Source organism: Helicobacter sp. WB40, assembly GCF_027859275.1.
Taxonomy (GTDB): domain Bacteria; phylum Campylobacterota; class Campylobacteria; order Campylobacterales; family Helicobacteraceae; genus Helicobacter_D; species Helicobacter_D ibis.
Window position 1 is genome coordinate 1 of the sequence record NZ_JAQHXS010000006.1, and the last position, 57,671, is coordinate 57,671.

Here is a 57,671-nt window from a genome sequence, read left to right on the forward strand (position 1 = left end):
TGCTGTTAGATCACCACTTTCTATTGCTTTTGCTGTTTCTGCAGATTGAGCTATTGCTTTTTGATCTTGGATTAGAGCATTTTGAGTTCTTTGTATATTATCATTTATGGCTTTAGCCATAGAACCAAATTCATCATTAGATGTTATAGCTATTGGTTTAGGAGCTTGTTTTGATTCATAGTTTATGTATTTAAAGAATGAAAGTAGACCTTGTTGGATAGTGTAGAGTGGATTCAAATATCTTGAAATGATCAAGTACAATACAGCAATTGTGGCTATTATTAACACTAATACCATTATTGCTTGATTTATTAGGCCAGCATTTACTTTTTGGTTTATGTAATACAAATCAGCCGAAGAACAGATAGAATATGAGGTACCATAGAAATTTTCAATATTATTACATACTCCAAGACTATCATGATTTTGTGGATTTACATATTCAAATGTTTTTAGGTTACCAACTTGTTTAGAGTTGTTAAATAAAATATCATGCTCTTCTGTTTTTTGAAGCTGATTTTGTGCTAATTTTGATGATATAACTGGAACTTGATTTGCATCCATTATCATCAACTCACCATTTTCTACAGCCATACCACTCAGAGAATCATTTATAGCTGATAGAGCTATATCTATACCAAATACACCTATTAGAGTATCGCCTTTATAAAAAGCTTTAACTATACTTATACAAGGAAGTTTTGTAAGTTCATCTTCATATACTGGAGTTATGTATATGTCATTTCTTCTTATAGCCTCTTTATACCATTGCTTTTCAGTTCCTTTAACCTGTTTACCATCTAAAATATCAAATGCTCGCTTTTCTTGATCTGATACGGCACTACTAATTATAATATCTCCATTTGGTAAACCAAAAAATGCACTTAGTGCACCTAATTTTTTCAATATTGTAAGGTTTGGAGCTATATTCTCTATAATGCTTTCCTGTGAGTTTATATTATGAATTGGAAGATTGTCTAAGTATAATATCCATTGTTGAAAACCATTTACCTTTTCATTGTAGAAGCTTTCTACCATTTTGCTAGATGCATTGACACGTTGTATTTCAGCATTTTGTTCCTCTTCTAGCAATATGTTTTTGCTTGAGTTAAAGCTTACAATACCTAGAACAATTAAAGATATCGCAGAAAATACAGACGCGATTATTGCTAACTTTAATTTCAAACTATTCATTTTACTTCCTTGTATGATTAATGTTTCTATATTAGTCCATTTGTCTTCTTAAAAATGCGGGGATATCCAGAACTTCATCATTAACAAACTCTCCACCGCTAACTTTCTTTTTATTTATTAGTGTGTCTTGCTGGTTGATTTTTTTGCTCATGTCTTTTGGATTGACTAATCTCAAAGTAGAGTTATCCTCATTTTCAGTTTCTTGTGATGTGGATACTATGTTATTTTCTTTTTCAAATCCTGTTGCAACTATTGTTACTCTTACTTTGTCTTTTTCTATATTTGAATCTGTAGCAGTTCCAAAGATAACATCTGCTTCTTGGTCTGCATTACTATATACTATTTCCATTGAATCTGAAACTTCTGTTAATGGATAATCTGGGTGTAGATAGAAATGAACTAAGATGCCTTTTGCACCATTTATAGACATGTTGTCAAATAGTGGAGATTCTATTGCCATTTTTATAGCTTCTTTTGCTGCGTCAGTACCACTAGATTCGCCTATTCCCATAAGTGCCATACCTTTATGATTCATAACAGTTTTAACATCGGCAAAATCCACATTTATATCATCCTGTCCATGCGAAAGAATTATGCCACTCATACCATTTACTGCTCTCACAAGGACATCATCTACAATCCTAAAGCTATCCTTTAAACCAAGATTTTTATCTACTATTGATAATAATTTTTCATTTGGTATTACAACAATAGAATCACTCTCAGCTTTTAACTCTTTGTATCCTTCTTCGGCTAGTTTCTCTCTTTTTCTACCTTCCCATCTGAATGGTTTTGTTACTATTGATACAGTTAGAGCACCCACTTCTCTGGCGGCCTTTGCTATTACCGGTGCCGCACCTGTTCCAGTGCCTCCACCAAGACCAGCGGATATAAAAACTATATCCGTGTTTTCCAAAAATGCTTTTAGATCCTCATAGCTCTCTAGTGCAGCATCTTTGCCAACTTGCGGTCTCATGCCAGCACCCAAGCCTTTTGTTAGCTTCGCACCAAGTTGTATTTTTTTATGTGCTTTTGAAGTGCTTATAGCTTGTGCATCTGTGTTTGCAACTGCCAAATCTATACCATCATATGTTCCAGTATTGATTAGGTGTCCTATCATATTGCTACCACCGCCACCTACGCCAATAACTTTTATGTTTGCACTAAAATCGTGCGGATTCACTTCTTGGACTTCTATCATTTGCACATCTCCTATTCTCAAATTTAAAACATTTGTGTTAATTTTTGCCAAAATTGAACAAAAACATTATTGTTTTTTGTGGTTATCTTTTTTATTTCCGTGATCCCAGTTAGATCCTGTTTTATATCGGTAGCATTTTTAGGAATACTATTCACCGCTGTTATCATTGCAGATGATTTGTTACTAACATTATTTAGCGGATTTATCAGATTCATATTTTTGTTAAATGGAACTATCTCATCTTCTAGCTTTTCGTGTTTATGTCTAATTCTCTTTTCAGAATCTATTTCATAGTTTGTGTATTTACCAGAAGCATATAGTATTAATCCTATGGCGGTTGAGTATTCAGGTCCTTTAAAGTCTGCAAATAAACCATCTATTTCTATTGGTTTTGCAAGTCTAACAGGCACAGAAAACAGTGCTGAAGCTAGCTCTCTTATTCCTTCTAGTTTTGTCATTCCACCAGTTAGCACTACACCGCTACCTAGTTGATCTTTTAAATTGCTATCCTCTAGTGATTTGCTTAGAATCATTAGAGTTTCTTCAACCCTTGCATATACTACATTATGAACGGTTACTAAGGATACTTGATGTTTATTATTGTCATCTCCACCTATTGTTGGTATCTCTATTAAATCCTCTCCAGTTTGTAATAGGCTACCATATTGCATTTTCACTTGTTCGGCGATTGTTTGTGGGGTATGTAATGCCATTGCCAAGTCGTTTGTGATGTGGTTTGAGCCAACTCCCAAGAAATCATTATATCTTAGTGAGTTCCCAACATGTATCATAAGCTCGCAAGTGCTACCACCCATATCAATACATGCTACACCTAGATTCTTCTCATCATCAGTTAGTGTAGCTATTGATGAAGCATAAGAGGCTAATACAATATTTTCTATCTCTATACCAGCAGACTTTATAGCTTTTTTTAGGTTACCCAAGCTTGATTTTTGAACAGTTATTATTCTTACTGATACTTCTAGTCTGCTCCCAGACATTCCCATTGGATCTTCAATGAAATCTTGATCATCTAATTTAAAGTTATATGGAAGAATATGTATCACTTCATATTCTTGTGGTATTGAAGCATTGTAAAGTGCTGTTTGGATTACGCGATTTATTTCTTTAATACCTATTTCATTGTTTGGAATATTTACAATTCCAGAGCTATCAGTGCTTTTTGTATATGCGCCAGAAATTGATATTACAGCTTTATTTATATTTGCACCTGCAACTCTTTTTGCGTCATTTAGGGAGTCTTTTATAGCACGACTTGCTTGGTCAATGTTTGTTATTGAGCCTTTTTTTAGTCCTTGAGACTTATGAAAGCCGGTCCCTATTATGTGCGGTATGCCGTCTTTGCATATTGCTATCATGGCACAAATTTTAGTAGAACCTATGTCAATTCCAAGTATTGTCTGTTCCAACACCATTCCTTTATTTAAGTGATAATTATTTTTTTATAACTTCATAAGTATTTAATAAATAGCTTAACAGCTCTTTTTCTATCAAACGCCCCTTCATTTGAGTGCCACTTTGTGTTAAAAGCTTCAAGTTTTCATTAATTGTATCAGAATTTTTAATTCTTTGGTCCAAAATTTTATATAAGACTATCTTATTTTGTAATAAAATATACCCTTTCTCATCGGTTTTACCGAATAGTTGAGATACAAATTCTAAGCTTTCATCTTCGTTTAAGCCTTGAATTGACTTTGTGTCTTTACTTATAAATCCTATATTTGTAGCATCAAAATTAGTCTTTAGCTCTTTTTTTGCCATGCTCTGTAGTGTTTTAGATTTTTCTTCTTTTATGTAGTCTTCTTTTGCTTCATCTCTAGCAGCACTATATTCCTTTGGCACACTTGGGATAATCTTTATAATTTTAGCTGTTATGTATTTATCTTCTAATTTTATAGGCTTTAGTGTTTCGCCTTCTTTAGCTTGACTTAGGGCGTTTATAAAATCTATATTATACTTTTCATCACCTTCAAATACTTGTATATTTTTTGCGTTTTTATTCTCTCCCTTTCTTAGTGAGATATATTCTTTTAGAGCTTCTTTTTCTGCTTGGGAATCTTTATATTCTCTAATTACATCGTTTTTAGCATCTTTGTATTCTTTTATTTGTCCATTATTATCTAAAAATTTATTTTTAAAATCGTTATAGTATTTTTTTAAACTTTCTTCATCAGTCTCTATAGAATCTGTATTTATCTCTAGCATTGATATTTCATACCCTCTTTGAGTTTGGTATATATCTTTATTTTCTTCCCAGTATTGCTTGATTCCTTCTTCTTTTGGAGTGAATTCTATGCTAGATTTATTAATTGTCTTAATGGCAACTTTGTCTTCTACAAAATAAGCTGATTTTAGAACATCTATTTCTAATTGTGTTAGTGGGATATCAAGCAACACACCAAGCTTATTTAAAAGCAAACTTTCTCTTATGCTTTCTTCGAATTCTTTTGGTCTTAGTTGATTTTCTTGTAGTGCTTTTTTGTATATTTCTTGATTAAATTTTCCATTTGATTGAAAGGCTTCTATTGTTGTTATTTCTTCTATTATTTCTTTATCTTCAACTCTTAATCCTATATCTCTTGCGAAATTTAGCATAAGTGTTTGTGATATTAGATTGTTTAGTGCTTGGGATTCTATTCCCATTTTTTTGGCTTGTTCTTGGTCTAGTGTGCCACCTACTAATTGATTATATATATTGTATAGTCTGTTATATTCTCTTTGCAACTTGTTTTGTTCGATATTTGTATCGCCAACTATGGCAACTGCATTGGCTGAACTTGATAGGCTATAACTACCCCACCCAACAAAACCAGCACCAACAAATGCTATCGTGCTAGCCCATACTACTACGACAAGATATTTTCTATGTTTTTGCATAAAGCCTATCATTTAGCTAATCCCCAAAATTAATAAAAGTCGAAATTTTAACTTAATTTTTTTAAACTCGCTTTAAAATTACTCTTTAAATAGTGAGCTTAATATATCTATGCCACCTTTTGGTTCATCATTTGTCGTTGTTTCATTTGTGTTGTTATCTACACTGCTTGGTATTTCAACTAGCTGAATCTCATATCCAGTTAGCATTGAAGCTAGCCTTATGTTTATGCCATTTCTGCCTATGGCTTTTGGTTTTTGTTTATCTGATATATTGACTATTGCTTTTTTTGTATCGTTAGTTTCATTATTTTCATCTAGTTTTACACTAATTACAAGTGCAGGAGATAATGCTCTTGCTATGTATAGCTCTGGTTGATTAGAATATTCTATGCAATCTATATTTTCATTTTTTAGCTCTTTGGAGACTGCATTTATTCTTACTCCTTTTACTCCAACTGTTGCACCTACTGAATCTATTTTTGCAGAATTACTCTTTAGTGATACTTTAGCCCTCTCTCCCGGGATTCTAGCTGAATTTACTATTTCTATTTCACCATCTTTTAGCTCTGGAACTTCTAGTTTTAGCAATTCTTCTAACATTTTTGGAGTTGTTCTGCTTAACTCTATATGAATCCCATTTTGTTTATCTATATTAATTCTCCTAAGAACAGCCCTCACTACATCTCCAACTCTGAATTCTTCGCCTTTTATTCTATTTTTTTTAGGGAGGATTGCATGCACTTCATCAATCTCGACAAATGTATTGCCAAAGTTATCAATTCTTACTACATTTCCATTTACTATTTTTCCAACTTGTGATTTGTATTTATCAAATAGTTGGTTTTCTATTAGTCTTTGTATTCTATATTCTAGTTCTTTAAATAGTGAATTAACCGCACTTCTACTCATGTCTTCAAGGCTTAATTCATATCTTAGTTCATCACCAACTTTAATATCAGAATCGTGTTTTTTTGCTTCACTTAGTGTTATGAAGTTTTTGTTATCATCTTGTTTATTGCTATCCTCGCATACACTAATTACCTGATAGAGATGTAAAGTTTTATTTTTTTTATCTATTTCTATATCGTAGTTTATGTTTGGATCTAAAGTTTCTTTGACAACTTTTATAACAGATTCTTTTACTGCTTCTGATACATTATCTATTGGCAAGTCTTTTTCATATGCTATACCTTCTATTATATCTAATATCTTTTCCAAAGCATTGATCCTTAAAATTAAATAATTGTTCGAATTTTAGCTGAAAAAATCTTTGTGAGTGCTTTACTAATTGATGCAAATTAAAATATTATTTTTTAAGCAAAAATATTTTAGAATTAGCCATTTTTCTAAATTAAAGGCGTTATAGCTTTATTTTTAAGGGTAGGCTCATGGATATAAAATTAGCTAGAGAACATACAAGCGATAAACCAACCAAAATTACTTTAAAAAAATTAGAAGATATGTTAGATGATAAGAAAATAAATATTTTTTATTGCGATAAAGATAACTCTCATAAAGATATGATGGCTTTATTGGAGCATTTTAGCAAGAAGGGCAAACAAGCATATTTTAGAGAAGTAAGATATGGGTTAGATGATGGTGATTATATGTATGAAATACATGTTTTATAAGAGTTGATTTTGAGTAAAAAATTATACATAGAAACGCTTGGTTGTGCTATGAATGAACGCGATAGTGATCATATAATAGCAGAGCTTAGTGACAAAGAGGGTTATGGTTTAACTAATAATCCAAAAGAAGCTGATTTAATACTAATTAATACTTGTAGTGTGCGTGAAAAACCAGAGAAAAAGCTATTTTCAGAAATAGGGCAGTATGCAAAGATTAAAAAGCATGATGCCAAAATAGGTGTCTGTGGTTGCACTGCTAGTCATCTTGGAGATGAGATTCTAAAAAAGACAAAGGCAGTTAATTTTGTCTTAGGTGCTAGAAATGTATCGAAAATCTCACAAATCATACATAAAGATAGAGTAGCATGGGTAGATATAGATTATGATGATAGTGCTTATGTATTTAGCCAAGGCAACATCAGTAATGTTAGGGGATTTGTGAATATTTCTATAGGTTGTGATAAGAAATGTTCATATTGCATAGTGCCAAAAACAAGAGGCAAAGAAATTTCAATTCCAGCTGATTTGATAATAAATGAGGTAAAAAGATTAGTTGATAATGGCGTTAAAGAAGTTCTACTTTTAGGGCAGAATGTCAATAGTTATGGAAAAAATTTTAGTACTATTCATAGAGCGATAAATTTCACGCAACTCTTATCAGAAATATCTAATATAAATGGGTTGCATAGGATAAGATTCACTTCTCCTCATCCTCTTCATATGGACGATGAGTTTATTTTAGAATTTGCAAATAATAAAAAAATATGCAAGTCCATTCATATGCCTTTGCAGAGTGGTTCTACAAAGATATTAAGAGATATGAGGCGAGGTTATACAAAAGAGTGGTTTTTAAATAGGGTTGAAAAAATGAAATCTTTGATACCACAACTAACTATAGGTACTGATATTATCGTTGGATTCCCGGGTGAGAGTGAAGAAGATTTTTTAGACACACTTGATGTGCTAGAGAAAGTATCATTTGATACTATGTATAGCTTTATATATTCTACAAGACCACATACAGAGGCAAAAGAATTGTTAGAGAGTGGAAAAATAGAGCTAGTAGATGAAGATATTGCAAAGAATCGCTTAGCAAGATTGCAAGATAGACACAAAGAGCTTTTAGGTATTACAAATCAAGCACAACTTGGACAGATTCATGAGATTCTTTTTGAGAGTTATAAAGAAGGTATGCTAGAAGGTAGAAGTGATACAAATAAGCTAGTAAGAGTAAGCGGAGATGAGAGTTTAGTTGGCAGTATCTGCAATGCGAGAATCAGTGAAGTTAGGGGAGCACAATTATTTGGTGAATTAGTATAGTTTTATGAAAAAGAGGTTTTTACTATTTATTATTCCATTTTTTGTGTTTGTAACAATAAGAATCTTGCGATGTTTATGTAAAGTAGAATATAAAGTTTCACAGGAATCTTTGGAGCTTTTAAAGTCTAAAGAAGGTTTTATTTTTGCATTTTGGCATGGTGAGTTACTTTTTCAACCTCTGGTGTTTCGCAAATATTCAAAAGACAAAAAAGCATTCGTACTCATAAGTCATCATTTTGATGGTGAGATTATCTCAAGGAGTATGTCATATTTTGGGCTATATTCACTTAGAGGCTCTAGTTCTAGAGGTGGCAGTAGGGCATTGTTAGAAATAGTAAGGAAGCTAAAGGATAATAATATAATAGCAATCACACCAGATGGTCCAAGAGGTCCATATCATAGCGTAGCAAATGGTATTGTATTGGCTTCACAAAAGTCTAATGCAAAGATTTTGATATCTAAAGTTATTTATAGCAATGCGTGGGAGTTAGGTAGTTGGGATAGATTTAAAATTCCAAAGCCTTTTAGCAAAGTTACTTTTTATTTGAAAGATCCTATATTATTAGAATCTTTAAGTATTGATAAGGCAAAAGAGTTTATAAAAGAATATATGGAATTTAAAGAGGTAGCATGACAAAGCTATTTGTTTTAATTGCTGTTGTTGTATTGGCAATTTTTAGTGTGTATTTTTCTGATTCTTATACTTTAGGAAGGGAAGCACAAGAAGCATTTGATAGAAAAGATTATAAACTAGCCAATACTTTAGCTACTAAAGCATTAAAAGAAGATCCATACAATAGGGCAGCTTTTAAGATACAAAGCCAATCAAGACAAAGACTGAATATAGGAAATTTTCTTACAAAATCAAAACAAAACTATGACAATGCAAATGCTATTTTAAAAAAGCAAAAAATAACAATGCAAGAATTGTTAGAATTGCAGTGGATTTATGATGATTTTGAGAGAGATTATAGTACTTTAGGCTTTTTAAATTCACCGACAAAATATGAAAAAGAACAAATTGAATCTTATGCAAAATGGTTTAAAGAACTAGAGATTCAAGTAACAAATGCTAAGAATAATTTGCAAAAATAAATAAAATCTAAGTTATATATAACTTTGCTTACTTTTGATATAATCGCCTATTTTTTAAAATTTCAATTTTATTAAGGTTTGTTTATGAGAATTATTTATTTTATTTTATTGTTTTGTTCGTTTGCTTTTTCGCAGTTTAATAGTATTAGCTATGACGCTAAAGGTGAAGATGTTTTAAAGACATTTGACATAGAGCCTTCGTTTTTAAATAATGAATATTTTATTAGTGTTAAGAATAATTTTTTAAGCAACAAAAGAGAAGAGTATTTGCTTGAAAAATTTAAAGATGGATATGAGTTTATACCAACTTTAAAAGAAATGTTTTTAAAAGAAGAGATTCCGCAAGAGTTTTTGTATCTAGCAATGATTGAATCTGGGTTTTCTCTATCTGCAAGATCTAATAAAAGAGCAGTTGGAATGTGGCAGTTTATCCCAAAAACAGCTAAATCAATGGGATTAACAATTAATACACAAATAGATGAGAGAAAAGATCCTATAAAATCAACACAAGTGGCAATAGAGTATTTAAAATATCTAAAAAATAGTTTTGGCAAGTGGTATCTAGCTGCTATTGCCTATAATTGCGGTGAGGGGAGATTAAGGAGGGCAATAGCAAAAGCTAATAGTGATTCTTTAGGAATCTTGCTAGACCCTGATAAAAAATATATTCCGCTTGAGAGTAGAATGTATATTAGAAAAATCCTATCTGTTTCGTTTTTGTTTCACAATATAGATACTTTAAAAACAAATGATTATGATTATTTCTTAAATAGAGGTGCCAATTCTTTGCTTGCTTCTATTGAAGTTCTACCGGCTACGCCTCTTGTGGATATTGCAAATGAAGCTGGTATAGATTTAGATGAATTAAAGAGACTAAATCCTCACTTCAAAAAAAACATAACTCCAACCACACAAAAACTATATAATGTGTATCTTCCATATAAATATTTAGCAATTTATAAAGAAAAGAATTTGGATAATAATTTGAAAGAAAAGTTAAATGAGAGAAAATATCTAGTCCATAGGATAAAAAAGGGTGATACTATAAATGCTATTGCTAGAAAATATGGTGTTTCTAAAAGGTTAATTACGCAATATAATTCAATTAAAAATGTAAATAAATTGTCTATTAATCAAGAAATTATTATTCCATTAGAAAAAGAAAATGCATAGGAGAGTTTATGAATCTTAAATTATTGTTATTTAGCGGTTTTGTTTTGTTGTTTGTTGGTTGTAGCTCTAAGGGGCATAATGTATATTATAGTGATTATGGTAGTACCGGTGGTGCATATGGTGGTAGCGGTAATTATGGCACACCAAATAAAAATCCAAAGTCACATGAAGCAACAATGCGTCCTTATCAGATAAATGGTAAGTGGTATTATCCGACAACTGTTACTTTGGGTGAAAGTTATGATGGAATTGCTAGTTGGTATGGTCCGAAGTTTCATGGGAAGAAAACTTCAAATGGCGAGATATATAGCATGTATGCACATACTGCAGCACATAAGACGCTTCCTATGAATACAATAGTTAAAGTTACAAGCCAAGAAAATGGAAAATCAACAATAGTTAGGATAAATGATAGAGGTCCTTTTGTGGCTGGAAGAATAATAGACTTATCAAATGTAGCAGCAAGGGATATTGATATGCTAACAACTGGAACTGCTAGAGTTAAAGTTGAGGTCATAGGTTTTGATGGCGTGATTTCAGATTCTATGCCTTTATCAAAAGAGAATCTAGCAAATAGCGAATATGAAATAGCACATACAAATAATAGTGTGCAACTTTCTAATTTTATGGTTCAAATTGGTGCTTTTAGAAGAAAAGAGGGTGCAGAAGCATTTAAAAATACACACTCTAACCATGCTCCATATCATGCTACAATAAGAGAATATCAACTTGATGACTCTCCTATATATCGTGTTATGCTTAGTGGATTTAAAAGCGAAGAGGAGGCTAGAGATTTTATTAAATCAAATAAGGTAGTTGGTGCATTTATAGTAACAAACTAGGTGAGATATGAAAGAATTAGCTAGAAAAACAAAAGAAACAAGCATCGAGGCAAAACTTTTGCTATATGGCAGTGGCACTTATAATATAGATACTAATATAGGATTCTTTAATCATATGCTAGAGACATTATCAAAACACGCTAGGTTTGATTTGGAGTTAAAGTGTGTTGGTGATATAGAGGTTGATTTTCATCATAGCGTAGAAGATTGCGGGATTGTGCTTGGTAAGCTTGTGCATGATAGTTTATTTCCTATACAGAATATAGAAAGATTCGGCAATGCTTCAGTTGTTATGGACGAAGCTTGTGTTGAGTGCGATTTAGATGTTAGCAATAGGGGATTTTTGTTTTTTGATTTGGATTTAAGTGGCAAGGTTGGTAGCTTTGATTGTGAGCTTGTTGAAGAGTTTTTTAGGGCTTTTAGTATGAATGCTGGATTATCAGTGCATATACATAAAAAAAGAGGAAAGAATAATCACCATATAATAGAGGCTACTTTTAAAAGTTTTGCAGTTGCTTTGCGCAGGGCTTGTGTAATTAGTCATAATGCGAACATACCAAGCACAAAGGGAATCTTGTGATAAAGCTAATAGTCTTAGATGTAGATGGCACTTTAACTAATGGAGAGATAATATACTCCAATAGTGGCGAGGAGTTAAAGAGCTTTAATGTAAAAGATGGGCTTGGGATTGCTGCTTGGATTAAGCTAGGAGGGCAGGTTGCAATAATTACAGGTCGAACCTCAAAAATAGTAGAAAATAGATCAAAAGAACTTGGGATTCAACACATAAAGCAGGGGGTTAGCGACAAATATCAAGTATTACAAAGCATTTTAATAGAATCTAAAATAGACATAAGTGAAGTTGCCGCTATTGGAGATGATTTAAATGATTTAAAAATGTTAAAATCGCTTAAATATTCTTTTGCACCCAAAGATTCTGTAAAAGAAATAAGAAAAGTGGCATTTAAGGTTTTAAAATCAAATGGCGGAGATGGTGCTGTTAGAGAAATGATTGATTATTTGATTAAAAAAGAAAAACTTCAAAGAAAGCTTTATGAAATTTTTGAGTAATCGTAGTATAGGGAAGTTTACCAGTTATTTTTTTATATTGCTTAGTATTTTTAGTGTTTTGCTTGTATTTGCATTTGATGTTGATGTAAATAACACATCAAGTGCCATTAAACTACCTAGATTTGAAATTTACAACTATAAGTATTATAAAATCTCTAGTGGAGGAATTGATATTTTCGTAAATGGACATAGTGCTATTGAAAATTTAAAAGGTGAATATGAACTTAATGATTTTCAAATTGTGTCTTTTTCTAATAATATAAAAGAAGATATTGTTAAGTCAGAATTTGCCATATATGATAACTCTTTAGTGTATTTTCCTAGTGGTGTTTATTATACTAAAGATGATTCAAAGATATGGAGCGAGAGCGCTTATTATAATCCAAAAAATAAAGAAATAGATGGTTATGGTAAATTTGTTATAAAGTCAGATAATTACACGATAGTTGGCGAAAACATCAAATATAAAAACGATAAAATATATGCAAATAATATACATTCTTTGCTAAAGGACAATAGATGAAGTATTTAATTTTTGTATTATTTATTTTATGTGCTTTAAGAGCTGATAAAATAGAAGTGAGTGCGAAGGAATTTATAGGTTCTAGCAAGGATAGAATAACAAAACTTAAGGGCAATGTAGAGGTAAAAAGAGCAAATGATGTTTTAAACTCAAAAGAGGCTTTTATATACCTTGATAGCAATAACAAACCAACTAAAATGAGGGCTATTGGAGATGTGAAGTTTGCTATTACTTTGCAGGATAATAGGAAGTTTAGTGGTAGTGCAAATGAAGTAATATATCTGCCAAACAAAAAAGAATACCAACTACTAGGCAATGTCGTAGTAGTAGAGAATGGTAAAAGCAATAGTATAAAGGGAGATAAGATTCTAGTATCACATGAAGCAGGATATATAAATGTGCTTGGAGATGAAGATAAACCAGCAAAGTTAATTTTCAAACTTGATAAAAAAGAGCAATGATGCAATTATTAAAAAGTAGCTTTGTAACATCTGCACAAAATATCCACCAATGTCCTCCGCAACTTTTTAGTGAGATTGTATTTTTAGGTAGAAGTAATGTTGGAAAAAGCACTTTTATAAATCTCTTATGTAATCAAAAAAAACTAGCTAAAAGCTCACAAACTCCGGGTAAAACACAACTTATTAACTTTTTTTTAACAGAATGGCAAATGGATAGTGATAATATTGTTAAGGTTTATTTTGTTGATTTGCCGGGTTTTGGGTATGCAAAGGTATCAAAGACAAAAAAGGAATTGTGGAATAAAAATTTAGTCGAGTTTTTGCAAAAGCGTGATAATATAAGGCTATTTGTGCATTTAGTTGATAGCCGTCACCCAAATTTGGAAATTGATAATAATTTAGCATTATTTGTAAATCAATTTTTAAGAGGCGATCAAAGGCTAGTTAGAGTTTTTACAAAATTTGACAAGCTAAATTCATCTGAAAAATCTAAGTTAAAACAGAAGTTTAAAGATAGTAAATTTAGCAGTAGTCTAAAAAATGATAGCATAGTTGAAATGAGAGAGTTTCTAATTAATCAAGCACTTGGAAGTTTAGGCGTATTGGATTAGATATGATTATTATTAAACCAACTTTACAATATATAGAAGAAATGCGGAAATTAGTAGCACCACAAGTGCAAAGTGGCGTCATACTTGATAGAAGCGTAGATGTAATGGCAAATATGATTCGTTCTTATCGTGTGGCATTTTGTGAGAAAGATGAGCTTGATTTTAATTCTATATCTTTAGATAGTAAGTCAATAAATGATCTTAAAAATCCAACAATGCTAGGGTTTTGTGCCTTGCATATACATTCTTTGGAGTTAGCAGAGATTCGAAGTTTGGTAGTAGCGCCTTTTGCACAAAGAAAGGGAGTGGCAACGCATCTTATAAATGATTGTATAAATGAAGCGTTATTGCTAGGCATAAAAGAGATCTTAGTTTTAACTTATAGAAAAGAATTGTTTCAAAAGTTAGGTTTTATTGAGATAAGTAAGGATAAAATTCCTAATCATAAAATTTGGGCGGATTGTATAGCATGCAAACATTTTCCTCTGTGCGACGAAATAGCACTGATAAAAAATATCTAAAAAACATAATATTAAGCATATGCTGTATAGTATATGTATGTATTACTGATATTTTTTATTTATTGCCACCATTATTTGGAGTGATATACATTCTATCGCAAGAATACTATGAGCAACATGAATATGGAGCATTTTATATTTTGGTACCTTATTTTATATTTTTTGAAGCAAGCAAGGGACTTTTATTTTTGAGCTCTATTTTGTTTATTGTGTTTTCATTTAAGATAGTCTTACCGAAGTTTAGAAGATTGTTTGGTTATAGCAAGATTTTTATACCTTTATTTATTTTTTATGCGTACTTTGGCTATTTTGCATTTTTGTATTTATTTTCATATCTTTTTGATTATCCATCGCCTACATTTTCATTTATTTTGGTATTTTATTCTATTATCGAATCCATGCTTATATGGATATTTTTGTGGATTTTTGTATGAATAGACGACTTGTATTATTATTTTGTGCTTTTGGCGTGTTTTGGATTATCTTGCTTGTTAGAATCTTCAATATAAGTGTAGTCTCACATGAATATTATGAAAAACAAGCTTTTAACAACACAATAAGAGAAGAGCCAATAATTCCAATTAGAGGGCAGATATTAGATAGGCTTGGTGAGCCATTAGCCACCAATGTTGTGGATTTTACAATTACTCTTCCACCCAAATTATCTGTTGGAGAAAATAGAGAAATTTTAAATAGTGAAATAGATAGAATTTTAAAATTTTTTCCACAATATACAAAAGATGAGTTAATAAAATCATATAGAAGGCAAGATACAGCATACAACCATGAATATATACCAATAATAGAGCGTGTCACAAGAGAGGTAGTGTTAAATCATTACCCAGAACTATCGCAAAGTGATATCTTAAGAGTTGAGCCTTCAGCAAAAAGATTTTACCCAAACTTAACTAGTGCTTCCCATGTAATAGGCTATGTAAGCAAAGCAAATGCAAAGGATATGGAAAGACAGCCAATATCAAAATATACTAAGCATATAGGAAAAGAAGGATTAGAGAGACAATATGATACATATTTGCAAGGGGAGCTTGGATTAAGGACTATTAAAGTTACTGCATTAAATAAAATAGTAGACAATGTATCATATAACGCACCAGAAGAAAACAGAGATTTATTAACGACGCTAGATATAAGAATTCAAAGAGAAATGGATAAGGTTTTTGATGGTAAAAATGGTGCTGCAATAGTAATGGACGCTAGAAATGGTGAGATACTAGCGGCTGGAAGTTATCCTGAATATGATTTGAATTTATTTGTTGATGGCATTTCTTATAAAAATTGGAATGCCCTTAGAGATAGCCCATATAAACCGCTTATAAATAAATTTATAAATGGACTTTATCCTCCCGGTTCTGTTATTAAAATGGGTATGGGTTTGGCATTTTTAGAACATGCAGATATAGATGAATACACAGAGTTACAAACTCCACCATTTATAGAAATAGGTGGAAGGAAATTTAGAGATTGGAAAGAAGAAGGACATGGGAGTTCTGATTTATTTAAGGCGTTAAAAAGAAGTGTAGATGTTTATTTTTACACTTTATCTCAGAAGGTTGATTTTGAGGTTGTAGCAGATACGCTAAAACAAATGGGACTTGGAATTAAAACTGGGGTTGATTTGCCAAATGAATTTGTAGGAATTGTTCCATCACCATCTTTAAAGAAAGCTAGATATAAGCAGTCATGGTATGCTGGTGATAGTGTTGTTAGCTCTATAGGTCAAGGTTTGTTTTTGACTACCCCTTTGCAGATTGCAAATTACACAGCATTAATTGCAACAGGCAAACTTCCAACACCTCATTTTGTAAAACAAATGGGTGGGGAAGAAATAGAGCGACCTTCAAAAGATGTGCTAAATGAATTCCAAAAAAGCAAATTATACGCCCTACAAGAAGGTATGAGGCAGGTGTGTGGTGATGTTGGCGGGACTGCAAATTATGCCACAAGAGAGAGTAAAGCATCTCTAGCTTGTAAGACTGGAACTGCACAAGTGGTAGGAATCTCACAAGAAGATAAAGCAAGAATCAAAGAAAAAGACATGGATTATTTTCATCGTTCTCAAGCGTGGATTACTGGATATTTGCCTGCTAATAATCCAAAATATGTAATTACAATCATGGTAGAACATGGAGGTAGTGGGTCTAGCACTAGTGGTCCTGTATTGGCACAATTAGCAAATGTGCTTGTAGATTTAGGGTATGTAGAACAAAAATGATAGAAATATTACAAAAATCACAAATACTAAAAGATAAGAAGATTATTCTAGGGGTTAGTGCAAGTATTTCTATATATAAATCAATAGAAGTTATGAGATTATTGCAGAAGTGTGGGGCTAGTGTTAGAGTTGTTATGAGTGATAGAGCAAGAGAATTTGTCTCTCCAATAATCTTTGAATCTTTAAGTGGCAATTTAGTTTTAACAAAAGATTCTCAAAGTTGGTCGAATCCTCTCTTAAATCACATAGAAATTGCTAAGTGGGGAGATGTATTTTTATTAGCACCAATTAGTGCAAATAGCATTAATAAGCTATCTTATGGATTTTCAGATAATGTTCTTTTAGAGAGTTTTTTAGCCTTTAAGGGTAAAAAAATAATAGCACCAAGTGCCAATACAAATATGATAGAAAATAAAATTACACAAGAATCTCTTGTAAAATTAGAAAGTATAGGTGTTGAGATAATAAGTCCACAGAGTAAAGAGTTGGCTTGTAAAATGGTTGGCAATGGCGCATTAAGCGATGTGCTAGAGATTGTATATAGGACTATTAGAATCTTACTTTTAGATTTATCTTTTGTGAATAAAAATATATGTATAAGTGCTGGCGGGAGTAAAGAGTGCATAGATAGTGTGCGATATATTTCGAATTTTTCAAGTGGTAAGATGGGGAGTAGCATTGCATTGGCTGCGTATTTTTTGGGTGCCAGAGTTAGTGTTGTAGGCGATATTCCATTTATTATTCCGCAAGATATACTCTTGCATAAAGCAAAAAGCACAAACGAATATCTATCTCACATAGAAAAGTGGCAACATACAATAGATAATAAAAAAGATTCAATATTATTTATGTGTGCTGCGATTAGTGATTATGTGCCATTAAGCACAAGTGATGCAAAGCTAAAAAAATCAGAAATAGGCAAAGAATGGAATCTAAAATTAAAAGAAAATATTGATATTTTAAAGAGCATTTTAAAAAGCCAAATTACAATAGGATTTAAATTGGAATCAAGTAATGGCTTGATAAGTGCAACAAATGCATTAAGTGAAAAAAATATAGATGCAATATGCCTAAATGAAATGTCAAATAATCCACTAAATAGCGATGATAATGAAATAATATTCATAACAAAAGATAAAAATATAAAGCTAAATAAAGATAATAAACTATCTCTAGCTTTTAGAATCTTAAATGAGGCAATAAAGCTATGATAAAGCAAATGGGGCAATTAAACAAAGTCCAAAATACACTCCAAAATGCAAGTAATAAGCCTACACAATTTAACGCTACACTACCTATGAGGCTAGAGGTTATGGAGAAATATCAAGGTGTGAGATATATGGTAAAGATAGGTAATGTAGCAATGGAGACAAAAAGCATAAAAGACTTAGAAGTTGGTGGGAAGTATTGGGCTATGATGGGTAAAAATAATGGTTCAATTACTCTATCAAATCTAATAAAGCAACCATCAATGCTAAAAGATTCAAATATTCCACTAAAGCTAAATGCAGATGTTATTTCGCAATTTTTAAAGGAATCTGATAATCCATTTGATGTCTTAAAGCAGTTTTTAGGAGAAAAAATGGCGAGTGCTGAATCTAAGTGGGAGTTTGCATTTCTTAGCCATATGCTAATGTCTCTAAAACATAAGGTTCTAACGCTTCCTCTAAATTATGAAGATGAATCTAAAAATGGATTTTTACAAATTCGTAAAAAAAAGATAAAAGAACAAGAAACACTAGAATTTTATTCTGTTTTTGCAAACCTAGGTGCTACTTGGGGGTATTTGTATAAAATGGATTTTGGAGTGAGGCTTGATATTTTTGTTATGTATGAGAGTGTGGCTAGATTATTAAAGAATAATCTACATGAGTTAGAATTTATAAATGAAACAAATATTGCAATAAATACAGATATTGTGCCACTATATGACTTTAGTGATAGTTTGCTTGATTTAGAGGGATAAAATGAATCATCTAGCAATAATAATGGATGGTAATGGTAGATGGGCTAAGAAAAGATTTCGCCCTAGGATCTTCGGACATCAAGAAGGTGCAAAAAATATAGAAAAAATTACAGAATTTTGTCTTAATAGAGATATCAAATATCTAACTTTATATGCCTTTTCTACTGAAAATTGGAAGCGTCCTAAGAGTGAAGTTGAATTTTTAATGGATCTTTTAGAGAGATATATAAAAGAAAAGAGAGATTCATATATTGAAAATAAAGTCGCCTTTAGAACAATTGGCGATATTAGTATTTTTTCAGATTCATTACAAGAAAGCATAAGACAGCTAGAGTTAGATTCAAAAGAAGATTCTAAAATCACACAAATACTTGCTCTAAACTATGGTAGCAGAGATGAGTTAAGAAGAGCATTTTTAAAAATGAAAGAAAATGATATAGAAATAACTGAAGAAAATATTTCAAAAAACTTAGATACAGCATTTTTTCCAGAGGTTGATATGTTGATTAGAACAGGTGGAGAATGTAGGTTGTCTAACTTTTTATTATGGCAGTGTGCTTATGCTGAGTTGTTTTTTAGTGATACTTTATGGCCTGATTTTAGCGTAGATGAGCTAGATAGTATGGTTATGCAGTTTTCAAAAAGAAATAGAAAATTTGGTGGAATCTTAGAATAATTTTGATTACAAAATTGGAATACTATTTGCTTTAATCCTGTTTGAATAATTTCTTTAAATAAGGATTGAAAATGTTAAGATCTCTATGGGCAGGTGTTAGTGGTATGCAAGGACACCAAATTGCATTGGATATAGAATCAAATAATATAGCAAATGTGAATACAAATGGTTTTAAGTATTCTCGTGCAGAGTTTGCTACAATGATTTCACAGACAAAGCGTTCAGCTACTTCTCCTTATGGTGGATACGGTGGAGTAAATGATCTTTCAGTAGGACTTGGAACTGGAATTGAAACTACCACAAAGATATTTTCTCAAGGTAGTTTGCAAAATACAGATAGAAGATCAGACTTGGCACTTAGTGGTCAGGGCATGTTTGTTTTAAGTAATAATGGTGGGTATTCAAATGTATATACTAGAGATGGTGCATTTGGATTTGATGCAAAGGGTAATTTTGTAAATAGTAGTGGTTTTATTGTTCAAGGGTGGGTTAGAGATTTATCGCAATTAGACAATAATTGTGGTATAGCAGATAGAGATGTGGTAGATACAAGTAGGCCAGCAGGTAATATAACAATCGATCCAAGACTTACAATTCCAGCAAAAGCAACAACACAAGTAGTGGGTAATATAAATCTAACAAATGGTAATAAAACTCAATACACAACATGTCCTAGCCCATTAGATTCAACTGCTGCAAACAACTATATAGCAGGTGGTTTGGATAGACTTTATGATTCTAAAGATGTGCAACATGAAGTGGCACAGGATTTAGGGGTCATGTTTAATGAAAATGGTGACGCTATGAGATTGCAAGCAGGTCAAGGCATATGGGTTAGCTATCAAACTGCTGAAACAGAACCTTTGCATATTGCTTCTGGTGCAGTTGGTGCATCATCTATAACTATTAATGGTCAAGAAATCACATGGCAAAATGATAGTGCAACCTCTGGTTCTAGCTCTCTTTTGGCAGCGCAAGTGGCAATTAATCAACTAAAAGATAAAACAGGTGTAGAAGCAGTTATTAGACAAAATGCACAAGGTAAAGATACTTTAGTTTTAATAAATCCAAATCAACTAGATGGTGATGCATCTAAGAAAAATATTAGAGTTACTGGTATGAGCGGTGCTGTACAAGGATTTGAAACTGATAGTGCTGGTGCAAATGGACTTACGCAAACAACACGAGTTACAACGGCATATCTTTATAAATACACAAACCAAACTGATGCAGATTCTAACTCAAAGCTATTTAGGACAACAGAGGATTTAAGAGCATTAATAATGCAAGATGCAAATATAGTTAAGAATTTTGGTGGAGATAGTGGTGCTGCTACAAATGCAATTAGAGGAGGTCAATTCCAGGATTCTAACTGGTCAGTAAATGTAACTATGAATGCTAATGGTCAATTCCAAATTACAAATAAGCATGATGGAATAAAAGCAAGTGATAGCACTGCAGCTGGAATTCCTGGTATAAATAGGGCAGATGCACCACAATTTGATAATTTAAATATCTTTGTATCTGCATTTAATGATGCATTAACTACTACAAATGTATTGTTTAAAAATGCTATGAAAGGTATGAATACAGGGGTTCTAGCTGAAGGTGGTAGTTCTACTACTACCGGTGGATTTAGACTTGCCAATTATGCACAAAGTGTTAAGATCTATGATAGTTTAGGAAATCCACATGAATTTACCATGGAGTTTAAGAAAATAGGTGGAAATGAGTGGAGCTTTAGACTAATAGTTCCAGAACCAGCTGAAATAGTAGGGGCACCAGTTCAAAGACCAAATATATTTGAAGGTGGTAGTGTAACATTTGGACCAAATGGTGAGCTATTAGGATTTAACCCATCTACGATAGAGTTTAAGCCAAATAATGGTGCTTCATTCCCACAAAGTATAGATCTAGCCTTTGGTAAGGGAGGTGGCTTTGATGGACTTACAAGCACGGGCTTAGATTCATCTGCTACAAATGTAAATGGCGATGGTTATCCATCAGGTCAGCTAAAAGATTATTCATTCAACTCTGCTGGGGTATTAGTAGGACACTTCAATAATGGTGTAAATTTAGCCTTGGCACAAGTTGCAGTTGCTACATTTGCCAACTACGAGGGTCTGCAAGAAGCAGGAAGCAATATCTATACAGAATCTGCAAACTCTGGAAGAGCTACAATAGGAACTCCTGGAAGTGGTGGTAGAGCAGATGTAGAAGCCTCAAAGTTAGAGATGAGTAACTCTGACCTTAGCCGTGGTCTAACTCAACTAATCGTGGTTCAAAGAGGATTCCAAGCAAGTTCTAAGTCGATTACTACTTCAGATCAGATTTTAAACACTCTTCTAGGGTTAAAACAATAATTAAAAGGAGCTTGTCTCCTTTTTATCTTCTTTATTTTCTTTTGCTACTTTCTTTTGATAAAATTACAAAAATCCATAATTAAGGTTATTAATGCTTCGTTTTGCACCAAGTCCAACAGGTGATATGCACATAGGTAATTTAAGGGCTGCTATTTTTAATTATATAATTGCTTTACAAAAAAAAGATACATTTCTTTTAAGAATCGAAGATACAGATATTGAGCGAAACATAGAGGGTAAGGAAAAAGACATTATGTTCTTGCTAACACTATTTGGCATAAAATGGGATAAGTTTATTTTTCAAAGTGAAAATTTCCCTAAACATAGGCAATTAGCAGAATATCTGATATCTAAAAATAAGGCTTTTTATTGTTATTGCACTAAAGGGTTTTTGGATAAAAAAAGAGAGGAAGCAAAGGAGCAAAAGAGGGCTTTTAGGTATGATGATTCTTGGGCGGAATTGGAAAAAGATACAAATAAAAATCCAGTAATACGACTTAGAGGTGCTAGTAGTGATATAAGCTTTAAAGATAGCATAAAAGGTGAGCTAACATTTAAAAATGATGAAATTGATAGCTTTGTGATTATTAAAGAAAATGGGATTCCTACTTATAATTTTGCATGTGCCATTGATGATATGCTTTTTGATATTGATTGCATAATTAGAGGTGAAGATCATGTAAGTAATACACCAAAGCAGATTCTAGTTCATAGAGGTTTGGATTATAACAAAGATATAGAATTTGCACATCTGCCTATAATCTTAAATGATGAGGGTAAAAAAATGAGTAAAAGAGATAGTGCCTCAAGTGTGCAATGGTTGCTTGATAGCGGGTATTTGCCTCAAGCAATACTAAACTATCTCGTGCTTTTAGGAAATAAGACACCATGCGAGGTATTTACACTAAAAGAATGCGTAGAATGGTTTAGATTAGAAAATGTAGCAAAAGCACCAGCCAAGTTTGATATTAATAAGCTGAAATTTTTAAATAGAGAGCATTTTAAGTTATTAAATGAGCAGGATTTAGCAGTATTGCTTGGTTATAAGGATTCTAGTATTGGAGCGTTAGCTAAGATATATTTACAAGAAGCAAGCACCCTAAATGAGCTAAGGGATAAAATAGATAGAATCTTTGCTAAAAAATCACTAATAATACAAGATGAATTTAAAGCAGAATTTGGTGATGAGGTTGTGATTTTGCAACAAGAGATTCTATCCTTAGAAAATGTAGAAAAGTTAAGTTATGATGAGTTTAAGGATATATTGATAAAAGCTACGAATCTAAAGGGCAAAAAATTCTTTAAACCTTTGAGATTCTTGTTAAGTGGGAGTGATCATGGACCAGAGATTTGCGATTTATTTGCTGTTGTTAAGTATTATTTAAAAGATATAGTTAGAAGCTAAAGGAGTAAAAATGGTTTTAAGCACATTAATAGACGCTATTGCACAAATTTTAAGCATGATTATTAATATATATGTGTGGATTGTTATTATTTCTGCATTTGTGTCTTGGTTTAGAGTTGATCCATACAATCCCATTGTGCAGATTTTATATAAGCTAACAGAGCCAGTTTATGCGATGCTTAGAAGGTTTGTGCCAACTACTATTTCAAATGTAGATATAGCACCTATTATCGTAATTTTGGTTTTGAAGTTCATTGATTTATTTTTAGTTAGGCTTTTATTCCATCTTTCAAGTAGTTTTTAAGGATTATGTATGAAAAAAATATTGCTTGTTTTTTTTATTTTTGTTGGTTTTGTAGTCGCAAAAGATATAACGCTAGATTATTTAAAGTCGCAACCTACTGGAATCTCTAGGGACTTTTATATTTGGCTATTTTTGCAACAAGATATAAAACCTAAAGAGGCTAAAGAAGCTTATGATTTAGCTTATAAAAAGAATGCAAAATTATTTGGTCTTTTGTATAAAAAGGGAGATAATAAAACCCTATCAAGAACAACAATTTGTCAAAGAATGGAACTATCAAAACTAATAAAACAAGATTCAAACTGCATAGCATCTGCATTAACGCTAAAGAATGCTGAAAAGCTAGATAAAAACACTCTAATATCACTATCAAAAAAGATAAAAGAACAAAATAAAACTCTATCAAGGAATCTAGCAATAATGGCATCCACCAATCCATTTGGTGAGTTAATAAAAGGAAGTGCAGCAAATTTTGGCAATTTTTATTTTGGTGTTAGTGCAAAATATAGAGCTAAATTAAATAAAGAGATTCCAACTGCTACTTTGATTAAATATATACACAGCAAAAATACTACATTTTTTAGAGCCATGAAACACGCAATAATCAATCAATCGTATATAAATTTACATGCTTCGTTTTTGAATTTAAAGGTTAGCGATGTAGCAAAATTTTTAGATAGTGAAGATTTATTTTATTTGGGGTTAAATGCGATTAAATATGGAGATAATAAAGATGCATTAGAATATTTTATGCTTTCAAGCAAGAGTGCAAAATATAAGATAAATAAAAATAGGGCACTATTTTGGAGCTATATGGCAAGTAAAGATATGAAATATTTACAGGAATTAAGTTTGTCTGATTCTGTAGATATATATACTATTGCAAGTTTGGAATTAACTGGAATGAAGCCAAGCTATGAGATACATTATGATGTAAGCACAAATGATACTAAAGCTTCATGGGATATTACAGATCCATTTAAGTGGGTTAGTATAAGAGATTCTAAAAATAAGCAAAAATCAATACAAGCAGTAAACCATAGCAATACAAAAGCTCATTATCTATGGCTAAATAAGCAAAAAGGTATAGAATATTTTCTAATGCCTTATAAAGATGTGTTTGGAAAATACTCTAGCGATAAACAAGCTTTGTTGTATGCACTTGGGAGACAAGAGAGCTTGTTTATACCAACTGCAATTTCAACTTCATATGCCTTAGGGCTTATGCAACTTATGCCATTTAATGTAGTTGCGATTTCAAAAGAGCTTAATGAAAGTGATAAGATAGGATATTTAGATATGTTTAATCCTGCGATTAATGTTAGATATGCAGAGTATTTTACTCGTCCATTAATAAGAGAGTTTAATAATCATCCATTATTTATTTCATATGCTTATAATGGTGGTCCTGGTTTTACTAGGAGATTCTTGGCAAATAATGATGTCTTTAAAAAATCAAATCCACTAGATCCATGGTATAGCTTAGAGGTTATCCCTTATGAGGAAACTAGGCTTTATGGAAAGAAAGTTTTAGTAAACTATATTATCTACCAAAAAGCATTTGGCAAGGAATTAAAGGTAAATGATATTTTAAAGGAAACTCTTAGATGAATGAAAAAATAAAAGATGCTATAAAAGATATAAAAGACAACATACATGCTAAAGAAGTGGAGTTAGCAAAACTAAAAAGTGAATTATTTGAGTATGAAAATATATTAGATAACCTTAATAAATCAGACGCAGCAAAAATTGATTCTAAAAAATTTCTGAATGATGAAGAGTATGAAGTTTTATCATCTTTAGTTCGTGTTTTAGATACAAGCAAGTGTTTGGTTGCCCCTCAAGTTAGTATGAGTTCTTTTTTGAAGTCAAAAGTAGATGATTGGTATTTGTATAATAAATTTTATGTTGATTTTTTAGTGTATGAGAAGAAAAATAGGAATCCATTGTTTGTTTTAGAATATTTTGGTGGTGGTCATTTTGGCACAAATAAACTAAGGGTGCAAATGAGAGATGAGGTAAAAAAGAAAATACTTCAAAGTGCAAATATACCACTAGTTATAATACATGAAAAAGGTGATATAGCTAAGATAGTTACAGGTAATTTAAAAAATCTAGCTACTTTTATAAAGCAATAAAGAAGTTATTCTTCTTGCTTTTTATCTCCTTTTGAAAGAGTTCTTATATAAGATTCTTTATAGAATTTCTCAGGGATTTTCATCCAGTTTTTTGCTTCTTCTTTTACTACTTCAAGTGTAGCGTCCATTCCGCCTGCAAGGGAGAAAAGCCAAAATTTATGTGCATAAAGCCAATCAATTTGTTTGACTTGTTTTTCTATTAGATTATTTACAGGTCTTACTATTATTTTTGCAAATTCTAATTCTTGATGAACTATGTATGATTGCACCGCATCGGAGAATGCCTTTATAAATAAATCATCTTGGAAATATAGCTTTATATCATCAATTTCATCTAGAATCTTTTCTAGTTTTGTCCAATTGATTTTTTCTAGTTTGTTTTCTTTGTTTAGTTTTTCTAATTCTTCTGTCATTTTGACTACTTTTAGGAATGTTTTTTCTACACTTTTTTTCTTTTTGTAGCCGAATTCTAGGAATTCTTTGACTTTAGATTCAATTTGTTTTGTGTTTTCTTTTATTTTTTCTTTTGTTGGAGATTGTAATTTTATTTGCTTCTTTTTATCCTTTGTAACCAAACTTAATGAATCTCTAAAAGATAGTTCTCTTGTGCCATGGATTCTAGCTCCACCTTCAGTTGAGTTTATCACATCTAGCGGATATGGTGTATCTGCAATATCTTTTTCAAAGAAGTTTAAAAACATCTTCCACACAGAAGTCGTCTCTACATATCCATCACCACCATATGCTTCTATTAGAATCTTATCTCCTATGTTTTCTTTTTGTTTGTATTGAGATTCTTTTTCGCCAAAGATTGCGTCTTTTGAGTGAGTTTTACCATCTATTGAGAATGATAAATCTTGTCCTATAAATATACATCTCTCAAATCTGCTTAAAACAACTATTTCATAAGCCATATTTGCAGCACTCATACCAATCCCAGCATATCCATATTCTTTTAACTCAAAGAATCTTGTGTATCCAAATGGTCTCATGCTAAAGCTTTTTATACCATTGCTTATAGAGTTTGTCGTGTCTTCATGCACTATGCTTGTAATGGCAAAAATCACATTTTCTTGTGCTTCTTTTGGTGTTTGTTTGTAGAACTCTGCTGTCTCTTTTACCCTCTCTAGTGTTGTTACTATATCAGGTTTTATCCCATGCTTGACTAAAATAGGAAAAGACGCATCAACGCTAATTATTGTTACATAATCTTGATATTCTTTTAGAAGCTCTAGTTGCTTATATAAAGAAGGTCCAGTTGATACTATTATTGCAGTATTTGTATTTTTTGCATTCTTTATAAGCTCTAGTAGTGATGGAGTTTCTATCATCTTTGGCATGTTTGCTACATGGTGCTTGATACCTATTAGAGAATCTGTAGAATCATTCCCAACAGCTACTACATGGTGTTCTAAGCTACGAGTTAGAATGGTGTTTATAAAGAGGCATTCTTGAGAGTATCTACCATAGTAGTTATTGTAAATATGAAGATTATAGATTCTAGAATAAATCCATTGTCCCTCTTTTACTAAATATTGATCTAGTTCGCCAAAAGATGAAGTTTTAGTCCAAAAAATTAGCAATCTTTCGTCTAAAATATCTTGTTCAAAATCCGCAAAATTTAAAGCTATGTATATTAGTTCTAATTCAGGCTCGAATATAAAAAGTTTTTTTAATGATTTATTCTGCAATAAAAGCTTAAAAAAGATACCATTACCTATACCAAAAAAATAAAAAAATGGATAGAGTTTTAAGGATTCAAACTCTACTATTTTGTTTTGCACTTCATCTAATGGCTCATTTTGAAATAGTGCTACTTGATCTTCTTTGTCATATATATTGATATTTAGTGGATCTTCACCAATAAAAACTTCATATTTTTTGTTTGGTTGCAATAGTCTTAATTGTCCTGCTAGTAGAGGATTTTTTTTAGCCAATGCACTTAGATTCTTTTCTAATCTTGGGTTTGTTATTTCTGAATTAGACATATTTCTTCCTTGAATTTTGCGTTATGTAGATAACTAGAAGCCAAAGGCTAATAGTTATTGCAATAGTTTTAAGATGTTGTTTTGCACTTGGTTTGCTTGTGCCATTGCAAAGCTACCAGATTGTGCTAAGATATTAGTCTTAGAGAAGTTTGCTGATTCTTCTGCAAAGTCTGTATCTCTAATTTGAGATTCTGCTGATTTTACATTTACTTGAGTAACAGTTATATTGTTAATTGTTGCTACAAGTTGTTGTTGCACAGAACCTAAGTCTGCTCTAATTCTATCTAAGTGTTCTTGTGCACTTTGTGCCATATCCATAACTGCCATAGCACCTTCTAGGCTAGTTACGCCAGCACCAATACCATTTTTATTTACAAATCCAACTGCTACATTTGCATTTGCACCGATTGCAGATGCTACATTTGAATCAAACTCACCATTTACACTTCTTAGATTTACAGTGTATTGTGCTAACCCAGAGCCTTGTTGGATATTAGCAGCACCAGAGTGAAGACCTATTGTTGAGAAGTTTGTTCCAGATACTAAAATATCTCTTGCATTAAGCCTAATTAGTGTTAGTCTACCAATAATTGCATGGTCTGTTCCAGTGATACCAATGAAAGAGCCTGTACCTACAGGTGCACCAGCACTATTTACGCCATTTAAAACCTCTTCGCCATCATCTACTTGCACAGAAATTGCCCTACCATCGACGCTTGTTAGTTGCAATGCACCAGAGATACTCAAAGATGCTTGAACACCGGTTCTTTCTTTTTGTGCATTAATTGCATTTATTAGTCTTCCGTCCATATCATTTTTTTGGACATCATTTATGTCGCCTATTTTGATACCATTTATAACAAGTCCCCTAACAGTTCCACTAGCAATTGCTCCACCACCTTGACCCATAACATTCCAAGTAGCTCTAACGCCTAGTTGATCTGAGTTTTTATTGATTGCTTCTGATAATGCTCCAAGACCAGTTCCAGCAGAAGTAGAAATCTTTACAGATTCTATTGCATAATTATTTGTTCCATCCGTATTTAAGAACTTTAGTGTAACTTCACCGAGTGAGCCAGCACCACCACTAACTGCCATTTCAGCACTTGTTTCATATCTAACATGTCCTATTTTGTGAGAGTTTGTAGGTTGAATTGAAGCTTTAACCGTTGTGTTTGAGTAAGCACCAATTTGGAATTCTTTGTTTGTAAAAGCACCTGATAGCATTTGTTGTCCATTAAAGCTTGTAGTATTTGCTATATTATCAAGCTCCTCCATAAGTCTTAGAATATCACTTTGAAGTGCATTTCTTGTAGTTGTTGTTTGACCATCTTGAGCTGCTTGAGTAGCCTTAGTCTTAATTGTATCTAGAATCTTTATTTGCTCATCCATAGCTTTATCGGCAGTTTGTATCATACCGATTGCATCATTTGCATTTCTAGTAGCTTGACCTAGTGCTGCTGCTTGAGATCTTAAGCTATCAGCAATCGCCATACCAGAAGCATCGTCTGCTGCTTTATTAATTCTCAAACCAGAACTTAATTTTTCTAGCGACTCTGCCATATTTCTGTTATTTACAAGACCAGAAGTATGTGCATTTAACGCATTGACATTTGTGTAAATCCTATAACTCATTATGCATCCTTTGCAATTTAAATTTTCAAATCTGATATAAGCAATTAGTATTCCAGTTTTGTAAATTTTGCATAAATATAAAGATTTATCGTTGTTGAAGTTATTCGTGGCTATCATTATATTTTATGATCTTAAATTATAAAGGAGAGGTATTTGAAAATAGTAAAAATTGGAAGTGGTATATTGCCCAGCGATGTATATATATTGGAAAATATTGTTCAAAATAATATAAACATTACAATTGTTCCTAGTTTCTATTCCAAAGAATTTTTAAATATTCTAAATAATTTGCGGGGGGGGGGGGATTTTTGTTTTTAGTTTTGATCTAGAAGAATTAAACTATGTTGATCTACATAATCTTTCAGTAATACTTAAATCTAGTGAAAATACATATATGCCTTTATCGTATCCTAACGAATCTTTTGGGGAGAGATTGTTGTTTAAATTAGTAGATATTGATGATTTGTATAAATATAAAATAGAATATGGCTATAAAAATGGATTTTTTTCAAAAGAAATTCGAAATAGTATGCACAAGATTGGTAAAAATACTACAAAAGAGCATTATTATGAGATTCGAAAATTATATAATCTATCTAGTAATTGGAATGTTATTGGTAATGTATTTCCAAATAAATATCCAAATTTAATATACATAGGGCTTATAAATAATTGCAACGCAAGTTGTAATCATTGTCCTTGGTTTAGTAATATTCATGCCAAAGATAATGTTACTAATTATTTTACACATACTACAAAAATAGATGATTTAAAAGTTTATGAAATAATTGATTTTGCTATTAAGAGCAAGAGCAAATTAGTATTTTCAGGGCCTGGTGAGCCACTTTTAGATGAAAGAATATTTGATTTTATAAAATACGCAAAAGATGGTGGAGTGAAATATATATCTGTGCCTACAAATGGGATATTATTAGATTTAGCAACATTAAAAAAGTTAATTAATCTAGGGGTAAATGAAGTGAGTATGGGAATATATTTTTCTAATGGAAATTACAAAGATGAAAAAGCACTAGATAATATGAAATTTCAAATTTGTAAAAATTTACAATTTTTAAAAGATAATAATTTTGATATAAAATGCAAACTATTTGTATTATATGAAATTGAATTTTATAAAGAAGCATTGGATTTTATGCTTGAGATTTCTAAATTTAGAGATGACTTTTGCGTAGATTTATATAATCCAAATGATAAATATTGGGAACAAAATGGATTTAATGCTATACCAAATAAAAGACATAGCTGTGGGTTTATTAGCTCTAGTTTGTATGTTCTGCCAGATGGAAGTGTAACTAAATGCGAATTCCAAAGAGGTATGTTGGCTAGTAGGGATGTAAAATTACTTAGTTTTGGGAATATATATAGCCAAACGATAGAAAATATTTGGAATAGTAGTTTGCATAGGGATATATGCACACGGCATAAAATCGGAGATAATAAAGAAGGTATGCTTGATGTATGCAAGATATGTAAATCATCTTGGTGGAATGAAGTGTATTAAATTTAGCTATAATCTTTCCTAAAATTTTTTGGGAAAGATGTTAATGGAATTGCAAGAAGAAGAAATAATAAAGAGGCTACAAGAATCACAGAGTAAAAAAGATCTAAATAATACATGTATGTTGCTAAGAGCTTTTGGCAAGGGTTGGCAGGAGAACTTAGAAACGCCATTAAAAGAACAAATAGCACAACTATTGCAAGATAAATCTTATGAGATAATTTTTAAAGGTGGTGATGTACCAGATAGGACTATTTTATGGGCTTATGGTATTTTTGATTGTGCGAGAGACGATGAGCGGTTTTTAAGTTATGTTGATTTTTGCAAACCTTATATTAGAGATACTTCTTTATCTTATTATGAAAGATTGTTATTTATTGACTATGCAAGTGTCGCTATTATGCTTAGTGGAGATAGAGAAGGGGCTGTTAAATTTTTCTTAGAAAACATAATGTTTTTAACTTTAAATGATTATTATATTGCTGATTTGAATGATTTTGTTCTTACATTTTTGTATTACTATTATATACCTATTGAGTGGATTTTGGAGATTCAAAGGAAGAATCTAAGTGATGAAGTGTATTTTAGCCTTGATAATACAACAAGGAGAAGTATATTTTTATGGTCTATGCACTGCTTTTGGAACACTAGACATTATTTTAATAACCTGAAATGGATTGATAATTATGAAGTATGGTTAAATGTGTTAAGAGAGCTACTAAAAAGAGGTGAGCTTGATGAGGCTATGTATGTTGAGTTTTACATCTATCATATTTATGGAAATTCATCACAATATGCAAAAATGTGGGAAAAATATAATAATGATGTAGTAAAGTTAGTAGAGCATTATTTTGTGGAATTTGGCAAGACATTGAGACAATGTAAGAAAGAGATAAGCAAAAATGGCAAAATAAAAATAGCACTTCTAAAAGATAGGGTTGTGCTAAATTCTCCTACAAAGGTTGATTATTCATTTTGCAAGGCATTAATGGAAAATGAAGAATTTAGTAAAAAGTATGAAATTAATATATATTCTCTAGCGTATATACAAAAAAGTGATGATGACCCAAAAGTTATGCAGGACTTTAATGTTATAGGGGCACACGCACTAAGCCCTGCATATCCGTTAATAAAGGAGCATAGCTATTATGTATCTCATTTACAGAAGGCATTAAAAATAAGAGATTCAATAATTAATGATGATATAGATGTGATAATTACTGAAGGAACTAATGATGCATCTGATTTTATTCTAGCTACAAGAAGTGCTCCTTTGCAAATTTTTTGGAGTCATGGGAATGGATACTATGATATAGAGGGTATTGATAAGAGAATAAGTCATTTCTCTCCTGAATCTCCATATAAAATAGAGCAAGTCCATGTGCCTATGGATAGAGATAAATTCTACAATCCCCAAATTGATGAAAGTCTAATAATAAAAGAAAAAGCAAAATATCCTATAAAAAACGATACCGTTGTGCTTGGTGTTATTGGTAGGCTTGTAAAAGTTGATAGTGATGAGTATTTGGAGACTATAGCAAAGATTCTAAAAGAAAATCAAAATACTATTTTCATTGCTGCTGGAAATGGAAATGAACCTGATATTAGAAAAAAGGTTGAAGCATTAGGAGTTAGTGATAGATTTTTTATGCCCGGCTTTGTTAATCCTCATGTGTATGGACATATAATTGATATATTCTGTAATACATTCCCTTTGGATCAAGGTGAGAGTTTTTCTGAGTTTTTAGCAAAAAGGGGTGCATTTTTGAATCTGCTAAATAGAGAATGCACATTTAGTGGAAAGTTAAGAGAATTAAAACTTGGTAAAAAAGTATTAGTATATTGTGATAACTTAGAAGAGTTTAAGCCAAATGTTTGCGGGTTTGATGAATTTATAAAGACGGATTGTATTTTTGTTACAAACAAGAAATTAAAAGTGTGTGATGATATAAGAGATAGAGTGTATGTGGCTGATATTAGCAATGAAGATATGGAACTTTTGGGTGATTATAAGATTCATGTAGTGGGTGATTGTTTTGAGCATTTAGGTGGGAATTTTGTCTGCGAAAAAGAGCTTATATGGTGTGTATATCACGCAAAGAATCTTAGATGGTGGAAAGAAATGGCAGATAATATACAAGAATATTATATAGATGGTAGTTATATTGGTTGGTGTTGCAGTGCGTTTAGTAAGGAGCAATATATAAAAAAGGCAAAATTTTTAATAGAAAACAAAAAGGCAAGAGATAAACTTGGGGAATTTTATGGAAAACATGGAGTGTTGCAAACAAACAAATTCCAGCAAGAATTAATTAAAAAATTCACACAAATAATTAGAGGCTAGAATTATGGAGCTAACAAAAATTATTTATGATATAGAAACTTTAGATAATGAAGGATTTATAAAGCTTTGCTATTTTATTAGAGATGGTGGGGAGCTAGAGGAGCAAGTAAGGTTTCAAATAGCAGAAGCCTTACAAAAGAGGGCGTTACTCGAGTTGCAAAACAACAATACAGTGGAGTTTAATTTATTTTGGAGCTATGGTGTATGTCGTGGTATAAAGAAAAATAAACTATTTAAATCATATATCCAAAAATATAAAAAAGCACACGCACATACCAATATAGATAAGCTACAAAATTTGATTTCTATTACTATCTTAGAGATTCTAAGTGGTAATGGAGAGGTTGCTTTAGAATCCTTTGCAAAAGAGTTAATGCTAGTTAAAATTGATAATAGTGTTTCTAATTTGCTTTTGTTTGTTTGTGAATTTTTCACTTGTAATAAGATACCTATAGAAGTATTTCTGAGAATCCTAAAAGAAACGCTAGGAGAATTTTCTAAGCTTAATAATGAAGAAAAGAGGAGTGTATTAAACTGGACATTGCAGTGCTTTTGGAATGTAGGACATTATATTGCTCATAGATCTTGGCTAGATATATACCCTATGATGAAAAGCATCCTTAGTAAAGCTCTAAAAGATTCCAATCTTGCTTTATCGTTGTATTTGGAATTTATTATTTATCACATCTATGGAAACTTAGCCACTTGTGGTGATGATTGGAAAAAATATAATGATGAAATAACAAAATTAACAGAATTTTATTATAAGCAATATGCAAAAAATCTAATCCCATGTAAAAAACAAAAAGCTAAGAATGGGAAAATAAAAGTAGCTCTAATAAAGGATAGAATTGTATCTAACTCACCAAATAATGTAGAGTATTCTTTTATAAAGGCATTGTTAGCCCATAAAGATATAGCTGATAATTATGAATTTAATATTATCTCTCTATCATATATTGAGAAAAGTCAAGATTCTTTAGAGTGTATGCAGGAGTATTGTAAACTTGGCGTTGATGTATATCTGCCAAGCGCATCTGTTGTGAATGACGATATATGTTACCACTCTCATCTGCAAAAGGTACTAAAAATAAGAGAGAGTATTTTAGATATAGGAATAGATATAGCTATATTTGATAATAATCTTCCTATATCTAGCTTTTTGCTAATTAGTAGATGCGCTCCTTTGCAGCTCTTTTGGAGTCACGGGAATGGATATTATGATATAGAAGGCATTGATAAGAGAATGAGCCATTTCTTGCCAGAAAGCCCTTATAAAATCAATTGGATAAGAGTGCCTATGGATATGGAGAAATTCTATAATCCAAAAGTAAATGAGGAACTAATAGTTGCAGAGAGGTTAAAATATCCAATTAAGAAAAATACGATAGTTCTTGGTGTTATTGGTAGGCTTGTAAAAGTTGATAGTGATGAGTATTTGGAGACTATAGCAAAGATTCTAAAAGAAAATCAAAATACTATTTTCATTGCTGCTGGAAATGGAAATGAACCTGATATTAGAAAAAAGGTTGAAGCATTAGGAGTTAGTGATAGATTTTTTATGCCCGGCTTTGTTAATCCTCATGTGTATGGACATATAATTGATATATTCTGTGATACATTCCCTCTAGGACAAGGAGAGAGCTTGGATGAGTTTTTAGCTAAGAAGGGCGTATCTGTAAGCTATGAAAAAAGAGAGTATCAAGGACCAATAGAATTAAAAGAGCTAAAATATGGTGATAAAAGCTTGGTATGGGTTGAGAATTTAGAAGAGCTAACACCAGAGGTTGCAGGATTTAGTGAATTATTAGAATCTACTAAGGAAGATTATGAATATGGGCAAATAATCTTTATCTACAATAAAAAGGGAATAAAGATTCATAAAGATATAAAGCCGTATTCAATGTATGTAAAAGTAGGTACCAAAGATATGCTGACTTTTGCTGATTTTACATTGAAAGTTGAAAATGGTGGTTTTACATATATTAAAGGTTATCGTTTGCTTCCTAAGAATATTCCACTAAGTATTGGATATGCACAAAATTTAACATTGCAACAACAAAAAGGCTTTAGAGAAATTGCTAAGAAATATTATGATGTAGAAATTTTTGGTCAAGGATATACTAAAGAGCAGTATATAGAACTAGTTAGCACATTAGTAGCAAATAAAAAAATATACAAAAGAAGAGGCGAGAGAACTAAAAAAATAAAAGAAATTTATTATAATTTCGCACTAAAAGAATGCAAAAAAGGATTTTTAGAGGTGATAAATTGCAAATAGAAAACATTTATATTCCGCCACACTATAACTATATAGCTTTATTTTTAACGCTTGGGTGTAACCTATCTTGTTCTTATTGTATAAACTTAAATGAAGAGGGTTCATCTAGAAGTTCTGTTAGCAAAAAACAAATAAAACCACATGAGTGGATAGAGTTTATAAACAAAATAAAACTGCTTGATGAAAATGGCAAAGAAAGAGAAGATATACCGCTTACATTTCAAGGTGGTGAGCCTACTATGTATAAAGGATTCTATGAAGTTGTAAATGGAATAGATTCGCATTTCAAGCTTGATTTGCTAACAAATTTTATGTTTGATGTTGATGAATTTATCTCTAAAGTTAATTCTTCTAAATTTACAAGAGATGCAAAATATGCTGCAATTAGAGTTAGCTATCATCCTGGGCAAAATGATATAGATGATTTGATTATTAAGCATCACAAAATGCGTGATGCTGGATTTTATGTTGGAATCTATTCTGTTGCTACACCACAAAATCTAGAACATATAAAGGAGATTGAATTTAAGTGTAAAAATGAAGGCATTGATTTTAGGGTTAAAGAATATCTAGGCTTTGATGGCAAAGAATGGCATGGAACATATAAATATAAAGATGCAATAAGCCAAAAGATAGAGAAATATTGTGAGTGTAAAACCACAGAATTAATTGTTGGGCCTAATGGAAGTGTGTATAGATGTCATTCTGATTTGTATGAAAATAGAACACCTATTGGAAGTATTTTGGATTCTAGATTTAAAATAGAAGATATTTATCGTCCTTGCTATGTTTATGGACATTGTAATCCTTGTGATATTAAGGTTAAGACAAATAGATTCCAAGAGTTTGGTCATACTTCAGTGAGTATAAAAAATATTAGAGAACTAAAAGATAATGAAAGAGAAGCATTAAATAGAGGGAATTTTGGAATATGAATGATGTATTTAGAATAGATTCTCACAAGTTATTATTTCACCCTATGCGTGTATCAAAATGGTTTGAATCCTTTGGGGAATGGGAGAAGGAAAAAGAAATATATCCAATATATGTGGAAGTCTCTCCCTATGGAGCATGTAACCATAGATGCACATTTTGTGGTGTGGATTATATGGGCTATAAAAACATAAAAATAGACCTTGAAATTTATAAAAAAACAATACAAGAAATGGGAACTCTCGGAGTAAAAAGTGTGATGTTTGCAGGTGAGGGTGAACCATTATTGCATAGAGATTTGGATTTAATGATAGAAGCTACAAATAATGCAGGAGTTGATGTTGGAATTACTACAAACTTTGTCCCTTTAAAAAAAGAAAAATTAGAAAGAATTTTAAAAAACACAACTTGGATAAAAGCTAGTATTAATGCAGGAAATGCAGAATCTTATGCAAAGATTCATAGAACTAAAGAAGATGACTTTTATAAAGCTTTGGATAATTTAAAAGAAGCATTAAAAGCAAGAGAGCAAACAAAAAGTAATTGCACAATAGGTGTGCAAATGTTGCTTCTACCACAAAATTATAAAAGTACAATAGAGTTTGCACTTACGCTAAAAGAAGTTGGAGTTGATTATTTGGTTGTTAAGCCATATTCTCAACATCTCTTTAGCAAAACTAGAGAATATGAAGGATTAGATTATAAGGAATATTTATTTTTAGAAAAGAGTTTAAAGGATATTACTAGTGATAAATTTTCGATTATTTTTAGAGCAGATACGATGAGAAAGCTAGATGGAAATAGAGATTCTTATAAAAAGTGCTATTCTACACCGTATTTTTGGGGATATATAAGTGCTAATGGTGATGTGTATGGTTGTAGTTGCTATTTAAGCGATGAGCGATTTTCCTATGGAAATATCAATAAAAGTAGCTTTAAAGAAATTTGGCAAAGCCAAAAGAGAAGAGAAAATATAGCATTCATTCAAAATGAGCTTGATATTAAAAAGTGTAGAGTAAATTGTAGAATGGATTCTATTAATAGATATTTGTGGGAGTTAAAACACCCAAATTCTCATGTAAATTTTATATAGGAATTATTTTGAAAAACTTTATTTTAGATTCACATAAATTGCATTACCACTTACAAAGAGTAGCGGAGTTTGAAAAAAGAGGAGATTGTTATCCGATATATATGGAAGTTTCTCCTGTTGGGCTTTGTAATCATAGATGTATTTTTTGTGCTTATGATTATATTGATTATCCAAATAGACATTTGGATAAGGATAGGTTTTTAAGCTTTTTAGATGAGGCTTCATCTTTGGGGATAAAAAGCATCCTTTATGCAGGAGAAGGAGAGCCACTAATCCATAAAAATATTGCAGAGTTTGTAGAAAAAAGCAAAGAAGTTGGAATTGATTGTGGAATGTTTAGCAATGGAGAGCTATTAAGTGAGAAATTAGTGCAAAAACTATTGCCTAATTTGACATTTTTGCGTTTTAGTTTCAATGGTGGAGATGCACAAACTTATGCAAAAATTCATAAGCCAAGTAAGCGTAATACCTATGCGTGGGGGGGGGCATTTTTAATGGATAAAGTGCTAAAAAATATCGAATATGCTACATCTTTTAGAAATAAAGAAAAGTTAGAAGTTGATTTAGGTTCTCAGTTTGTGCTTTTAAAGGAAAATAAGGATTCTTTAATTTCTGCTATTTCTAATTTAAAAAATGCTGGAGTTGATTTTGTTTCTGTGAAACCTTTTGTGTTTCAAAATGAAGAGCAAAAATATGATAAGAATAATGGTTTTATATTACTTGATGAGATAAGAGATTTAATAAAAGAAGCAAAGAGTTATGAAGATTCAAACTTTAGTGTTATTTTTAGGGAGAATGCTTTTTTAAATAAGGAAAAAGAAAGAAATTATTCACATTGCTATGGTTGTAATTTTATTACAACACTAAATTCTGCTGGAGATATTGCAACTTGCCTTCCTTATTGGGATAAAGAGGAGTTTGTGTATGGAAATATTTACAAAGAAAGTTTTTATGAAATATGGAATGGAGAAAAAAGAAAAAAAATAAAAAGATTCTTAGAAAATGATCTAAATTGTAAGAAATGTCCTACAAATTGTCGTCCAAATGCTATTAATGAGTTTTTGGACGATATTTTAAATAAAGATGTAAAGCATAAAAATTTCATATAGGAGTCAGTTTTGGATAAAGTTACTAAGGGAAAATATTTTAATAGAATTGTAAAAGAATACGATGAAGGTCAAGTTGCTCAAATGGGGTATATGAGCTCTTATGCTTATTTTAAGCAACCAATTAGACTTGCATTAGCTGTAGCTAGATATAAGTTTGTATCTAAAATGTTCAGTGGATATGATAAGGTTTTAGAGCTTGGTTGTGCGGATGTATTTTATTTTGCGATAGTAGCTGATACGGTTGGTCATTTGGTAGCTAGTGATTATGATCCAGTTTTTATTGATCAAGCAAAACAATTAAACCGCCCAGAAAATATGACACTAACTGCACTTGATTTATCTCAAATGCAAGATGAATTTGGAGCTTTTGATGGAATTTATGCATTAGATGTGTTAGAACATATTCCAAAAGAAAGCGAAGATATGTTTATGAGAAATATACTATCTAGTTTAAAACCGCTAGATTCTGCGGGGGGGGGGGGGTAATTTGATACTTGGTATCCCTTCATTAGAAAGTCAAGTATATGCAAGTGAGGGTTCAAAAGCTGAACATGTAAATTGTAAGAGTGGCGAGGAGTTTAAGGAGTTTTGCAAAAAGTATTTTCATTCTGTGTTTGTCTTTAGCATGAATGATGAGGTTGTGCATACTGGGTTTTATCCTATGGTACATTATCTTTTTGCATTATGTGTTTGTCCTAGAAAAGGTAATATATGACAGATATCGCAAAAGAAATAAGAAAAACACTATTAAAATTAGCAAATCAAGCAAGAGGTCCTCATATAGGTTCTGCTTTAGGCTGTGTAGATATTTTTAGTGCTTTGTATTTTAAGGTCTTAAGATTAGACCCTTATGAAAGCAGAGATATATTTTTACTCTCAAAAGCACACTCTGCTATGAGTTTATATTCTACGCTTTATCACAAAGGATTAATGAGCGAAGAAATGCTTTTTTCTTATTATCAAAATGGAGGCACACTTCCAGCGCATACAGATAGAAATACGCATAAATACATAGAAATATCAGCAGGTAGCCTAGGACATGCACTGCCTATGGCTATTGGAATGGCTATGGCTTTTAAAAAAGATAAACAAGATAGAAATATTTATGTTCTAATGGGTGATGGTGAAATTCAAGAAGGAAGCATTTGGGAAGCACTTATGCTTGGGGCAAAGTTAAAGCTAAATAATATTGTTGCATTAATTGATAGAAATGATTTGCAAGGCTATGGTAGGGCTAGTGAGTTACTAGATTATGAACCGCTAGAGGATAAGTTTAGGGCATTTGGTTGGGATTGTGTGCGTGTAGATGGGCATTGTGAAGATTCTATTATACAAGCTATAAATCTCAAAAAAGATAAGCCTTTATGTGTGATATGTGATACTACTAAGGGTAAGGGCGTTAGCTTCATGGAAGATAGGCTAGAGTGGCATTATTATTTGGTTACTGATGAAATTTATGCTAGAGCATTAGAGGAGCTAAAATGAGAAATACAATTGCTTCATGTATTATTGAGGTAGCAAAAAAAGATTCTAATGTTTTTTTAATTAGTGGTGATGCTGGGCTTGGTGTATGGGATAGTTTTAAAGAAGAATATAAAGAACAATATATAAATCCAGGGATTAATGAATCTTTGTGTGTAAGTATGGCTGCTGGTCTTGCTATGCAAGGGAAGAGGGCTATTTATTACAATATTGCCCCGTTTGTGATTATGCGTCCTTATGAGCAAGTTAGGCTTGATATTTGCTATCAAGAACTACCTGTGATCTTGGTGGGTACTGGAAGTGGTCTTACTTATATGCCAAGTGGAATGACACATTATGCGCTAGAAGATATAGGCTTAGCTTTAAGTATGCCAAATTTAGATATTTTTTCCCCATGTGATCCGCTTGAGGTTAGAGCTTGTTTTGAATATGCATATAAAGGTAGTAAGCCAAGCTATATAAGAATCCCAAAAGCAGGTGAGCCAAACTTACACAAAAGTGAAATTACTGATATTTCAAAATTGCAGTTTTTGCTAAAAAATAATAGTGAAATTTTAATCCTCTCTCATAGCTCCATAGCACAAGAAGCACTAAGAGCAGGTGAGATTCTAGGTTGTGATGTGGCTACCAAGCCATTTATAAATAGCTTTGAATTTAATTTAGAGGCTTATAAATATATTTTCGTAGTAGAAGAGCATTTTAGTTATGGTGGCTTAGGGACATTTTTGAAAAATTACACAAATGCAAAGATTGAGATTCTAGCAGTAAGTAATAAATATGTGCATTTAATAGGGAATTGCGATTATGGAAGAGAATATTTTGGTATAGATTCTAAAGGAATAGTAAAATCCATAAAAGAAAGGCTTTAAATGGGAAGAATGCTAAATATTTTTACAAAATTACACAAAAAGACTGCTAGAGATTATGTAGCAAGAATGATGGATTCTAAAATAGAATGTATGGAAGTAGCAAAGAGATATGATGAATCCTTTTGGGATGGAGATAGAAGATATGGCTATGGCGGATATAAGTATGATGGTAGATGGGAGGTTGTGGCTAGGGATTTAATAGAAATTTATAAGCTGGATAATAATAGTAAGATTTTAGATGTGGGTTGTGGTAAGGCGTTTTTACTCTATGAGATAAAAAAGATGCTTCCAAATTGTGAGGTTGTGGGGTTTGATATTTCAGAATATGCAATAAACAACGCAAAAGAAGAAGTGAAAAACAATCTTTTTAAATTTAGTGCTAAAGATCCATTTCCATTTGGAGATAAGGAGTTTGATTTGGTTATTTCGCTAGGGGCTTTACACAACCTTTCTGTATATCATTTAAAAAATGCCTTTAGTGAAATGGAGAGGATTGCACAAGATTCTTATTTTTTGGTTGAATCTTATAGGAATAATAAAGAGCTTTTTAATTTGCAGTGTTGGGCATTAACTTGTGATAGCTTTTTTTCTCCTAGTGAGTGGATATGGCTTATGGGTGAGTTTGGCTATAGGGGCGATTATGAGTTTATATATTTTGAATAGGAGAAATTATGCAATATAAAATGAGTGATAGAATAATGCCAAATCAAGAACCACTTTTGGAGTATTATAAAGAAGATAAAGAATCGTTAAATGATAGAATTTTTGCAACTTGTTTAAAATACTCTAAAATAGACAATAGAGATTCTAGTTTTAAGTTTCATAAAGACTTCCCAGAGCAACAATACATGGGTACAGATCCAATAGTTAGAAAATTTCAGAGCATTTTAATATCTCAAATACAAGCTAAAAAAGTGCTAGAAATTGGGACATTTGTAGGAATGGGAACTATAAATTTAGCTAGAAGCGTTGGTGAGAGTGGAAGTGTAACTACTATTGAAAAATTTAGTGAGTTTGCAAATATTGCTAAAGAAAATTTTAAACAAGCAGGATTAGATAATATTACACTCTTAGAAGGCGATGCGTTTGAAATCATACAATATCTAACCTCTGAGAGAGGGGGGGGGGGGGATTATATGACTTTATCTTCTTAGATGGAAATAAAGAGCATTATTTTGATTATTTTAATATGCTTTTTCCTAGATTGAGGGTTGGTGGTATTTTGATGATTGATGATGGATTTTTTGTCGGAGATATCTTAAATGATGAACCACAAACGCAAAAAGGTAAAGGTGTTAAGAAATTTTTAGAATCTCTTTTAAAAAGAGATGATGTAAATTCTTTGTTGCTTCCGCTTGGTGCTGGAAGTTGCATTGTTACAAAGCTTAGGAGTTAAATTGGGATTATTATATACAAAATATAAAGTATTTCATTATAAAGATAAAATAGATTCGTTGCCAAAAGATAAGGAGATAACCCCTCCTGTGCATATAAGGATAAAGCCTACTAATGCATGCAATCATGATTGTTGGTATTGTGCTTATAAGGTATCTAATTTACAACTTGGTAAGGATATGGTTGAGAGGGATTATATACCAGAAGATAAAATGCTAGAAATAATTGATGATTGTGAGAGCATGGGTGTTAAGTCTATAACATTTAGCGGTGGTGGGGAGCCATTAGTTTATAAATATATGAAAAGCACACTACAAAGACTTGCAAAGAGCAATATTGCTTTTGCTACACTTACAAATGGTGCAAAGTTAAATGGAGAAATAGCAGAGATTTTTGCGCATAATGGAACTTGGGTTAGAGTCAGTATGGACGGCTTTAGCAATGAAAGTTATAAGAAATTTCGTGGCGTTGGGAAGGCAGAGTTTGATAAAATTATTAAAAATATGGACGATTTTAAGAAACTTGGTGGAAGTTGCTATCTTGGTGTTAGCTATATTGTTGGAGCTGAAAATTATAAAGAAATTTATAATATGGCAAAAATTTTAAGTGATATTGGTGTGGATTCTATGAAAATATCCCCTACAATTACAAGCAATGATGGAGAAGAGACAAACAAATATCATAAAGAGTTTTATGAGAGTGCTAAAGAGCAAATACAAAAGGCAAAAGAATCTTTTGGTAAAGATTTGGAGATTTATGATTCATATCATTATCAGCTAGGTAGCTTTGAGAAAGACTATAATTGGTGTCCTTATTCTCAAGTGCTAATGGTTATTGGTGCGGATTTAAATATTTATCCTTGTCAAGATAAGGCTTATAATTTAGATGAAGCATTGCTTGGAAGTATTAAAGATATATCTTTTAAAGAGTGGTGGTTTAATAATAAAGAGGCATTTTTTAAGGTTGATCCAACTTGTGTGTGTAATCATCATTGTGTAGCACATGAGAAAAATAAAATGATTTTAGAATATTTAAATGCTGATAAGAAGCATTTGGGTTTTGTGTAGGAAATGGTATGATAAATGAAGAATATATATTGAATAAAATCTCTGCGGGGGGGGGGGGCGAAATCTATCCTCTTTTAGCGTATTTCCTGAATATTTGCAAATTGAAACCACAAATGATTGCACCGCTAGATGTGTAATGTGTGGTATCAATGAATGGAAAAAGAAAATAAGTGGTAAGTTTATGAGCGATTCTTTGTTTTTTAAAATTGCTAATGAGGTTTTAGAAAATAAAGATTTTGTAAAAAAGGTTGCGTTGTATCTTGGCAATGAGCCACTGCTTGATAAAAAGCTCGAAGAAAAGATTTTGTTTTTTAGAAATGGTGGAATAAATGTAAATTTCTCTACCAATGCTTCTTTGATGAATAAAAGCCGTGCTGTTTCTATATTAGAGAGCGGAGTAAATCATGTTAATTTCTCTTTTGATGGGCTTGATAAGCAATATTATGAATCCATGAGAAAAGGATTAAGTTTTATAGAAGTTCTTGGAAATGTGCTAGAATTTATAAATTTAAGAAATTTAAAGCATTATAAAACACAAGTTAGAATTAGTATTATTAAAAATATAAATTATATTGACGATATTCCTAATATTGTTGATTTTTGGAAGAGATTTTTGGATTTTCAAAATGGTGATAGCATAAGGATTGATGAGTTATCTATAGATTTACAACAAAGTGGTAAAATTGCACATGATATAGAATATGATAAAGAGCAACAAAGAATTTATAATGCAAAAAATAAGCCTTGCTATACCTTGTGGAATACAATGGGGATAAAGGCAGATGGTAGCATTGCTTTGTGTTGTATTGATCAGTGTAGAGTTTATAAATTAGGAAATTTGAATGAAACAAGCATAAAAGAAAACTGGCAAAATAATAAAATTAGAGAATCTTTTAAGGCGATTCATATAAAAAGTGGTCGAGGTGGAATTGAGTTTTGCAAAAATTGTATAGCATGGATTAACTAAGGAGTAAAAATGACAAATAAAGAATTTATATTAAACCGCATTACCGCTACGGGGGGGGGGGATTTATTAGATGATTTCCTCTCTTTTCCTAGATATGTGCAAATAGAGACAATACAGAATTGTAATGCTAGATGTGTAATGTGTGGAATAAATGAATGACATAGAGAGACAAACAAAATGAGTGATTCTTTATTTTTGAAGGTTTCCAACGAACTTTTTGAATATAAAGATGTGATTCAAAGGGTTAGCGTCTTTTTGGGTGGAGAGCCACTGCTAGATAAAAAGTTGGCAGAGAAGATTTCTATTTTGAAAAATGGTGGCATTAAAAATGTATTTTTTACCACTAATGCTTCTTTGATGGTTAAAGATAGAGTATTGGAGATTTTAGAGAGTGGTATTACACAGATTGATATCTCGCTTGATAGTCTTAAAAAGGAAATCTATGAAAAGATTCGTGTTGGGTTAAAATTTGATGAAGTAATAAATAATGTCTTAGGTTTGATAGAGTTAAGAAATAGTGGTAATTTTGATACTAGAATAAGGATAAGAATTACCCAAATGGATTGTAATGCAAATGAAATAGAAGATTTTCGAAAGTTTTTTAAAGATAATTTTAAAGAAGGCGATAGCGTGTATTCTAAAAATCTAAATACATTTTTCATGGAAGGTGAGCTAAAAGATGATGTGAAGCAATTTACAGGGTTTAGTAAATATAAAAGTGATGAGTTTATATATCCTAAACTTCCATGTTATACACTATGGAATACCATGATAATATTAAGTGATGGCAGGGTTGGATTGTGCTGTGTAGATATGGGTAGAAATGTTATCTTAGGCGATTTGCGTAAAAATACTATAAAAGAGGTGTGGCAAGGAGAATCTTATAAGAAAATAAGAGAGATTCATCTGAAAGATGGTAGAGGTGCAATGAAAGAATGCACAAATTGTGCAACTTGGATATAAGGAGAAATATGAAAACAATAATAGTAAATTTTAAAAATAAGACAGGTGTAAATAGCGTTATCGATACTCTAAATTTAGATAAAAGTTTAAATTTAGAAGAATTTTGTGTAAATGAGTTTTTTGGTGATTTTAAGATGGCTATTGATGAGCTAAGAGAATGTCAAAATTCTCTGCGGGGGTGGGGCAATTGATAGCCTTTAATTATCCATTATTAGAAGCAGAAGAGCAAAAAGTGTGTGAAAAATTTTTCAATGATTGCTTAAAGAGTGAAGATAATTTATATTACTATCCAAAACCAAATGAATATGTTGAAGTAGATGACTTTGCTTTCTTTTGTTTAAAAAAAGATTTAACACTAGATGATTATTATATTGAATCTCTTTATAGGAATAATCTATTAGATGTGAGTTTAAGAAATAAGATTCACCCTATTTTAAGGGAGATTTTGGGCATAGATTCCAAGGTGTATAAGAAAGTTATTTTTAAAGAATCTAGAAAGCTTTTTAATCTTTCATATTCTTTTAAGCCTTATGATATCAATAAAGATATACTAACAAGAGATCTAACAAAGAATCTAAGATATTTTTATAAAGCACCAGAGACAATAGGAATCCAGCTAAACAATACTTGCAATCTTTCTTGCATTATGTGCCATTACCATTCTCCAGTGTATAAGCCAACTCAAAGTACAGAATTTTTTAAAAGTCCTATTAAACTAGATTCACAAGTGGTAAAAGACGCTATCCTCTATGCTTCAAAAAATGGTTGTGTGGTCGATTTTACAGGACCGGGAGAGGTGCTATTAGATGATAGGATTTATGATTTTATAAAGTTTGCTAGAGATAGTGGAGTGAAGAGAGTTGGATTTACAAGTAATGCTACTTTATTAACAAAAGATAGAAGCAAAAAGTTAATAGATAGTCAGATTTCATATATACGATTTAGCATAGATGGAGCTAATGAGAAAACATATAAAGAGATTCGTGGTGCTAGTTTAAAAAAGGTGGAAGAAAATGTAAGAGAGTTCATAAGATATGCTCAAGTTTCTAGAAGCAATGTTGAAATTAACTTAAATTGTGTGCTTGTGGAATCTAAGGGCGTTAAAAATGAAATGGACTTATTTATGGAGAAGTGGAAAGAATATTTACCATATATTAATTATGTAAATTTTTCTAATGAAATGTTTTTAGATGAGAAAGGATTTCATAAAGAAAAAATGCCAGAAAATAGATATGTATGTCATTGGCCATTTTTTAATGGAATGTATATAGCACCAAATGGTAAGGTTAGTATTTGTTGTGCCATGCAGGCTACTTATGGCAGAAGCGAAGTGAGTGTTGGAGATGTATATAAAGATACTTTAGAAGAAATATGGAATGGAAAAACCTTAAATGCCTTAAGAAAAGAATGCCTTACACAAAAATATGAGAAGTTTAAAATTTGTCAAAGTTGTATTGAATGGGCAAATAATAGAATGGAAGATGATGGAAGTGGTAGAAATAATGGGATTGTCCATCGTAAATAAGGAGTAGATATGAATGAATTTGTAGAATATTATACTAAGCATAAAATTTCACCAGTAGCACAAGATATAAGCGATCTTAATTTGCACATAAAACGAAGGCTTAGATTATATTCTGCTTTAGGTATTAGCGGAGTTTTGTTTAAAGGTGCAAAGATATTAGAAGCAGGAGCAGGAAGTGGATATAATACTCTAGTCTTTTTGCTTCTTGGAGCTAAGGTAGATATAGTAGAGCCAAATGAGACTGGTAGAATAAAAATGCAAGAGCTTTTTAATAAATATTGTATAGATGAAGAACTATATCAGATTCATGCTTGTTGTATTGAAGATTTTAAAAGTGATGTTGAGTATGATTTTATTATTGCAGAGGGATTTTTGCCTGCATTTCCTAAAGAATATAGAAGCAAGATTGCAAAAGGATTATTGGAACATTTAAGTGATAAAAGCACACTTGTTACAACAACAATTTGCGAATTTTCTTACTTCTTTGAATACCTAAGAATCTTACTCAGCTTTGTATTGCAAGAATCTTATCAAATTTCAAAATTTGATGATTTGGTTGATATTTTTTGTGTAGCATTTAAAAGCCATCTAAATTCTTTAACTCACGCATCTCGTCCCATAGAAGAATGGGTCAAAGATACATTACCAAACCCAACTACAGAGCATTTTTCATATAGTCTAAAAGATTGTATTGTGGAGTTATCAAGTATTTATAAAATTCTCTGCGGGGGGGGGGGGCGATATTTGCACTATTGGTACGAATCCTTGTCTTATTCCAAATCTTAGTTGGTATAAAGATATGGATTATTCATATAAAGACACAATTAAAGATGAATTCTATAGAAAGCGACATATTTTGTTGTGCCATAAATTCAAAGATAGTATAAGAGATGAGAGATTAAATATGGAACTAGAAAAGGATATTTTGGATTTTAGAGATGAGCTTTTAAAATATAGAGAAAGCAGAAGTGAGGATATTTTAGATTCAATAATTATAAAATTAGAAGTAATAGAGACTAAAAATAGAGATTTAGGAGAGTTTTTCTCTCAAAGTCTAAAAGAATGTATAGAGCTTCTAAGAAAGAAAAATATCACAAAAGAAGAAGTTAGAGATATGAAATATTTTGCTTGTGCTTGGGGAAGAGGACAGCAGTATATTAGTTTTTGTAAAGATGATTTTAAGATTTAAAGGAATGATATGAAGTGCTTAATTTGTAATGGAGAGCTAGAAGAACTTGTAGCTAATTTAAAAGGAAATATATCAGCATATCCAAGTGGTGGTGTGTATGATTTTAGCCTTTGTATATGTAAGTCTTGCTCTTTGGTGCAAAAATACATTACAAAAGAGTATGAATCTTTGTTAGATGATGTGTATAAAAATCATTATACTTTCTTTAGCAATGAGCAAAATACGCTAAAAGGTGGAGAGGAAGAGAGGGGCAGATTAGAGATAGAATCTGTAGCGAATAAAGATGGGTTTTCTTGGCTTGATTATGGTTGTGGTGGAGGACATTTTATAAGGCTTTTAAATAAAATCCGACCAAATTTTAAAATTTATGGTTATGATGTAGCAGATGTAAATGTAGAAAAATTTAAAGATTGTAAGATTGAAAGACTATTTTTTGGTGGTGAAAAGATAGATAAAAAGTTTGATTATATTAGTCTAAATATGGTACTAGAGCATTTGTTTAATCCACTAGAGGTGCTAAAAAGTCTAGTATCAAATTTAAAAGAAAATGGAAAAATGCTAATTCGAATCCCTAATTTTAGATTCTTGCCTACTGATTTATATATCTATGAACACACAATGCATTTTCAAAAAAGCACAATAGATTTTTTATTAAATAAGGTAGGATTGAAGTTTGAAAAATTTATAAGTGGTATTCCAAATATCGAATATGCTTTGGTAGCAAGTAAAGATTCTAACCTCTGCGGGGGGGGGGGGGCAAAATAGATAACAACTCATTTAGTAGTAATAAATCTGAAGCGTTAGAATCAGTTAGGTTTGTAGAGTATGTAGATAAGATGATAAGAGAATGCAAGAATGAAAATATAGGAATCTTTGGAGTAAATGGCGTGGGTGCTCTTATGGCATGTAGATATAAAAAAATAAATTTTATAGTAGATGAAGATGTAGCAAGACAAAAGATGTTATTTGATGGAAGGGCGATAATTTCTCCAAAAGATGCACAAGGCGATATTTTATTAGCATTTAGAAATAAGAGCGAAACAAATAGAATCTATAAAATATTATGTGAAAAATATCCCAATAAAAGATTTATTAATTTATGTAAGGATTTTATATAATCTAAAAAAGGAAAAATATGAGTTTAATAGAGACAAAAGATGCTAAAAGCCCCACATTCTACAAAGAAGATTCAAATTTTAGTTATATAACTAATGAAGATATAGAGTTTGTAAAAAACCACTGCAAAGAAAAAAAACAAAGCACTAGAATCTGTCTGCATAGAAATGGAGAGAGTGATTTGCACAATATGTTAATCGCACATTTAAGAGGAAACTATATAAGGCCACATAAAAATCCTACAAAAAGCAAAGCATATCAGATAGTAGATGGAGATATGCGAATAATAGGTATAAATTATAATGAAGAAAAGCTATTTGATATCAATCTAGCTAATGAAAAGATTCTAAGGATAGAAAAAGATATATATCTTTTATTGCTTCCCGTAAGTGAAGTGGTGGTATTTCATGAAATAGCTTTAGGTCCATTTATAGCGTCTAATTCTCTGCGGGGGGGGGGGCAAATATATGCCTCTTTTAGCCCACAAGAAAATGATAAAGGCGGCATAAATGAGTTTGTCGCAAAATATACCAAAGGCACTTATAACTGGCTCTAGTAGAGGTATAGGACTAGCAATAGCGAAGAGACTTCATACACTAGGATATGAAGTAATTTTGGTAGCAAGAGATAAAGAAAGGTTGCAAAAGATAGAAGAATCCTTAAAGAATAGGATTCTTACTTATGCAATAGATTTAAGCTGTGATAAAAATAGCAAAGAATTTTTGGATTTTTTAGAATTTATAATTAAAAATCTACCTAGTGTTGTGATACATAATGTAGGTGGTAGGCTAGAGTGTGATAGTCAGCCACTAGATTATGAATATTTAATGAAATCAATAGATTTAAATTTGGGTGTTGCAGTATCCATAAATCATAAAATACTTCCATTTTTAAAACCAAAATCGCATTTACTTTTTATTAGCTCTGATTCTGCGCTTACAGGTAATGGCGCACCTGGTTATGTAGCTAGTAAAGCAGCACTTAATGCATATATAAAAAGTACTGTGAGAGTGAAAAATATAGCAAAGTAAAAGAGGCACAACCTTTGGGTAGATTTGACACATTAGAAGAAATATCAAGCTTTGTAGAAATGTTAATAATAAAAAACAACATGCTCACTACAGGTGAGATATTTTTACTAAATGGTGGCGTATAAAGGAGAAAGTATGTTAAAAACAAAAGAGGATATAGCAAAGAGATTGAATATTAAAAGCTATGAAGAAGTTTTGCAGTTTCCAAAGTATTTTGAGTTTGAAACAATAAATGCGTGTAATGCAAGATGTCTTATGTGCACTATAGATGAATGGGATGGAAATCCAAAAAAGGTGGTGAGTGATGAGTTGTGGCGTAAGTTTGTAGAGAATGTAAAGCCACATAAAGAATGGATAGAGAAGATTACTTTAACAAGAGATGGTGAGCCACTACTAGATACAAAAATAGCACAACGAATAAAAACCCTAAAAGAAGTTGGAATAAAAAAGGTAGTAATTGTAACTAATGCTCAAGCACTAAGCAAAAGAAAATCTCAAGAGATTCTAGAAGCTGGTATTGATGAGATATATTTTAGTGTTGATGGATATTCTAAAGAGGTATATGAAAAGATTCGTGTTGGGCTTAGCTATGAGAGGGTTTTGGAGAATATTTTGTATTTTATAGCTTTAAGAGATTCTAACTTTCCTAACACAAAGATACGATTAAGAATGATAGAGCAAAAAGAAAACAAGTTTGAGAGCGAATCTTGGTTGTTTTTTTGGAAAAGTAAGGTTGATTTAGAAAAAGGAGATATGGTATATGTGATGCCTCTTCACAGCTGGGGAAATCAGTTAAATACTGAATCAATAGATAAAGTAGAATATATGTCATCTTTTGCTTGTATATCGCCTTTTAGCTCTATGGCTATTCATTATGATGGTAAGGTTGGCATTTGTGGTGTGGATTATGGAAGCAAACATCTTTTGGGAGATTTTAGCAAAAGTAGTATAGAATACATTTGGCAAGAGGGATTTAAGAAGGCAAGAGAGCTTCATTTAAATTCTAAAAGAAACGATATTTGGTTGTGTCGTGGTTGCGATTTATGGGATAGAAATTATAAATATTAAGGAAAATTCTTGGACAAGGTAGATTTGATATTAGAATGTAGATTATGCAAGAGCAACGATTTGCAAAATATAATTACTCTAGAGAAAAATCCAATTGGTGATAGGTTCTTTTCTGATATAAATATTGCAAAAAGTATGGAGTTACATAATGTAGAGCTAATGCTTTGCAAAGAATGCGGACAGATCCAGTTAAGTGAAGTAGTAAGTCCTAGTGATATTTATACAGAAGAATATCTTTATACTTCTAGCACTTCAGTTGGATTAATAGAGCATTTTAAAAAGGGTGCTAGAGAGCTAATAGATAGATTTAATTTAAAAGAGGGTTCTTTGATTGTTGAGATAGGCAGTAATGAAGGTGCTATGTTGGAGGCTTTTAAAGAGCTTGGAATGAAAGTGCTAGGAATCGACCCTGCAATGATTGCAGCTTCTAAGGCAAAAAAGCGTGGGGTGGATACCATATGTGGGTTTTTTTCTCTAAATTTAGCTAAAGAAATAGAAGCTAACTATGGAAAAGCCAACATGGTAATCGCCAACAATGTAATCGCCAACAATGTAATCGCCAACAATGTAATCGCCAATATCCCCTTGTTGCAAGAAATAGTGCATGGCATATCGAATTTATTAGAAGATTCTGGGGTATTTGTATTTGAGACTAGCTATGCACAAAGTGTGTTAAAGAGGCATCTAATAGATACTATTTATCATGAACATATTAGTTATTTTTCTGCTAAGCCTTTGGGGAGATTCTTTGCAACTTGTGGTTTAGAGCTATTTGATGCAGAGGAGATTTGGACTAAGGGAGGGAGCTTAAGAGGGTATGTATCTAAGCCGTTGTGTTTTAAAAAAACACAACGGCTAAATGATATTATAGAAAATGAAGAATCTTTTATCTTTGCTTCTCATATTGTAGCAAATAGCACAAATTTGGAAGTTTTGTTTGATGAAATTAGCAAACTTCTAGGAGATAGAGAAGAATTTATTTTTGAGAGCTTCTATGCTAAGGCAGTTTTTGATAAAAATCTGCTAGATATGGTATTTTTGGAACATATTAATTATTTGTATCTTTTACCTTTGGTTGAGTTTTTGGAAAAAAGAGGGCTAAATTTATATGATGCAAAGCTAATTGATAGCAAGGGTGGAAGCATACAAATAAGAATCTCAAAAGATATGAGTAAAGAAAAGTCAAAAGAGCTTTTGGGATTAATGGAAAATGAGAGAGAATTTTTCAAAAAAGAAGATATTTTTACAAACTTCACAAATGGATTGGAAAAGTTTAAAGCTGAAGTTAGGAATCTTGCTTTAGAGATTAAAAAAAGACAAGGAAGTGTTGGTGTATATGGGGCTTCTGTGGGTGGAGTTATGATGGTATATCATTTGGGATTGAGTGATGTGATTGATTATTTCTTAGATGATAATGTAGTAAAGATTAATAAATACGCACCTGCTTTAGGGGTTGTCGTAAAAGATTCTAAAGCCTTAGAAAATGAAGGCATAAAAGAGTGTATAAGTGTGGCATGGAGATTTATGGAAACAATTACAAATAAACATAAAGAATTTTTAGAAAAGGGTGGTGTATTTTATTCATTAGAATTGCCAACTTTAAGTGTAAAACAATATGTAAAAGAAACTAAATCCTCTGCGGGGGGGGGGGGGCAAAATAGAGAGCTAATTCTCCTTTATCTGCTATATTTAAGGTGCAAATTTAAATATCCTCTATTTTTAGGGGGTGCTAGATGATAAGGTTTATGAATCTAGCAGTTACTGAATCTGAAAGAGATTCTCTTCTTCAAGTAATTTTACAAGTTTTTAATCATGGTATTTTTATAAATGGTCCGGAACTAACAGAATTTGAATCTGAAATTTCAAAATTGCATAACAGAAAATATGCTAATGGTGTCTGCTCAGGCAGTGGTGCTTTATTGTATGCATTAAAGGCGTTAGGCATTGGCATGGGTGATGAGGTGATTACTACTTCACTTAGTTGGATAGCTACTGCAAATGCTATTGCAAGTTCTGGTGCTACACCAATTTTTGCTGATGTAGATTCTGATTTAAACATAAATATAGAAAGTATAGAAAAATTAATAACACATAAAACAAAGGCAATTTTACCTGTGCATTATGCAGGAAGGGTTTGTAAAATAGATGAAGTATTAAAATTAGCAAAAGAAAATAACCTAAAAGTCCTTGAGGATGCTTCTCAAGCAATAGGTGCTAGTAAGAATGGAATCTTAGCGGGTAGTTTTGGTGATGTATCTGCTTTTAGTCTTAATCCTATGAAAGTGCTTGGTGCGTTGGGTGAAGCTGGGGTTGTGCTAAGTGATAATAAAGAGATAAAAGAAAGAATAGATATCCTAAGATACAATGGCACTATAAATAAAGAATCTTGTATTACAGTTAGTTTAAATGGAAGAATGGATACACTTCAAGCTAGTATTTTATTAGAGAGATTAAGAACATTTACCAATATAATAGAAAAAAGAAGAGAAATTGCATATTACTATCATAAACATTTAGAGGATGTTGTTAAGATACCTTTAGAAAATGAAGGTGAGAAAAATAGTTGGTATAGCTATACTATTATGGGGGAAGATAGAGATTATTTGCAAAAATATCTGCTAGAACATGGAATTGAGACAAAAATACAACATCCAATTTTAATGCCAGAACAAATTGCATATAAAGGTAGTAAGTGCATAATAGATAATGCACAAAAAATTGTAAAGCAAATTTTATGTATCCCTGCAAATGAGAAAATAACAAAGAATGAACAAGACTATATAATAGAGAGAATTAGGAGATTTTATGGGAAGTAACATAGTTCTTTTTGCCACAAAGAGAGTTGGGATTGAAGTTTTTCGATTCTTGCTTTCTAATAATTACCCTATTTGTTGTGTTGTTAGTAATGAATTAGAAATAGTAGAGTTTGCAAAAGATTCAAATATACCTTGTTGTCCTTTTGGTGATGTAGAAAACTTTTTAGATACTCTAGAATCTTTTTCTTGGCTTATAAATGCGTGGAGTCCGCATTATATAAAAAAGGAAATTTTAGATAAGTTTGAGCATAGATTAAATATCCATCCAAGTTATGCACCATATACTTTGGGTAATGATAATGCTGCATGGGCAATAATGGAAGAAGTTGAAAATGGTGAGATAATCGCTGGGGTTTCATTATTAGAGATGACAGAGAAGATTGATGAGGGTGGAATCTGGGCTAGAAGTAAGGTTGATGTGAGCTTTCCAATCAAAGGATATGAGTTACAAAAGTTATTAATAGATGAGTGTATAATACTTTTTTGTGAGAAGTTTAGCGATATTTATAGTGGTAAAGTAGAAGTTATGTATTTGAGCCCAATATCCAAGCATACAAGAAAAGAAACAAATGCAAAAAAGATTCTAAAGAGTAGTGATATGCTTAGTGTATATGAAGTTGTAAATAATATTTTAGCAAATGATTTTAGCCCTAATTATACGAGCATTTTAGAACATAAAAACCAAAAATACAAAATAACTATAAATTTGGAGAAAATTAATGACTAATGAAGAATATGTGCTTAGCAAAATAGATAGATTCTCTGCGGGGGGGGGGGGGATTATATAGTTCTTTTCCTAGATTTATAAAGTTAGAGACAAGTAGCAATTGCACTGCTAGGTGTCTTATGTGCGGTATAGATGAGTGGAAACGTGGTGGTGCTATTATGAAAGATGAATTGTTTTTTAAGATTGCAAATGAGATTATTTTACACAAAAATGATGTAACAAAAGTAGCACTTTTTGTTGGCAATGAGCCACTTTTGGACAAGAGCTTAGCATTTAAAATTAAAAAATTTAAAGATTCTAATATTGCTGTTAATTTCTCTACTAATGCTTCATTGTTGGATTTTAAGAAAGCAAAAGAAATTTTGGATTCTGGTCTTGATGCAATTAATTTTAGTATTGATAGCCTTGATAAAAAAGAGTATGAAAAGATTCGAAAGAATCTTATTTTTGAGAGAGTTATGGCCAATGTTATTTGTTTTTTAAAAATGAGAAATGAGAAAAATTATAAAACTAAAAATAAGGGTAAGCATTATAAAAAGCAATGCAAACAAAGAGTGTTTTGATGAGATTTATAATTTTTGGGCTAGAGTTCTTGATGTTAGTCGTGGAGATTCTATTAGGATTGATGATCTTTCATATGTATATGGAACAGATTCTAAAAAAGATACTATAGAGCAAATGCAGGGGAACATGGAAGAAATATACAAAGAAGCAAACAAAAAACCATGTTATATATTATGGAATACAATGGTAATAAAATGTGATGGCAGTGTTGCTTTATGTAATGTAGATCAGTGTAGAAATGTAATTTTGGGAGATTTAAATACACAAAGCATACAAGAAATATGGACAACATCAAAGGTAAAAGAAGCGTATAAACAAGCACATCTTAAGGGTGGAAGGGGTAGAATTAATCTATGTAAAAATTGTCTTGGGTGGCTAGAATAGATGAAAAAAATGTTTATCTTTGGTGGTAGCAAAGGTATTGGTGGAGTATTTACCAAACAAGCTTTAAACAATTGTGATGTTACCTTATTTTCTCGGACGAATCCCTATTCTTTTGATGTAAATTTTATTGAATCTGATTTTTGTAAAGATGAGTTTTATAGTACACTAAAAGAGAAATTAAAATTAAAAGATTCCAAAAAAATAGATCATTTAGTGTTCTTTCTAAAATATCGTGGAAGTGAAAGTGGTTTTGATGATTTTAGTGGTGAAATTCAAGTGGAATTAATAATGGTGAAAAATGCTTTGGATATTTTAGAAACTCATTTGAGTGATAACGCAACAATAGTCTTTGTAAGCTCTATTTGCGGGAGTCTGATAGCTAAAAATCAGCCTTTAGGATACCATGTAGCTAAGGCTGGTTTGGAGCAAATTGTTAGATTTTATGCGTTAAATTTGGCAAAAAGAGGCATAAGGGTAAATGCAGTAGCACCTTCTTTAACTCTAAAGCCAGAAAATGAGGAATTTTATAAAAATGAAGAAGAATTAAGCAATCTTTATAAAATGCTATCCCCGCTTGGTAGAATGGGTAGAAGTGAAGATGTATGTGAGGCTATTTGGTTTTTGTTAAAAAGTAGCTTTGTAAATGGGCAAATATTGCGTGTAGATGGTGGAGTTAGCATACAAGAATATGAAACTCTAGTAAGAAATATTGCAGAATTTTATAATAAAGCACCATTGCAAAAATCTAATGATAAAGGAAATACAATGAAAAATACTAAATTCTCTGCGGGGGGGGGGGCAAATAGAGAGATAATCTCTTGTTATTTTTGTAATAATTTAAATTATGCTGCTAAAGAGGTGGTGGCATGAGTTATGTTATTGATTGGTGGAATATATCTTTAGGTAAGGAAGAGCAGGAGGCAGTTGCAAATGCAATAAAAAGTCGTAAAATCGCGCAAGGTAGCATTACAGAAGAGTTTGAAGAAAAAGTTGCAAAGTTTTTAAATGTGCCTTATGCACTAGCTGTCCCTAATGGCACACAAGCACTAACTTTAGCATATATGGGTCTTGGGATAGAATTAGGAGATGAAATAATAATGCCAAATAGGACATTTGTGGCTACTGCTCATGCTGGAGTTATACTAGGAGCTAGAATAAAAGCAATTGACGTAAAAGATAATCAAACAATCAATGAAGAACTCTTAGAAACTGCAATTACTTGCAAAACTAAAGTAATAGTGCCTGTGCATCTAAATGGTGTGGCATCTAACATGGATAGAATCCTAGAAATAGCTAAAAAGCATAATATAGAAATAGTAGAAGATGCCTGCCAAGCCTTTGGCTCAAAAGATAGTAAGGGTAGAAATCTTGGTTCTTTTGGTAGGTTTGGTTGCTTTTCTTTAGGACTTGCAAAGATTCTTACAACAGGGCAAGGTGGGATTGTGGTGATGAAAGATAAGAATGATTATGATAGGCTAAGGAGGATTAGAAATCAAGGCGTCTTTGATGTAAGGAGTGAAAATAGTTATGAAATTAAAGCTTATAATTTCAAGTTTAATGATATGCAAGCTAGTGTTGGCTTAGTGCAACTCTCTAAAATAGAAGAAAAAATGAAAGCTTCAATTAATAATTATAAAAGATATGAAGAGAAATTAAAGGGGGTTAAGATTCTAAAGTCAAATATAGAAAATGGTGAAGTACCTATGAGAGTGCTTATTTTTGCAAAAGACAATTTAGCATTAAGAGAATATCTGCTTAGCAAGGGGATTAAAACTTCTTTAGAATCTCCATCTTTAAATCATTGTCCGCATTTGAATATTAAAGAAGAATTTCCTGTAAGTGAAGTTTTTAATAACGAGCTTTTAATACTACCTAGTGGTCCTAATTTGGAGTTAGAAAAGATAGATATAGTATGCAATGAAGTCAATAAATGGGTGGAAGAAAATGCCTAGATGTGTGGTGATAGGAACTACAAATAGT

65 protein-coding genes (1 of these 65 running past the window's edge) are annotated in these 57,671 nt (G+C 31.6%); 58 read left to right on the top strand and 7 right to left on the bottom strand.

The genetic code is table 11. The annotated features are described in order from the left end of the window. The 5 genes from PF022_RS05315 to nusA all read right to left on the bottom strand — a co-directional run. Positions 1-1,194 (bottom strand): PDC sensor domain-containing protein (locus PF022_RS05315; protein ID WP_271023047.1); only part of this gene is annotated, 1,194 nt, incomplete at its 3' end. Positions 1,195-1,225: 31 nt separating this feature from the next. Further along, a complete protein-coding gene (gene ftsZ, locus PF022_RS05320; RefSeq protein ID WP_271021478.1) occupies positions 1,226-2,395 on the bottom strand; it encodes a cell division protein FtsZ in 1,170 nt (389 codons plus the stop codon). A 23-nt stretch (positions 2,396-2,418) separates the two neighbouring features. Then, positions 2,419-3,825 (bottom strand): cell division protein FtsA, encoded by a 1,407-nt coding sequence (gene ftsA / locus PF022_RS05325; RefSeq protein WP_271021477.1) that lies wholly within the window; start codon positions 3,823-3,825, stop codon positions 2,419-2,421. Positions 3,826-3,850: 25 nt separating this feature from the next. After that, the gene (locus PF022_RS05330; RefSeq protein ID WP_271023048.1) at positions 3,851-5,305 is read right to left on the bottom strand and encodes a peptidylprolyl isomerase; all 1,455 of its coding nucleotides are present in this window, start codon (positions 5,303-5,305) and stop codon (positions 3,851-3,853) included. A 66-nt stretch (positions 5,306-5,371) separates the two neighbouring features. Then, positions 5,372-6,511: a transcription termination factor NusA gene (nusA, locus tag PF022_RS05335; RefSeq protein ID WP_271021475.1), complete on the bottom strand. Its 1,140-nt coding sequence runs from the start codon at positions 6,509-6,511 to the stop codon at positions 5,372-5,374. A 170-nt stretch (positions 6,512-6,681) separates the two neighbouring features. Between nusA and PF022_RS05340 the strand changes: the two genes are divergently transcribed. The 22 genes from PF022_RS05340 to PF022_RS05445 all read left to right on the top strand — a co-directional run bounded on the left by PF022_RS05340 (position 6,682) and on the right by PF022_RS05445 (position 25,626). Next, the gene (locus PF022_RS05340) at positions 6,682-6,924 is read left to right on the top strand and encodes an HP0268 family nuclease (RefSeq protein ID WP_271021474.1); all 243 of its coding nucleotides are present in this window, start codon (positions 6,682-6,684) and stop codon (positions 6,922-6,924) included. 9 nt (positions 6,925-6,933) lie between these two features. Next, positions 6,934-8,244 (top strand): tRNA (N6-isopentenyl adenosine(37)-C2)-methylthiotransferase MiaB, encoded by a 1,311-nt coding sequence (gene miaB / locus PF022_RS05345; RefSeq protein WP_271023049.1) that lies wholly within the window; start codon positions 6,934-6,936, stop codon positions 8,242-8,244. Between the two features lie 4 nt (positions 8,245-8,248). Further along, positions 8,249-8,878, top strand: coding sequence for a lysophospholipid acyltransferase family protein (locus PF022_RS05350; RefSeq protein ID WP_271021472.1), 630 nt, complete (start codon positions 8,249-8,251; stop codon positions 8,876-8,878). After that, entirely contained in the window at positions 8,875-9,339 is a 465-nt protein-coding gene (locus tag PF022_RS05355) for a hypothetical protein (RefSeq protein ID WP_271023051.1), read from the top strand. The genes PF022_RS05350 and PF022_RS05355 overlap by 4 nt, the downstream gene beginning before the upstream one ends. An 84-nt stretch (positions 9,340-9,423) precedes the next feature. Then, positions 9,424-10,512 (top strand): lytic transglycosylase domain-containing protein, encoded by a 1,089-nt coding sequence (locus PF022_RS05360; protein WP_271021470.1) that lies wholly within the window; start codon positions 9,424-9,426, stop codon positions 10,510-10,512. Positions 10,513-10,520: 8 nt separating this feature from the next. Then, a complete protein-coding gene (locus tag PF022_RS05365; protein ID WP_271021469.1) occupies positions 10,521-11,354 on the top strand; it encodes a septal ring lytic transglycosylase RlpA family protein in 834 nt (277 codons plus the stop codon). Between the two features lie 7 nt (positions 11,355-11,361). Further along, positions 11,362-11,934 (top strand): imidazoleglycerol-phosphate dehydratase HisB, encoded by a 573-nt coding sequence (gene hisB / locus PF022_RS05370; protein WP_271021468.1) that lies wholly within the window; start codon positions 11,362-11,364, stop codon positions 11,932-11,934. Continuing rightward, positions 11,931-12,425: a KdsC family phosphatase gene (locus PF022_RS05375; protein ID WP_271021467.1), complete on the top strand. Its 495-nt coding sequence runs from the start codon at positions 11,931-11,933 to the stop codon at positions 12,423-12,425. Before hisB ends, PF022_RS05375 begins: the two co-directional genes overlap by 4 nt. Then, entirely contained in the window at positions 12,409-12,948 is a 540-nt protein-coding gene (locus PF022_RS05380; protein WP_271023054.1) for a hypothetical protein, read from the top strand. The genes PF022_RS05375 and PF022_RS05380 overlap by 17 nt, the downstream gene beginning before the upstream one ends. Next, the gene (locus tag PF022_RS05385; protein WP_271023055.1) at positions 12,945-13,409 is read left to right on the top strand and encodes an LptA/OstA family protein; all 465 of its coding nucleotides are present in this window, start codon (positions 12,945-12,947) and stop codon (positions 13,407-13,409) included. The genes PF022_RS05380 and PF022_RS05385 overlap by 4 nt, the downstream gene beginning before the upstream one ends. Next, the gene (yihA, locus tag PF022_RS05390; RefSeq protein ID WP_271023057.1) at positions 13,409-14,020 is read left to right on the top strand and encodes a ribosome biogenesis GTP-binding protein YihA/YsxC; all 612 of its coding nucleotides are present in this window, start codon (positions 13,409-13,411) and stop codon (positions 14,018-14,020) included. The genes PF022_RS05385 and yihA overlap by 1 nt, the downstream gene beginning before the upstream one ends. A 2-nt stretch (positions 14,021-14,022) precedes the next feature. Then, positions 14,023-14,541: an N-acetyltransferase gene (locus PF022_RS05395; protein ID WP_271021463.1), complete on the top strand. Its 519-nt coding sequence runs from the start codon at positions 14,023-14,025 to the stop codon at positions 14,539-14,541. Continuing rightward, entirely contained in the window at positions 14,490-14,975 is a 486-nt protein-coding gene (locus tag PF022_RS05400) for a hypothetical protein (protein WP_271021462.1), read from the top strand. The genes PF022_RS05395 and PF022_RS05400 overlap by 52 nt, the downstream gene beginning before the upstream one ends. Beyond that, positions 14,972-16,774: a penicillin-binding protein 2 gene (gene mrdA, locus PF022_RS05405; protein ID WP_271023059.1), complete on the top strand. Its 1,803-nt coding sequence runs from the start codon at positions 14,972-14,974 to the stop codon at positions 16,772-16,774. Before PF022_RS05400 ends, mrdA begins: the two co-directional genes overlap by 4 nt. After that, positions 16,771-17,985, top strand: a complete 1,215-nt coding sequence (coaBC, locus tag PF022_RS05410; protein ID WP_271021460.1) for a bifunctional phosphopantothenoylcysteine decarboxylase/phosphopantothenate--cysteine ligase CoaBC — start codon at positions 16,771-16,773, stop codon at positions 17,983-17,985. Before mrdA ends, coaBC begins: the two co-directional genes overlap by 4 nt. Then, the gene (locus tag PF022_RS05415; RefSeq protein WP_271021459.1) at positions 17,982-18,740 is read left to right on the top strand and encodes a hypothetical protein; all 759 of its coding nucleotides are present in this window, start codon (positions 17,982-17,984) and stop codon (positions 18,738-18,740) included. The genes coaBC and PF022_RS05415 overlap by 4 nt, the downstream gene beginning before the upstream one ends. 1 nt (position 18,741) lies before the next feature. After that, positions 18,742-19,416: a di-trans,poly-cis-decaprenylcistransferase gene (locus tag PF022_RS05420; protein WP_271021458.1), complete on the top strand. Its 675-nt coding sequence runs from the start codon at positions 18,742-18,744 to the stop codon at positions 19,414-19,416. Between the two features lie 71 nt (positions 19,417-19,487). Continuing rightward, positions 19,488-21,779: a flagellar hook protein FlgE gene (flgE, locus tag PF022_RS05425; RefSeq protein ID WP_271023061.1), complete on the top strand. Its 2,292-nt coding sequence runs from the start codon at positions 19,488-19,490 to the stop codon at positions 21,777-21,779. Between the two features lie 91 nt (positions 21,780-21,870). Further along, positions 21,871-23,184, top strand: a complete 1,314-nt coding sequence (gene gltX, locus PF022_RS05430) for a glutamate--tRNA ligase (protein ID WP_271021456.1) — start codon at positions 21,871-21,873, stop codon at positions 23,182-23,184. Positions 23,185-23,194: 10 nt separating this feature from the next. Further along, on the top strand, positions 23,195-23,488 hold the full coding sequence (locus tag PF022_RS05435; protein WP_271023063.1) for a YggT family protein: 294 nt from the start codon (positions 23,195-23,197) through the stop codon (positions 23,486-23,488). A 9-nt stretch (positions 23,489-23,497) separates the two neighbouring features. Then, complete coding sequence (locus PF022_RS05440; protein ID WP_271023065.1) at positions 23,498-25,099, top strand: lytic transglycosylase domain-containing protein; 1,602 nt, start codon at positions 23,498-23,500, stop codon at positions 25,097-25,099. Continuing rightward, the gene (locus tag PF022_RS05445; protein ID WP_271023067.1) at positions 25,096-25,626 is read left to right on the top strand and encodes a DUF2726 domain-containing protein; all 531 of its coding nucleotides are present in this window, start codon (positions 25,096-25,098) and stop codon (positions 25,624-25,626) included. The genes PF022_RS05440 and PF022_RS05445 overlap by 4 nt, the downstream gene beginning before the upstream one ends. A 5-nt stretch (positions 25,627-25,631) precedes the next feature. Here the strand turns inward: PF022_RS05445 and PF022_RS05450 are convergent, their stop codons facing one another. After that, a complete protein-coding gene (locus tag PF022_RS05450) occupies positions 25,632-27,614 on the bottom strand; it encodes a motility associated factor glycosyltransferase family protein (RefSeq protein ID WP_271023070.1) in 1,983 nt (660 codons plus the stop codon). Between the two features lie 54 nt (positions 27,615-27,668). Beyond that, entirely contained in the window at positions 27,669-29,249 is a 1,581-nt protein-coding gene (locus tag PF022_RS05455; protein WP_271023071.1) for a flagellin B, read from the bottom strand. 153 nt (positions 29,250-29,402) lie between these two features. Between PF022_RS05455 and PF022_RS05460 the strand changes: the two genes are divergently transcribed. The 36 genes from PF022_RS05460 to PF022_RS05635 all read left to right on the top strand — a co-directional run. Further along, on the top strand, positions 29,403-29,567 hold the full coding sequence (locus PF022_RS05460) for a hypothetical protein (protein ID WP_271023073.1): 165 nt from the start codon (positions 29,403-29,405) through the stop codon (positions 29,565-29,567). Positions 29,568-29,685: 118 nt separating this feature from the next. Next, on the top strand, positions 29,686-30,771 hold the full coding sequence (locus PF022_RS05465; RefSeq protein WP_271023075.1) for a radical SAM/SPASM domain-containing protein: 1,086 nt from the start codon (positions 29,686-29,688) through the stop codon (positions 30,769-30,771). Between the two features lie 43 nt (positions 30,772-30,814). Then, positions 30,815-33,112, top strand: a complete 2,298-nt coding sequence (locus tag PF022_RS05470) for a hypothetical protein (protein WP_271023078.1) — start codon at positions 30,815-30,817, stop codon at positions 33,110-33,112. A 4-nt stretch (positions 33,113-33,116) separates the two neighbouring features. Continuing rightward, a complete protein-coding gene (locus tag PF022_RS05475) occupies positions 33,117-35,393 on the top strand; it encodes a hypothetical protein (protein WP_271023080.1) in 2,277 nt (758 codons plus the stop codon). Then, positions 35,384-36,328: a 4Fe-4S cluster-binding domain-containing protein gene (locus tag PF022_RS05480; protein ID WP_271023081.1), complete on the top strand. Its 945-nt coding sequence runs from the start codon at positions 35,384-35,386 to the stop codon at positions 36,326-36,328. Before PF022_RS05475 ends, PF022_RS05480 begins: the two co-directional genes overlap by 10 nt. Next, positions 36,325-37,419 (top strand): radical SAM protein, encoded by a 1,095-nt coding sequence (locus tag PF022_RS05485; RefSeq protein WP_271021444.1) that lies wholly within the window; start codon positions 36,325-36,327, stop codon positions 37,417-37,419. The genes PF022_RS05480 and PF022_RS05485 overlap by 4 nt, the downstream gene beginning before the upstream one ends. Before the next feature lie 8 nt (positions 37,420-37,427). After that, on the top strand, positions 37,428-38,528 hold the full coding sequence (locus PF022_RS05490) for a radical SAM protein (protein WP_271023082.1): 1,101 nt from the start codon (positions 37,428-37,430) through the stop codon (positions 38,526-38,528). A 9-nt stretch (positions 38,529-38,537) separates the two neighbouring features. Further along, positions 38,538-39,014: a class I SAM-dependent methyltransferase gene (locus tag PF022_RS05495; protein ID WP_271023083.1), complete on the top strand. Its 477-nt coding sequence runs from the start codon at positions 38,538-38,540 to the stop codon at positions 39,012-39,014. Between the two features lies 1 nt (position 39,015). Continuing rightward, a complete protein-coding gene (locus PF022_RS05500; protein ID WP_271023084.1) occupies positions 39,016-39,243 on the top strand; it encodes a hypothetical protein in 228 nt (75 codons plus the stop codon). After that, entirely contained in the window at positions 39,240-40,013 is a 774-nt protein-coding gene (locus PF022_RS05505) for a transketolase (protein ID WP_271023085.1), read from the top strand. The genes PF022_RS05500 and PF022_RS05505 overlap by 4 nt, the downstream gene beginning before the upstream one ends. Beyond that, positions 40,010-40,879 carry a transketolase family protein gene (locus PF022_RS05510; RefSeq protein WP_271023086.1) on the top strand — a complete coding sequence of 290 codons (870 nt, stop codon included), beginning with the start codon at positions 40,010-40,012 and terminating at the stop codon, positions 40,877-40,879. The genes PF022_RS05505 and PF022_RS05510 overlap by 4 nt, the downstream gene beginning before the upstream one ends. Continuing rightward, the gene (locus PF022_RS05515) at positions 40,880-41,542 is read left to right on the top strand and encodes a class I SAM-dependent methyltransferase (RefSeq protein ID WP_271023089.1); all 663 of its coding nucleotides are present in this window, start codon (positions 40,880-40,882) and stop codon (positions 41,540-41,542) included. Between the two features lie 8 nt (positions 41,543-41,550). Continuing rightward, entirely contained in the window at positions 41,551-42,033 is a 483-nt protein-coding gene (locus PF022_RS05520; protein ID WP_271023090.1) for an O-methyltransferase, read from the top strand. Between the two features lie 35 nt (positions 42,034-42,068). Continuing rightward, positions 42,069-42,275, top strand: coding sequence for a hypothetical protein (locus tag PF022_RS05525; RefSeq protein ID WP_271023091.1), 207 nt, complete (start codon positions 42,069-42,071; stop codon positions 42,273-42,275). Position 42,276: 1 nt separating this feature from the next. Then, positions 42,277-43,341 (top strand): radical SAM/SPASM domain-containing protein, encoded by a 1,065-nt coding sequence (locus tag PF022_RS05530; RefSeq protein WP_271023092.1) that lies wholly within the window; start codon positions 42,277-42,279, stop codon positions 43,339-43,341. An 8-nt stretch (positions 43,342-43,349) separates the two neighbouring features. Then, on the top strand, positions 43,350-43,478 hold the full coding sequence (locus PF022_RS05535) for a hypothetical protein (RefSeq protein WP_271023093.1): 129 nt from the start codon (positions 43,350-43,352) through the stop codon (positions 43,476-43,478). Further along, positions 43,478-44,308: a radical SAM/SPASM domain-containing protein gene (locus PF022_RS05540; RefSeq protein WP_271023094.1), complete on the top strand. Its 831-nt coding sequence runs from the start codon at positions 43,478-43,480 to the stop codon at positions 44,306-44,308. The genes PF022_RS05535 and PF022_RS05540 overlap by 1 nt, the downstream gene beginning before the upstream one ends. A gap of 9 nt (positions 44,309-44,317) precedes the next feature. Further along, entirely contained in the window at positions 44,318-44,467 is a 150-nt protein-coding gene (locus PF022_RS05545; RefSeq protein WP_271023095.1) for a hypothetical protein, read from the top strand. An 18-nt stretch (positions 44,468-44,485) separates the two neighbouring features. Beyond that, on the top strand, positions 44,486-45,271 hold the full coding sequence (locus tag PF022_RS05550; protein WP_271023096.1) for a radical SAM/SPASM domain-containing protein: 786 nt from the start codon (positions 44,486-44,488) through the stop codon (positions 45,269-45,271). A gap of 8 nt (positions 45,272-45,279) precedes the next feature. Then, positions 45,280-45,462 (top strand): hypothetical protein, encoded by a 183-nt coding sequence (locus PF022_RS05555; RefSeq protein ID WP_271023097.1) that lies wholly within the window; start codon positions 45,280-45,282, stop codon positions 45,460-45,462. Next, positions 45,459-46,796, top strand: a complete 1,338-nt coding sequence (locus tag PF022_RS05560) for a radical SAM/SPASM domain-containing protein (protein WP_271023098.1) — start codon at positions 45,459-45,461, stop codon at positions 46,794-46,796. Before PF022_RS05555 ends, PF022_RS05560 begins: the two co-directional genes overlap by 4 nt. 9 nt (positions 46,797-46,805) lie before the next feature. Next, positions 46,806-47,582: a class I SAM-dependent methyltransferase gene (locus PF022_RS05565; RefSeq protein ID WP_271023099.1), complete on the top strand. Its 777-nt coding sequence runs from the start codon at positions 46,806-46,808 to the stop codon at positions 47,580-47,582. Between the two features lie 13 nt (positions 47,583-47,595). After that, positions 47,596-47,985, top strand: a complete 390-nt coding sequence (locus tag PF022_RS05570; protein WP_271023100.1) for a hypothetical protein — start codon at positions 47,596-47,598, stop codon at positions 47,983-47,985. Between the two features lie 9 nt (positions 47,986-47,994). Further along, positions 47,995-48,750: a class I SAM-dependent methyltransferase gene (locus PF022_RS05575; RefSeq protein WP_271023101.1), complete on the top strand. Its 756-nt coding sequence runs from the start codon at positions 47,995-47,997 to the stop codon at positions 48,748-48,750. Positions 48,751-48,821: 71 nt separating this feature from the next. Further along, the gene (locus PF022_RS05580) at positions 48,822-49,103 is read left to right on the top strand and encodes a hypothetical protein (protein ID WP_271023102.1); all 282 of its coding nucleotides are present in this window, start codon (positions 48,822-48,824) and stop codon (positions 49,101-49,103) included. Positions 49,104-49,120: 17 nt separating this feature from the next. After that, entirely contained in the window at positions 49,121-49,657 is a 537-nt protein-coding gene (locus tag PF022_RS05585; protein WP_271023103.1) for a WbuC family cupin fold metalloprotein, read from the top strand. Then, on the top strand, positions 49,611-50,132 hold the full coding sequence (locus tag PF022_RS05590) for an SDR family NAD(P)-dependent oxidoreductase (protein ID WP_271023104.1): 522 nt from the start codon (positions 49,611-49,613) through the stop codon (positions 50,130-50,132). Before PF022_RS05585 ends, PF022_RS05590 begins: the two co-directional genes overlap by 47 nt. Before the next feature lie 135 nt (positions 50,133-50,267). Continuing rightward, positions 50,268-51,200: a radical SAM protein gene (locus PF022_RS05595; RefSeq protein ID WP_271023105.1), complete on the top strand. Its 933-nt coding sequence runs from the start codon at positions 50,268-50,270 to the stop codon at positions 51,198-51,200. A 9-nt stretch (positions 51,201-51,209) separates the two neighbouring features. Next, on the top strand, positions 51,210-52,937 hold the full coding sequence (locus PF022_RS05600) for a class I SAM-dependent methyltransferase (protein ID WP_271023107.1): 1,728 nt from the start codon (positions 51,210-51,212) through the stop codon (positions 52,935-52,937). Further along, positions 52,934-54,016 (top strand): DegT/DnrJ/EryC1/StrS family aminotransferase, encoded by a 1,083-nt coding sequence (locus PF022_RS05605; RefSeq protein WP_271023108.1) that lies wholly within the window; start codon positions 52,934-52,936, stop codon positions 54,014-54,016. Before PF022_RS05600 ends, PF022_RS05605 begins: the two co-directional genes overlap by 4 nt. Further along, positions 54,006-54,743, top strand: coding sequence for a formyltransferase family protein (locus PF022_RS05610; RefSeq protein WP_271023111.1), 738 nt, complete (start codon positions 54,006-54,008; stop codon positions 54,741-54,743). Before PF022_RS05605 ends, PF022_RS05610 begins: the two co-directional genes overlap by 11 nt. A 77-nt stretch (positions 54,744-54,820) precedes the next feature. Further along, the gene (locus PF022_RS05615; RefSeq protein ID WP_271023176.1) at positions 54,821-55,306 is read left to right on the top strand and encodes a radical SAM protein; all 486 of its coding nucleotides are present in this window, start codon (positions 54,821-54,823) and stop codon (positions 55,304-55,306) included. Further along, positions 55,236-55,691, top strand: a complete 456-nt coding sequence (locus PF022_RS05620) for an SPASM domain-containing protein (protein ID WP_271023112.1) — start codon at positions 55,236-55,238, stop codon at positions 55,689-55,691. Before PF022_RS05615 ends, PF022_RS05620 begins: the two co-directional genes overlap by 71 nt. Continuing rightward, a complete protein-coding gene (locus PF022_RS05625; protein ID WP_271021414.1) occupies positions 55,692-56,561 on the top strand; it encodes an SDR family oxidoreductase in 870 nt (289 codons plus the stop codon). Beyond that, the gene (locus PF022_RS05630) at positions 56,558-57,643 is read left to right on the top strand and encodes a DegT/DnrJ/EryC1/StrS aminotransferase family protein (RefSeq protein ID WP_271021413.1); all 1,086 of its coding nucleotides are present in this window, start codon (positions 56,558-56,560) and stop codon (positions 57,641-57,643) included. The genes PF022_RS05625 and PF022_RS05630 overlap by 4 nt, the downstream gene beginning before the upstream one ends. Continuing rightward, positions 57,609-57,671 carry the 5' end (the start) of a formyltransferase family protein gene (locus PF022_RS05635; protein ID WP_271023114.1) on the top strand. Its footprint extends 945 nt past the window's final position, so the window shows 63 of its 1,008 coding nt (coding positions 1-63); the start codon lies at positions 57,609-57,611; its stop codon lies off the right edge, out of view. Before PF022_RS05630 ends, PF022_RS05635 begins: the two co-directional genes overlap by 35 nt.

What these genes read in the sequence shown, in the direction of transcription:
- PF022_RS05445 (WP_271023067.1), top strand. Translation starts at nt 25,096, where the DNA reads ATGAATGAAAAAATAAAAGATGCTATAAAAGATATAAAAGACAACATA.
- PF022_RS05380 (WP_271023054.1), top strand. Translation starts at nt 12,409, where the DNA reads ATGAAATTTTTGAGTAATCGTAGTATAGGGAAGTTTACCAGTTATTTT.
- PF022_RS05360 (WP_271021470.1), top strand. Translation starts at nt 9,424, where the DNA reads ATGAGAATTATTTATTTTATTTTATTGTTTTGTTCGTTTGCTTTTTCG.
- PF022_RS05475 (WP_271023080.1), top strand. Translation starts at nt 33,117, where the DNA reads ATGGAGCTAACAAAAATTATTTATGATATAGAAACTTTAGATAATGAA.
- PF022_RS05340 (WP_271021474.1), top strand. Translation starts at nt 6,682, where the DNA reads ATGGATATAAAATTAGCTAGAGAACATACAAGCGATAAACCAACCAAA.
- PF022_RS05595 (WP_271023105.1), top strand. Translation starts at nt 50,268, where the DNA reads ATGTTAAAAACAAAAGAGGATATAGCAAAGAGATTGAATATTAAAAGC.
- PF022_RS05365 (WP_271021469.1), top strand. Translation starts at nt 10,521, where the DNA reads ATGAATCTTAAATTATTGTTATTTAGCGGTTTTGTTTTGTTGTTTGTT.
- PF022_RS05555 (WP_271023097.1), top strand. Translation starts at nt 45,280, where the DNA reads ATGAAAACAATAATAGTAAATTTTAAAAATAAGACAGGTGTAAATAGC.
- PF022_RS05450 (WP_271023070.1), bottom strand. Translation starts at nt 27,614, where the DNA reads ATGTCTAATTCAGAAATAACAAACCCAAGATTAGAAAAGAATCTAAGT.
- PF022_RS05630 (WP_271021413.1), top strand. Translation starts at nt 56,558, where the DNA reads ATGAGTTATGTTATTGATTGGTGGAATATATCTTTAGGTAAGGAAGAG.
- PF022_RS05590 (WP_271023104.1), top strand. Translation starts at nt 49,611, where the DNA reads ATGAGTTTGTCGCAAAATATACCAAAGGCACTTATAACTGGCTCTAGT.
- PF022_RS05510 (WP_271023086.1), top strand. Translation starts at nt 40,010, where the DNA reads ATGAGAAATACAATTGCTTCATGTATTATTGAGGTAGCAAAAAAAGAT.
- coaBC (WP_271021460.1), top strand. Translation starts at nt 16,771, where the DNA reads ATGATAGAAATATTACAAAAATCACAAATACTAAAAGATAAGAAGATT.
- PF022_RS05520 (WP_271023090.1), top strand. Translation starts at nt 41,551, where the DNA reads ATGCAATATAAAATGAGTGATAGAATAATGCCAAATCAAGAACCACTT.
- PF022_RS05570 (WP_271023100.1), top strand. Translation starts at nt 47,596, where the DNA reads ATGGATTATTCATATAAAGACACAATTAAAGATGAATTCTATAGAAAG.
- mrdA (WP_271023059.1), top strand. Translation starts at nt 14,972, where the DNA reads ATGAATAGACGACTTGTATTATTATTTTGTGCTTTTGGCGTGTTTTGG.
- PF022_RS05550 (WP_271023096.1), top strand. Translation starts at nt 44,486, where the DNA reads ATGAGTGATTCTTTATTTTTGAAGGTTTCCAACGAACTTTTTGAATAT.
- PF022_RS05545 (WP_271023095.1), top strand. Translation starts at nt 44,318, where the DNA reads ATGACAAATAAAGAATTTATATTAAACCGCATTACCGCTACGGGGGGG.
- PF022_RS05610 (WP_271023111.1), top strand. Translation starts at nt 54,006, where the DNA reads ATGGGAAGTAACATAGTTCTTTTTGCCACAAAGAGAGTTGGGATTGAA.
- PF022_RS05485 (WP_271021444.1), top strand. Translation starts at nt 36,325, where the DNA reads ATGAATGATGTATTTAGAATAGATTCTCACAAGTTATTATTTCACCCT.
- PF022_RS05350 (WP_271021472.1), top strand. Translation starts at nt 8,249, where the DNA reads ATGAAAAAGAGGTTTTTACTATTTATTATTCCATTTTTTGTGTTTGTA.
- PF022_RS05625 (WP_271021414.1), top strand. Translation starts at nt 55,692, where the DNA reads ATGAAAAAAATGTTTATCTTTGGTGGTAGCAAAGGTATTGGTGGAGTA.
- PF022_RS05575 (WP_271023101.1), top strand. Translation starts at nt 47,995, where the DNA reads ATGAAGTGCTTAATTTGTAATGGAGAGCTAGAAGAACTTGTAGCTAAT.
- PF022_RS05385 (WP_271023055.1), top strand. Translation starts at nt 12,945, where the DNA reads ATGAAGTATTTAATTTTTGTATTATTTATTTTATGTGCTTTAAGAGCT.
- yihA (WP_271023057.1), top strand. Translation starts at nt 13,409, where the DNA reads ATGCAATTATTAAAAAGTAGCTTTGTAACATCTGCACAAAATATCCAC.
- PF022_RS05395 (WP_271021463.1), top strand. Translation starts at nt 14,023, where the DNA reads ATGATTATTATTAAACCAACTTTACAATATATAGAAGAAATGCGGAAA.
- gltX (WP_271021456.1), top strand. Translation starts at nt 21,871, where the DNA reads ATGCTTCGTTTTGCACCAAGTCCAACAGGTGATATGCACATAGGTAAT.
- PF022_RS05535 (WP_271023093.1), top strand. Translation starts at nt 43,350, where the DNA reads ATGATAAATGAAGAATATATATTGAATAAAATCTCTGCGGGGGGGGGG.
- flgE (WP_271023061.1), top strand. Translation starts at nt 19,488, where the DNA reads ATGTTAAGATCTCTATGGGCAGGTGTTAGTGGTATGCAAGGACACCAA.
- hisB (WP_271021468.1), top strand. Translation starts at nt 11,362, where the DNA reads ATGAAAGAATTAGCTAGAAAAACAAAAGAAACAAGCATCGAGGCAAAA.
- PF022_RS05540 (WP_271023094.1), top strand. Translation starts at nt 43,478, where the DNA reads ATGTGTGGTATCAATGAATGGAAAAAGAAAATAAGTGGTAAGTTTATG.
- PF022_RS05505 (WP_271023085.1), top strand. Translation starts at nt 39,240, where the DNA reads ATGACAGATATCGCAAAAGAAATAAGAAAAACACTATTAAAATTAGCA.
- PF022_RS05400 (WP_271021462.1), top strand. Translation starts at nt 14,490, where the DNA reads ATGCAAACATTTTCCTCTGTGCGACGAAATAGCACTGATAAAAAATAT.
- PF022_RS05330 (WP_271023048.1), bottom strand. Translation starts at nt 5,305, where the DNA reads ATGATAGGCTTTATGCAAAAACATAGAAAATATCTTGTCGTAGTAGTA.
- PF022_RS05470 (WP_271023078.1), top strand. Translation starts at nt 30,815, where the DNA reads ATGGAATTGCAAGAAGAAGAAATAATAAAGAGGCTACAAGAATCACAG.
- PF022_RS05585 (WP_271023103.1), top strand. Translation starts at nt 49,121, where the DNA reads ATGAGTTTAATAGAGACAAAAGATGCTAAAAGCCCCACATTCTACAAA.
- PF022_RS05440 (WP_271023065.1), top strand. Translation starts at nt 23,498, where the DNA reads ATGAAAAAAATATTGCTTGTTTTTTTTATTTTTGTTGGTTTTGTAGTC.
- PF022_RS05435 (WP_271023063.1), top strand. Translation starts at nt 23,195, where the DNA reads ATGGTTTTAAGCACATTAATAGACGCTATTGCACAAATTTTAAGCATG.
- PF022_RS05525 (WP_271023091.1), top strand. Translation starts at nt 42,069, where the DNA reads ATGCTTTTTCCTAGATTGAGGGTTGGTGGTATTTTGATGATTGATGAT.
- PF022_RS05415 (WP_271021459.1), top strand. Translation starts at nt 17,982, where the DNA reads ATGATAAAGCAAATGGGGCAATTAAACAAAGTCCAAAATACACTCCAA.
- PF022_RS05580 (WP_271023102.1), top strand. Translation starts at nt 48,822, where the DNA reads ATGATAAGAGAATGCAAGAATGAAAATATAGGAATCTTTGGAGTAAAT.
- PF022_RS05565 (WP_271023099.1), top strand. Translation starts at nt 46,806, where the DNA reads ATGAATGAATTTGTAGAATATTATACTAAGCATAAAATTTCACCAGTA.
- PF022_RS05620 (WP_271023112.1), top strand. Translation starts at nt 55,236, where the DNA reads ATGAGAAAAATTATAAAACTAAAAATAAGGGTAAGCATTATAAAAAGC.
- PF022_RS05455 (WP_271023071.1), bottom strand. Translation starts at nt 29,249, where the DNA reads ATGAGTTATAGGATTTACACAAATGTCAATGCGTTAAATGCACATACT.
- ftsZ (WP_271021478.1), bottom strand. Translation starts at nt 2,395, where the DNA reads ATGATAGAAGTCCAAGAAGTGAATCCGCACGATTTTAGTGCAAACATA.
- PF022_RS05355 (WP_271023051.1), top strand. Translation starts at nt 8,875, where the DNA reads ATGACAAAGCTATTTGTTTTAATTGCTGTTGTTGTATTGGCAATTTTT.
- PF022_RS05420 (WP_271021458.1), top strand. Translation starts at nt 18,742, where the DNA reads ATGAATCATCTAGCAATAATAATGGATGGTAATGGTAGATGGGCTAAG.
- PF022_RS05515 (WP_271023089.1), top strand. Translation starts at nt 40,880, where the DNA reads ATGGGAAGAATGCTAAATATTTTTACAAAATTACACAAAAAGACTGCT.
- PF022_RS05605 (WP_271023108.1), top strand. Translation starts at nt 52,934, where the DNA reads ATGATAAGGTTTATGAATCTAGCAGTTACTGAATCTGAAAGAGATTCT.